Source organism: Rheinheimera lutimaris (assembly GCF_013283795.1).
Lineage (GTDB): Bacteria > Pseudomonadota > Gammaproteobacteria > Enterobacterales > Alteromonadaceae > Alishewanella > Alishewanella lutimaris.
Window position 1 is genome coordinate 1 of the sequence record NZ_JABSOD010000018.1, and the last position, 57,671, is coordinate 57,671.

Consider the following 57,671-nt stretch of genomic DNA (forward strand, 5'->3'; position numbering starts at 1 on the left):
CTGGGATAATGCGGCGATGGAAGCCTTCTTCAGCCGGCTGAAAGTGGAACTGATTTATGCCGAGAATTACGACTCGATTGAGCGGGCGAAGTCGGGTATCTTCGAATACATTGAGATATTTTATAACCGTGTCCGTAGGCATTCAGCGATTGGCTATGTCAGCCCGGCTGAGTATGAACGCAAATGCGCATAACTGGGTGTCTACTTTTTATGGGTAAGAACAATAGCTAANATACATTGAGATATTTTATAACCGTGTCCGTAGGCATTCAGCGATTGGCTATGTCAGCCCGGCTGAGTATGAACGCAAATGCGCATAACTGGGTGTCTACTTTTTATGGGTAAGAACAATAGCTAACGCCAGCCATAACCGGACCCAAAAAACAGAGCGACGAGGAACGAGGAGCGGCGCTTTTTGGGTCCGAGTTTATGGCCTTGTTAGCTGTTTTTTTGCCTCGATGTTGCCTCATGCTATTCGACCCTGGAATACGTTTTACCATCAAGAACACGCTGAACTTGAGCAACATTTTTTGCGCCTATGCGCTTAAATATTTCTTCAGCTGAATATGCCTTGGCAAGTTGGCGTATCGCTCTTACTTTCTCGACCGACAATCTGCCATCTCGACCACAAATTTGAGCAACAGCCCAATCATTATCTCGCCATTTTTCAGTTACCCAAGGCGCAGGCAGGCCTTTCCTCGGGTGCTCTTTTAGCCATTCACTAACGATTCTGTCACGTTCATCTGGCATCGGGACAACTGATTGTTGAAGCAACCCATTCTCTCGAAGATAACGCAAGCCAGACTTGCCGCCTGGAATCATATTAAGGCGGCGTTGATCTTCCCAATGGCCTTCAACTAAAAATTCTTCGGTTGCGTACAATTTTTCAAGATCATCAGTTATACCCATTACCTTGTGATTAACATAGGTGATTCGTCCTTTCTCCTTTTCTTCTCGATATTTCCTATGGAAAAGTAAAGGACTCCCGCCGTTGATGGCTCTTTTATGCTCAGACCATCGCTTCTGCCAACTACGCGTTGTGACCCCTACATAAAAGAACCCATCATTTGGATAAGAGCCGCCGTGCCCAAAAATATGTTGATAAAGCACATACGCTCTTTTTGGAAAATGCTTTGGCGACAACAGGAAATGGGCCGGTATAGAAAAGAGCAAGCTCGGCTGTGTTATCTGACTTTCATCTAGTGTTGTTTGGCCTTGCCTCGCTGCTTGAATAAACAATGGATCAGTCACAAGATCGACAGAAATAATCGGCTGAAGGGCACGCTCCTCTTCTTCGAGGGGCCGTCCTGATTGGTATTCAGTAGCTGCCCCGACTGTACGATGACCAGCCTTTAATTTTTGAAAAGGTGCTACAAAGCCAGGGGCTTTCCCAAGGAACGTTAACTGGACAACCGGAATCATTTGTCCCGGCTTTACCCTAAAGATTCCATTTGGGTTCTTCGCAACTTTGATCCATTCCGCACCGTAGGGCGATGTTTGTATAAAATTATTGAGCAGAGCTTCTACTTCGCGACGACGAGCAATCATTGGTTTCGGGGCTAAATGCTCCCACCATAATTTGTTGATTTTTACGTCACTTCGCATCATGAGAATCTCTGCTTGAAACAGCTAACGCCGCGCACTCGGGCGGCCTAAGTGGAGCGCAGCGAAATATAGGCCGTCCCAGCCCGCGCTTTTAGCGGGCGAATGATGCGCCTTGTTATGTGATTTACTCGATGCCAATATTTGATGCCCATTCATTAAGACCAAGTTCTCTGGCTACTCTTATTAGAGTCAACTTCTCGTTCTCGGAGGCTCCCTGAATAATAGCAGCCATGTCTTCTACGACCTTAAGATCATCATCTTCCGTGAAATCTTCATCATTTCTTTCTGACCCTAGGTACTGAATAGCTAATACGAGCGCCTTGCTTATCGACTCCACTTTCGAATCCTTGTGTTCACATAACGCCCGCCACAAATGCGAGCAACGTGTTGCGAGTCGAGCCGCGAAGCGGCGTTTTGATGGAGCTTGTTAAGTTGATTTACCATCTACTATTACAATGCTGCATTTCGCAAGGCTCGCCATCGTTGTTGCCGTCTATTTCCACATTTGGGCAATTTGCTAAGTAAAATTTGGCTTCATCACAGGATATCATTTCACTACAATGAGTTTTTCCTTGGCAAGAAAACCCCATGTCCTTATATGCTGGAAACAACTTTGGTTTAATTAAGAACAGATAAATAATTGTCCCGAGCGCAATTAACAGTAAAAATCCGATTAAACTAGAAATTAATGATGGTTTATCAATTGGAATAGGCTGTACACCAATTAATGAAATTGTTTTAGCGCTAAGCTTCCCTTTTTCGTTGGCAAGCTGAAATAACACTCTGTCACCAACTTTAGGTCTGCGAAAACCTTTTTTAAACTGAGAAATGTGTGCAAACACATCACCTTCTACTTCCTTAGATGAAATAAAGCCAAAGCCACGATCATCGTTCCAACGAACTATACTTCCTTGCATATTATTTCCGATATTAAAATTTCAACTTAACGCCCAAATTTAGCGCGGAAAGCCGCGCAGCGGGTTGACGTCGCAGCCAGCGTTGTTTGCTGGCGATAATATTTGTTTGTTATGTGCCTGCACTCAAAGCCAGTCTAATTACTTCAATCATGTACAAAATAATAAAAACCGGAACTAGACCACCCAAAATAAAGCTGACAAGCATCAGAAACCACGTGAATTTTTTATTTTCGTCTACGCAAAGCTGAATCGCATGAACAATACTATGAAAAGAATAGAAAATAATTAAAATCGCAGATATAACAGCAACTACGAAAAGTGGGCCCGATTTTGATTTTTCGTGTAAAACAAAAATCACAGACGTAAGAGCTACCCAAGATATTATATTGAACCAGTTCTTTATTAGATCATGCTTATAAAGCCAACCCGTAAACTTTTCAAAATGGCTGAATAACACATTTGGAAAATCAATCATGACTTATCCTTAGCACATAACGCTTATTAGGCGGAAAAATCCGTATTTAAACACGGGCTTTTCCGCATTTGTCAATTTAATGTAATGAACATTACACCGCTTATTTCGAACTTACAACAACTTACAGGTACAGCTGATGCTGAAGTTGCAGACAAATACGGATTAATCCATCTAACAAAGCACAAACTACTCTTAGGCACGGCATGTATGCAAATACAGCATCTCTCCTCCGAATGCCTACTAACTTCTCAACTTTGCCAGCTACTTATTTCACGCATAAAAAAACCGCCAACAGGCGGTTTTTTATCACGGTTGTTAAATCAGCCTTTACGCCAGCTGGTTACGCCGTTTTTATCTTCTACGATAATACCTTTTGCCGTTAACGCATCGCGGGCGGCGTCTGCGGCTGCCCAGTCTTTGTTGGCGCGGGCGGTGTTGCGCTGAGCAATCAGCGCTTCTATTTCAGCGACATCATCATCCGATGCGCCCGATTGCAAGAACTGCTCGGCATCACCCTGTAATAAGCCCAGCACGCCGGCTAATAAGTTTAACAAGCCTGCCAGTTCGGCGGCCTTGGCCGGTTCGGTTTCTTTAAAGCGGTTTACTTCACGCGCCAGTTCAAACAACACCGGTAAGGCTTCCGGGGTGTTGAAATCATCATCCATTGCCGCTTTAAAGCGCACAATGTACGGGCTGTTTAAATCAATACTGTGGCTTGGCGTAACATTACGCAGCGCGGTGTATAACCGGCCTAAGGCTGCATGGGCCTGTTGCAGGTTTTCAGCGGAATAATTCAGCTGGCTGCGGTATTGGCTGGATAATAAAAAGTAACGCACTGCCTCGGCGTTATATTCTGCCAGCACGTCTTTTACCGTAAAGAAATTGCCCAGTGACTTAGACATTTTCTCTTTATCTACCTGCACCATACCGGTGTGGATCCAGGTATTTACATACTTGTGGCCGTGGGCACAGGTCGACTGGGCAATTTCGTTTTCATGGTGCGGGAACTGTAAGTCTGAACCGCCGCCGTGAATATCAAAATGCTCGCCTAAATGCTTGGCGCTCATGGCGGAACATTCAATATGCCAGCCAGGGCGGCCATTACCCCAAGGCGATTGCCAGAACGGCTCGCCCGGTTTAGCGCCTTTCCATAATACGAAATCCAGCGGATCGTCTTTATTGTCGGCCACTTCTACCCGCGAGCCGGATTGCAGCATTTCCAGGTTTTGCTGGCTAAGCTCGCCGTAGGCTGCGTATTTGCTGACATCAAACAATACATCGCCATCGGCCGCAACATAGGCGTAGCCCTTAGCGACCAGGGTTTCAATCAGGGCGATAATCTCGGCCATATGAGTAGTAACACGCGGTTCTATGTCGGCCGGCAGTAAGCCAAGCGCAGTAAAATCGGCGTGCATGGCTTTGGTAAAGCGCTCGGTTAAGGCGTCGCAGCTTTCGTTGTTCTCTGCCGCGCGCTTAATAATTTTGTCGTCTACGTCGGTAATATTACGCACATAGGTTACGTCGTAACCCAAAAAGCGCAGGTAACGGTTTATCACGTCAAAGGCGACATAGGTGCGGGCGTGGCCGACATGACAGTAATCATAAATAGTAATACCGCAGACATAGAGCCCTGCTTTACCGGGTTCTATTGGGGTGAACAGCTCTTTTTTTCTGCTTAAGGTATTATAAATATGTAACATGGCGTCCTCAAAAATGACCGTTAGCGGCCTGTTAGTCCTGTTGTTGCGACAGCCCGCTAGTGTATCACCGGCGGTTTAGCGCCGCTATCCTTGCTTTATGATTTGCTGCAGCTGCGGTAGAATAGCGCCACTTTGAACTAAGGACACCCTATTATGATTAGCTTACACACCAATTACGGCGTAATTAAATTAAACCTGTTTGCCGACAAAGCCCCTGCTACCGTAGAAAACTTTATCAGCTACGTAAAAGACGGTTTTTACGACAACACCATTTTCCACCGTGTAATTAATGGTTTTATGATCCAGGGCGGCGGTTTTACTGCTGATATGGAGCAAAAAGACACCAAGGGCCAGATTAAAAACGAAGCCAACAACAAAGTGCCGAACAAAAAAGGCACTATTGCTATGGCGCGCACCAATGATCCGCACTCTGCCACCTGCCAGTTTTTTATTAACGTAGCGGATAACGATTTCTTAAACTTCAGCTCAGAAACCGGCTCAGGCTGGGGTTACTGCGTATTTGGTGAAGTGGTTGAAGGTATGGACGTGATTGACGAGATTAAAAAAGTTGCTACCGGCCGCAGCGGTGGCCACAGCGATGTACCGGTAAAACCGGTTGTACTTGAAAAAGCCGAACTGCACGCTTAAGCCCTGCTGATGTCTGAGCCGCATACGTTGTTTATCGCCGATCTGCACTTAGCTGCAGATCGGCCCGATATTACCGCCGCCTTTTTGCGCTTTTTGCGTGAGCAAGCCATTCACGCTGATGCGCTGTATATTCTCGGCGATTTATTTGAAGTATGGATTGGCGATGACAACCCCGAGCCGCTGCTGGATACCGTAGCCTCAGCCTTGTCGGCACTGAGTGCGCAGGTGCCGGTGTACTTTATTCACGGTAATCGTGACTTTGTCTTGCGTCAGGCTTATGCCAGCCGTGCCGGTATGCAATTGCTACCGCCGCAACAAGTGATAACGCTATACGGTACGCCAACACTGATTATGCACGGCGACAGCCTGTGCACACTGGATATTGCCTACCAGAAATTCCGCAAATGGTGGAACCAACCCTGGTGGCAATGGTTGTTGCTAAAAACGCCGGTTAGCTTTCGCCAGGGTATCGCCGCTAAGGCACGGCGCAAAAGTGCCGCCCATAAGGCCCGCTACGCTTCTCAGCAACAGCATGGGCAACAACAGCCGCAAATTATGGATGTTACTCCGGATGAAGTGCCCAGAGTGATGGCAGAGGCCGGGGTATTAAAGCTGATCCACGGCCATACCCACCGCCCGGCTGTGCATAAGCTGGAGGTTAACGGTAAAGCGGCTGAGCGCTATGTACTGGGCGACTGGTACAGCCAAAGCAGTTATTTGCAAGTGAGTGCCGACAACTGGCAATTGCATTTTAACGCCCTGCCTGTTGTTAACCCGGCGGCTTAAAACCGCCAGGAATAAGCAATATTGAGAAAATCCATCCCGGGGTTACGGCTGGATAAACCGGCATTAGAGTAATGCATGTAGCGGATAGCCAGCATTTTCTTGTTTTGCGGATCCAGCTCTATCAGCAGACCGAGGCGGTCTTCAAACTGAAAATGCGAGCCTAAATCTTTACCGGCAAACTCTCGCTTTGTCAGCATACTGACCCCAATACCAAACTCCCAAAACACCGGTTTGCCGTACCAGTTGGCAAACTGTTTTTTCAGCACCGGTGACAAGGCCAACGCTACATTGGTTTGATACTTTGACGGTTTGCCGTACTGCCAAAAGTTAGTGCTGGCCTCCAGATACATATTGGCATCGCCCAGCAGCGGCAGTGTAGTAAAGTGGAACTCCAGCGGCCGGTATGCCAGCCGTACACCGCTGACATCACCTTCCCCTTGCAGATATTCCACCGACAGTTGAGAAATGTGCTCAGCCCTGATATCGGCGTGCACCGGCGACATTATTCCTGCCAGCAATACAAAAGCTATTACCCAGCGTTGCATATCTTCACCCCATTTTACTTGCTCCACAAAGGAGCCTGCTTTCAATGGTGAGAAGTATACCGAACGGTACAAATTAGATAAAGCGGCAAACCACGACAACATTATTCACCGTGGTGAATAATGTTTTAGTATAAATTATGCCGTTTTATCTCAGCCTGGTTTAGTAAGGCCGGTAAGGTTGGAAAGTTTGCATAACCCAGTCGGTAAAAGCCCTTAAGCGGCCACTTAAATGACGGTTAGGCGGATAAATAAGATACAGCGGAAATGCCGGGCGCTGCCAGTGCGGCAGCAGCAGTTGCAACTTACCGCTGTCGATATACGGCTGTGCCATAAACTGTGGTAGCTGGCTGATGCCCAAACCGCTTAGGGTGGCGGTAAGTTGTGCGGTGCTGTCATTTACGGACAACGGACAGCTTTGCTGCTGAATTTCCATAGAATGCTGCGCACCGCTGAAACGCAGCGGCATCAGACGGTTGGTTTTACGCGAGCGATAATAAATGATCCGGTGTTTAGTGCTTAACTCTTCCGGCATTTGCGGTGTGCCAAAGTGTTGCAAATAAGCCGGTGCAGCGCAGGTAACAAAGGTCAGTTCGGCAATGCGTTTGGCGATCAGCGAGGTATCGCTTAACTCGCCGCCGCGAATAACACAATCAACGTTATCGCTGAGCAAATCAATATCGGTATCGCTAACTCCCACCTCTAACTGGATCTCCGGGTATAGCTGCATAAAAGACGGTAACGCCGGCAATACAATAAAGTTGGCAATGGCCGACGCCATATCCACTTTTAACCGGCCGCGCGGTGTGCTCTGCTCATTGCTGATATTACTTTCGATGTCTTCCAGTTCGTGCAGTAACTTAGTGGTGCGCTCGTAATAGGCTGCGCCTTCCATCGTTACCGTAACGCGCCGCGTGGTGCGATGTAGTAATTTCAGCCGTAAATGCGCTTCCAGCTCCTGTACCAGCTTGGTTACGGTAGATTTTGGCATATCGAGTAAGTCTGCGGCGCGGCTAAAGGTGCCGGTTTCCACCACTCGACAAAACACTTTGATGGCTAACAGATGATCCATGCCGGCATACCTCAACCGCTATTGTAAGCGGCATAATAGGCAACAACTATCTGCGCTGCAATGCTAACGCCGTGCTTTTATCCGCTGCGGCCACGGCTAACTGCGGCACTGCCCGCGACTGAGCAATCCGGCCTGCTGATAAATCTGATCCAGCAGGCGCATATTACTAATGGCATCCGCGCCGCCGGTTAATGCTGTAGCGCTCCCTTGCAGGCAGTCTTTTACATGCTGCAGTTGATAATAATAGGTGCTATGAGAAGTACTACGGCCCGGCACACTGTATTGCCGCTCTGCGTCGGCAGTAATCACTTTAATACTGTTGCCCTGCTGTGGCGTAATCAGGCCGCTAACTTCAATGCTACCCAAACTGCCTTCCAGTACCAGGCTGGTATCGGGGCTGCGGCTTAAATGCTCTGCCATGCTGCTGCCGATATCAGCAATAGCTCCATTAGCGAACAGCAGCTGCGCCTGCATGCTAAGATCAATTTGCTGCCCGCCGCTGTTTGCACCGGCGCTGATACAGTTAGCGCTGACAACCTCTGGCTCTTGCGCGGACTCATCCTGCATTAGCGTGCGTACCCAATGCAGCGGATAACAGCCTAAATCCATCATCGCGCCGCCGCCCAAAACGGCGTCGTGGCGCAGCGAGCCGGCAAAATACGGGATCCGCACCGAAAAATTGGCGCGTAAATGGCTGATAGTGCCGATAGTACCGGCCTGCACCAGGCGCATTACCTCAACAAACAACGGATGAAAGCGGTAATGAAACGCCTCCAGCAATACCTTGCCGGCCACTTGCGCGGCCTGCACCATGGCCTCTGCCTCTGAGGCATCCATAGCAAACGGCTTTTCACACAACACATGCTTACCGTGTTCAAGCGCTTGTATGGTCCAATATGCATGCTCTGAAGGTGGCAGGGCATTGTAAATCAGGTCGATATCATCCCGCGCCAGCAAGGCCTGATAGCAGTCGGCGACATGTAAAATGCCATGCGCACCGGCATACTGGCGCGCCCGCTCCAGCGAAGAGGCTGCTACCGCTTGCAACACAAAGCCATCCAACTGCTGTAACGGCTGAAATATTGCTTTATCGCTGATGCGGGCTGCACCTAATAAGCCAATACGGATCATAGCGCTTCCTTACTCTGTTTTTAAACAGCTGAGCTAACAGGTAACAGCAGCTCGACCTGATAGTGCCTACCGGCAACAATATCGCTGATAAGCGGTTCAGCTAATAAGCGGCCATCGACACTTAGTTGTGCCTTGCTGATGCCGCTTTGCCGGCGCATAACAATACTAAACTCTGCCCCGCGAAATTGCCGTGTCAGCTTTACCTGCGGCCAATCGGTTGGCAGTTGCGGCTGAAGCAATAAGCCCTCTGCGCAGCCCTTTACGCCAAACAACCCCTCGATTAACGAGCGGTATACCCAGTGCACCGTGCCGGTATTAAATAACTGACTGGAGCGTCCGGCCGTGCGCGGAAACTGTTGGTAAGCACCGCGATAGTAATTCGGGATAAACACCGGCAACTGGCCGCGCTGCAGGCAGTCTTGCGCTGTGCTGCCTGGCAGCATTTGCCGCAATACTGCAAAGGCTTTGTCCGGCTGGTTAATCTGATACAGCGCATACAAATAAAACGCCGCTGCATGGTTATACACCGAGCCATTCTCGGCCGAGCCCGGGTGCTTTTGCGTAACCCGGCCCACATCGTCACGCATCGCGGTATAAGCCGGCGCCAGCATTTGCACGCCATAAGGCGTGGCAAGCTGGGCGTCAATTTCCGCCAGCATCAGTTGCAATTGCTCCGGATTTGCCGCACCGCTTAGCATGGCCCAGCTTTGCGGGTTCAGGTAAATACGGCCTTCAGCATCTTTACTGATACCAAACACCACATTGTCGTCGGTAATGCCACGGCCATACCATTTGCCGTCCCACAGGTAATGATTAACCGCCTGATTAAAACTCTGTGCATCACTGCGGTATTGCTCCGCCAGGCTCAACTCGCCCAGCTGCGCACAAGTATCCGCCCAGCAGTTAAGTGCATAGGCCGCCGCCAGCGACAACCAGCCCGATACACCACGGCCTTTGTAGCCGACCATATTCATCGGATCGCACCAGTCACCCTGTTCAATAAAACTCAGGCCGCGCTCGTCACGCTTGTGCAGCAGCCAGCTCATGGCACGGCAAATATGTTCAAACACTGTGGCTTGCTCAGCACTGTCGCCAAAGGCGATCTGTTGCTGCAATAAGGCAGTGTCGTTGGTTTCGGCCAGATAAGCGGCTAAACACACCGGCAGCCAGACACATTGGTCGGTATGCGGCACCTGGTTGATATATTTCAGCTCAGCGTCGGGGTGCAGCAAAATGCCGTCCGGCATTTCACCGCTGCTGTGTTGCTGTGTCAGTGCCGTGAGTAGCGCGGTGCGAAATGCCTCTGGCCGCACATAGCTCATGCCCATATTATCCTGCAGATAATTACGGGTTTGCGGATCGGTAGTTAACCGGTTGACATCGCCATGGTAATACACTTGGCGCGGCAGCCAGTGATTAACAAAGTTATCCAGCGCCGCATCCGGTGTTTCAATCTGTATGCAGCCCTGCCCCCGGGCAATATAAGCACTGTACTGCTGCTGCGCTTTAGCAAAGCCATCCGGCGTTAAAAAATAACGCTGCCGCGCGGCGGCAATTTCGTCATCATCCAGCGCCGGGCCAAATACAAAGCGGTACACCTGCTTTGCAGCGCCTGCCAGTTGCAGCCGGTATTGCAGCACACAGGCCGGGGTTTCATATAAGGCATCGCCGCCATCGAGCTCAGTTTGTTGCAAAGCATCAGGCGCATGCAGGCCGCCCTCGCCTTCAAAGGCTTGCTGCGCGCATTGCCAGCTGGTGGGCACCTGCTCAGCCAGTAAAAAGGTTTTATCTTTTAACAGCTTGTTTTTAAAGTAATCGGGGTATTTTTGATACGGCGTAACCGATGAACACACAATGGCATTCAACTCTGGCTGAAACTTTGCCGACTGGTTCATCCACGACATATACCCGACCGGAAAATACGGGTAGATACTCAGCTGTCGTGGCTGTGCGCCAAGATTTGTCACGGTAAGCTGCCACAACTCATGCGGCTCGTCCGGGCTTAGGCATAGCTGCCAATCCAGTTGCAAACCCTGCTGCTGCAGCTGCCAGCGAATATCGCTTTTACCGGACGAAAACACAAAGCTGTCGGCTTTGCTGCGCACCGGCTCGTAGGGTACCGAGAACACCTCAGCGCTTTGCTCATCTTTAATATAAACAAAGCGGCCGGGATGATGCGCATAATACGGCTGCTCCGGCTGCATAAAGGTTTTTGCTTCCAGATTAGGCGCATGGGCATATTTGGCCGGCTCCGGTTGCATAAACTGCGCGGTGGCATAGCCACGACAGTTAAGTTGCACCATTAACTGCTTGTTCCATAAAAACGCCGCCGCCAGCGGCATCGTTGTCGGGCTGAATAAGTCATAACGCTGGTTATTGTCACCAGGTTGCATGCCAGTGGCTGCCATCAAAATAGTACTCCGGATAAAATTAACTTATAGCGTGGCGGCTTCGGCCTTGCGCTGTTGCAAATCAAACTGAATTTTTGCCAGCTGGGTATTGTCCAGGCTGTAGTAGCGCATCACAAAGGCCGCCAGCAGCGCAATAACACCCGGGATCACTGAGATCAGCAGTACTATCCCGGTTTGCGAGCCGCTGCTTTGCTGCTCATTGGCAACATAACCAATGGCCGCCAGCAACCAACCGATTAACGCTGAAGCAATAGCGCCGCCGAGTTTTTGCGAAAAGGTAGCCGCAGCAAAGGTCATGGCGGTGGCCCTGCGCCCGGTGCGCCATTCGTTATAATCGGCCGTGTCGGCATACATTGAAAACGCCAGTGGTGATTTGGGCCCCAGCACAAAGCCGATCGCCAGATTGAGCGCAAAAATAACGCCCACAGCATCAGAGGGCACAAAGTACAAACTGATGGAAAGCATCCCTGCTAAGGACATCAGTAAAACCATCAGGCGCTTTTTATCAATAAAGCGCGTCATCAGCGGTGTGGCGGCAGCCCCCAATGCTAATGCCAGCATATAGGAGGATAAAAACTCGCCGACTAAATCAGGCCGCTCGACATAGTATTTAAAGTAGTACACCCCGCTGCCGGCCCGCATGGTAATGGTGACCATAATAATCAGCGCCAGCGCAAACAGCACCAGCCAGGGTTTGTTGTTCTTTAAATCTGCCAAATCCTGCCTTACCGTACCAGGTTGCAGGCTTAGCGGCGCGATACGCTCTTTAGTGGTCAGAAAGGTAATTAAAAACATCAGCGCTGCAGCAATGCCAAATACCAGCATCGTCAGCTGCCAGCCCAGCACATCATCGCCCTGCCCCAACAGCGGCACTAATTTGGGCGTTAAATAAGTTACCAGGATACCGCCACTAAAACCGCCGATAAAACGAAAGCTCACCAGAGTAGTGCGCTGCTGGCTATCGCTGGTAATCACACCGGACAATGCCGAGTAAGGAATATTAATCGCGGTATACACCAGCATTAACAACGTATAGGTGCCGTAAGCCCACACCAGTTTGCCGGTTTCACCTAAATCCGGCGTGCTGTAGGTCAGCACGCCGGCCCCGGCCAGCGGTAGCGCCAGCCAGAGCAAATAGGGCCGGAATTTACCAAAGCGGCTGCGGGTGCGGTCGGCAATGGCACCCATTAACGGATCGGTAAAGGCATCGACTATTTTGGTTACCAGCATCATGGTGCCGGCTGCCGCGGCGGAGATACCAAACACATCGGTGTAGTAAATCAGCAAAAAGGCGGAAATATTCGCCCAGTAGAAGTTAAAGCCCATATCACCGAGGCCGTAACCGATTTTTTCGCGCAGCCCCACCGGTGCCGCGCTTTGCTGTTGTGTCGGGTGTTGCTTTACTGTAACTGTCATACCCTGTTATCCATTATTATGCATTGTTATGGCATCAGCTCTGCGGCTGAATATGATAGCGCAATCAGGTGTCGCTTTACGCTGCTAAAAACTGTGTTATCTGCTGTACCAGCTTTGCTGCCGGCAACGTGATATCCAGTATGGTTATATCATTTTCATTGTCGCAACTTTGCATGGTCAGTAACTGGCTTTGCAGCATGGCCGCTGGCATAAAATGGTTTTGCCGCTGCGCCAGCCGCTGTGCCAGCAAAGTGGCGTCGCCATGCAGGTAAAAGAAATGCGCGTTGTCGGCGCTGCTGCGAATTTGCTGACGATGGCGGGCAATTAAACCGGAGTAACTTAACACGCAAGGCTGCTTTGCCAGTTTGCAGGTACTAAGCTCACTACACAGTGCCTGCACCCAGCTTTCGCGCAAATGCTCAGCCAACGGTATGCCGCCGGCCATCATTTGTTTGGCCTCGGGGCTGTGAAAATCGTCGCCCTCAATAAAGCGCCAGCCCAGCTGCTGCGCCAGTAACCGGCCAACGGTAGACTTGCCGCTGCCGGCTACGCCCATAATCACAATAGTTCTGCTTACTGTCGCGCGCATAATAAGCTGCTGTTTCCTGTTAGTGTTGCTTGTTGTCTCAGAGCTTAAACCAGCACCAATGATTGCGCAACCATTTTGACTAACAACCCGCAATACAGTATTGTCATGTAAAAGATTGCAGAGCTAAGCTTATGAGCAGGAAGCCAAATTTAAAAGACGTTGCCAAGGTAGCCGGTGTAAGCGCCATCACGGTGTCGCGGGTATTGACAGATCCAACCAAGGTATCTGACAAATTACGCAATAAAGTAGAAAAAGCGGTGCATGAAATTGGCTATATCCGCAACCATGCCGCCAGTGCGCTGGCGTCAAAAAAATCCGGCGTGCTGGCGGTGATTATTCCGTCGCTATCCAATATCGTCTTTAACGATGTACTGCAAGGTATTTATCAGGCGGTTAAAGCAAAAAATTTGCAGGTATTACTCGGCGACTGCCATTATTCGCCGCTGATCGAAGAACAGCTGATTGCCACCCTGCTCAGCCAGTCGCCGGAAGGCTTTATCGTTACCGGCACGGCGCAAACCGATTACGCCCGTAAGCTGTTATTACAGGCCGATATTCCGGTGGTGCAGATAATGGAGCTGACCAACCAGCCAATAGATATGAATATTGGCTTTTCGCACTATCAGGCCAGTTACGATATGACCAAACATTTGCTGCAACAAGGCTATCGCGCCCCGGCCTTTGTCGGCGCCCGCATGGACCCGCGTACCCAGCAGCGGCTGGCCGGCTTTAAACAAGCCATAGCCGATTGGCCGGAGCCGTGCCGCAGCTTTATTCAAACCACAGTGCAACCGTCGTCGATTAAACTGGGCGGCCAGTTACTGCAGGCGGTGATTGCCGAATCAGATAACCAGTGCGATGCAGTATTTTGCTGTAATGATGATCTGGCGCTGGGCGCCATGTTTGAAAGCAAACGGATGAATTTAAACGTTCCCAAAGATATCGCCATTTGTGGCTTTAATGATTTGGAAGCATCAGCCCTGGTAGAGCCGGCCATCACATCTGTAGCATCACCGCGTGCAGAAATGGGCCGCCAGGCAGTAGAAATGTTGTTTAGCGCCGCCGGCAAAGGCCGCCATGCGGTGGCACCGGTGGATGTCGGCTACAGTATTATGGTGCGCAGCTCCACCTGAACTGCAGCATAAATAGTAAAGCCGCTGGAGTCAGCGGCTTTTTTATGGCTAATTTTACTTAGCTATTGCGGTTTGCATATTCCGGCTTAGTTAGTCGAAGCTCACTTTTACCCGCACCCCAAAGGTACGCGGCGACTGCCACATATAGTTCGGTACAGGGTTGCTGTTCCAGCGGCCCTGGTCGCTTTTTATCGCTTTGTCAGTCAGGTTATTTACAAAAGCTTCCAGGCTCCAGTTGCCGGCAGATGGTTGATAAACCAGGCTGGCATCAAGCTTGGTATAAGCATCCTGACGGTCGATATCCGCAGCATAGGGTAAATTGCGGAAACCTTCCGGCCGATCGCCGCGGTTAGCCGGGTCAAACCAAACTTCTGACGAATAGCTACCACGTACACGCGGCCGCACAGTGGCGCCATTGCTTAGCTCAAAGAAATGCTCGTAGCTTAGCGACATACTGAATTCCGGTGCCTGTACCAGGCTGTTACCACTAAAATCCAGCAGATTAGGCAGGTTCGGGTTACCGGCGGACGGGTTAAAGGCTATACCATCAGCACCGTAGCTGGAATCGGTAGTCAGGAACTCATCGTACTTGGCATCCAGATACGCCATAGTACCGTTCAGCTCGCCATTAGGGCCCACCAGCCATTTAGCTTCTAACTCTAAACCATTAATAGTGGCTTTACCGGCATTGGTTTTACGCAGTAAATCGGCACCGGTTGCTGTGGTGATATTACTGGTTACCTGTAAGTCGGTATATTCGGTGGTAAATAACGCCGCAAACAACTGCAGCGTGTTATCGAGGAAAGCGCCCTTTAAGCCCAGCTCTATGCTGGTATTCTCTTCCGGTGCCACATAAGCATTGGTACCGGCCGCTTCATTGTTATTACCGGCGATAATGGCGTCTAAATCTGCCTGGGTAAACGGGCCGGTGCCGGTATAACGGCCACCGTCCTGAATAGTGCCGGATTTAAAGCCGGTAGCATAAGAGCTATACAGCATTACTGTGGGCGAAAAATCCCACTCTAACCGTGCCATACCGGTAGTTTTATCCCAGCTCGGGCTGGTATCGTTATAGGTATCTACCCAACACTGGCCGGGCTGCACCAGAAATTTATTTGGCGCCAGGCCATTCAGCAGGTTATCCGGGTCCAACAAGCCGACATAATCACTGTTCAGCGGCAGGTTTTCGGTGCGCTTCACATCCGGGCACATAATATTACGGCCGCCAACATCCCAACGCTCGTCTTCGGTGTAACGTAAGCCGAGGCTAACGCGAAACGCATCGGTAATTTTATAGGTGCTCTGGGCATAAATGCTATTCGACTTCAGGCCGCGATCCGGCTGACGATAAGTGGACCATAAATTCGGGTTCGGCGTGCTGCCGCCTTCGTAATCCACATCCGGATGCACAATATCAAAAATGGTGGCGTTATTTTCTTTAAAGTAAAAATAGCCCACCATCCACTGCAAACGTGCGCTGTCTTCATTCTTCAGTTGTAACTCGTGCTGGGTAGCTTCATGGGTACACTCCACACAGCCGCCCCACTCATATTTATCCGGGCTCCAGCTTCTGTCCCACACTGATTCACGCGAAGAATCGGTATAACCACCAATATATGACAGCGTAATACCACTGTCGAAATTGTAATTTAGCCGGGTACGCAGGCTGTCGATAACAAAGTCGTTAAAACCCGGCTCCTGAATATAAGCTTCGCGATCTGAGCCGCCACTTACCGTCGGAATATGGCCGGTACCCTGATCGGTGAAATTTTCATAGGAAAAAAACCAGTCGAAATTGTCATTCGGTTGCCACAAAGCACTAAAACGCGCGGCGGCTAAATCGGTAGAACCGTATTTTCGGCCCATGGCGGAACCCGGTGCCATATCCACCACACCGTCAGATTTATCCACCGCCGCGGCCACGCGAATAGCCAGGGTATCCGTCAGCGGTAAGTTAACCATGGCACGGCTGGCCCGGCGGTTAAAGTTACCCAGGGTAAATTCAGCATTGGCTTCAAAGTAGTCAAGTTTTGGCTTGGCAGTATGCAGGTTAACCACACCGCCGGTGGCGTTGCGGCCAAACAAGGTGCCCTGCGGGCCGCGCAGAATTTCAGCGCCCTCTAAATCAAACATCAGTGCTGATGCGCCTTGCGAGCGCGCGGAATAAACGCCGTCTACGTGAAAGGCTACTGCCGGGTCGCCACTTTCGGTTTGATCCGACGAGCCGATACCACGCAAATACACCATAGGCGTATTTTGCGTGCCGTTTTGCGCAATATGCAAACTGGGCACTGCACCTTGTAAATCGTCTAACTGCATTACATGGTTATCATCCAGCGCATTTTGATCAAATGCCGTTACCGCCAGCGGTGTTTCCCGAATGGTGGTTACCCGCTTGGTAGCACTAACCTGTATCACCTCTATTGCCCGCGTCTCGCTGCCCCGCTCTGCGGTACTTTGTTCAGCGGCACTTTGTGCTAACACATTAACACTGGCACCACACAGCATGGCCGCTGAAATAAGAATATAACTCTGCTTTAATTTGCTACCCGGCTGACTCAACATAGTCTTTTGCTCCCCTGTTATCTGATTATCTCCGCTGCTCAGGTGCGTAGCACAAGGCACGGTTATTGTTATCAACAAAATTGTTTGCGCTACCACTCACAATCAGGCAAGCCACCTAACACAAGTCAAAAACCATTTAAATACAGCAATTAAGCTATTAAAAACAATTCAATCTAGCAACAAGACAAAATGATTGCGCAACCATTTATTGATAATGCGGCCTAAATTAGTGCTAAAGCAGCAGGGTTGTCAAGGAAAAAACCGCCCTTGCACCAACAGTTGTCATATTAAGGAGTTAAAAAGATTGGCGGGCGTTACTATTGCAAATGCATAGAAATCACAATATTTGATGTAAATTCAACAGCTTGCACTTTCAAGGTGAAAAGCATCATAAAGTACTAGTGGCAGAATACTGCGTTATCTTGTAACGCATACAGCGCCAACTGAGGTATTTTCGCTTGTTGCCATCACCACTACGCTGTAGCATAGCGGCGAACATCAGAGGATACTATGCTGCTAAAAAGCGTCAGGTTATTTATTTTGCTGGCCGTCATGCTGAACCATGCTGTAATGGCGTGTGATGCGTTAGTGGTGCATATACCTGAACACGAGCATACCTATACCTCTTATATCTACGACGCCCACACCGCTACCCCACAACATGCGAGCAATGCCGACAGTAACGCTGATGAGCACCATTCGGCGCATGCACATGTTACCTGTGCCATCTCTTATATCCACAGCGTTAATTTAACCGCTGTTGGCGCGACGCGCAGCCTTGCGCCGCAATCAACGCTGTTTGCTGTAAGTTACTCACCACCGGTGCCGCCGCCCAACGTCTGATCCTGCCCGTTTATCATTTTATTTTACTGATTAACTAACAGGAGCATACCCATGCGTATGACATTTATGCTGCCGGCTTTTTGGCTGGCGGCGGTGGGCTATCCGGCTGCGCCTTTTGCACTGGCTGCAGAGCCGCAAGCCCTGACGCTGACGCAGGCGTTACAACGCACCTTGCAACACGACGCTACACTGCAAGCCTTTCCCTATCAGCTGCGTATGGCAGAAGCGGCGCAATTGCAGGCGGCTGTCCGGCCAAGCCCGGAACTGGCGGTAACGCTGGAGAATGTTGCCGGCAGCGGCGACAGCCGGGGCTTAAGCGGCGCAGAGCTGAGCCTTAGCCTGAGCCAACAGATAGAATTAGGCCAAAAACGCGAACGCCGGCTGGAACTGGCGCAAGGCCAAAGCCAGCTGCAGCGCGATAACTATGAACTGGCGCGGCTCGAAGCCCTGGCCAACACCACGGAGCATTACCTGCAACTGCTGCGGCTGCAACAGCTACGGCAATGGGCTGCAGCGAATATCAGCCGTGAGCAAGCACTGTTAAACACCGCGCAGCTGCGCAGTAACGCCGGCACCCTGCTGGATGCCGATATCAGCCGGATTAAACTGCGCCTGGTACGCAGTAAAATAACGCTGGCCGATATTAACCAGGCCATAGAAAGCCGGCGTTACCGGCTGGCGGCCGGCTGGAATGCCGCGCCTGACTTTGCCCGGGTTAGTGGTGACCTTGCCGCTCTGCCGCAACTGCCGCCGCTCTCTATACTGCAAAGCCAACTGCAACACAGCACGACACTGCAGCGCTATGTCACGCTGCAGCGCATCGCCCAAAGTCAACTGCGCTTAACCGAGGCCAACAGCCAAGCTGATATCCGTTGGTCTGTCGGGCTTAAACGCAACGAAGCCACTAACGACACCTCGCTGCTGCTTGGCTTTAGCCTGCCACTGAACCTGACCGATCCGAACCCGGGCCAACGCCGGGCGCAGCTGGCTGAGCAGCAACTTATGGCCATGCAGCAACAGCTGAGTGCAACGCAATTATCACTGTTACTACAGCAACAATGGCTGGCGCTGGAGCAACTGCGCGGCACTGTGCAGGCTATCGACACCTTATTGCTGCCCGAAGCCATGCAGCTACGCCAGCTTAGCCTGAGCGGCTATCAGCAAGGCCAGATTGACTTACTCAGTGTGTTATCCGCTGAAGAAGAACTGGCGCAAGCCGGGCGCGATCTGATTGAAAGCCAAAGCAACTTTCACCTGAATCTATTGCAGTTGGAGCGCCTGACCGGCCAGCCCATCACACTGAACAGCACTGAGCCGGTTATTACTGCGGAGAAAAATAATGACTAAAACCATCACCCTGGCCGCCATGTTGTTGAGCGCGGCAGCCTTAGCACTGAGTGGCGCCGCAACTGCCGGTGACAGCAAGCAGCACGAACACAGCGACAAGCACGATAAGCCGGGCCATCAGCATGCAGACGAACATGCAGCTCAACACTCAGATGAAGACGCTGCGCAACATAATGAGATCCATATTGAGCTGAGCAGCAGAATGCAGCAGCTGAATAACATTACTACTGAGGTTGCCGGCAAGCGTACTTTAGTACAAAACACCGCACTGTTTGGCGTGATAAAAGCGATGCCCACAGCGCAGTATCAGATCAGAGCGCCCTATGCCGGTACACTGCAGCAGATATTGGTGCAACAGGGCGACAGTGTCAGCAAAGACCAACTACTGGCCCGGATCAGCAATGCCGCTACGTTAAAACCCTATGCTATTCACGCCCCGGCGGACGGTGTCGTCGCTGAGCGCTATTTCAATGATCATGAGCTTATTCGCGACGAAGTACTGCTTCGCATCATCGATTACAGCAAGGTGTATGTCGAGCTGTCGGCCTTTCCAAACGATATTAACCGGTTGCAATCTGGTATGCCGCTAACAGTGTTCAGCCTGCATCATGACCAAAGCGCCGGCAGCAATATCAGTTATATTGCGCCGCAAATGACCGAAGGCCATATTGCCCGCGCCCGGGCTGTGCTGAATAACCAAAGCGGCTACTGGCGACCGGGAATGCATATTAAAGCGCTGGTGCAAAGCGCTGAAATACCGGTAGCCCTGGCGGTGAAAAAACAGGCTGTGCAGCGCTTAGATGGCAAACAGGTGATATTTGTCCGTGACGGCAATGTATTTACCGCAACGATGCCGGAGTTTGGCCGCGAAGACGAGGAGTACATCGAAGTACTGTCGGGCTTGCAACCGGGCACAGAATACGCCACAGATAACAGCTTTGTGCTCAAAGCTGACGTACTTAAATCCGGCGCCAGCCATGCTCACTAGGAGGGCGCCATGATTGATTTATTGTTGAGTTTTGCCCTTGCGCGTCGCTATCTGGTGCTGGGCTTTACCTTACTGCTTGTGGTCTGTGGACTCTATAACGCACAGCGCCTGCCGATGGATGCAGTACCCGATATCACTAATGTACAGGTGCAAATTAATACTGAGGCACCCGGTTATTCGCCACCGGAAGCAGAGCAACGACTGACTGTACTGATTGAAAATGCCATGGCCGGTTTACCCAAACTGCAATACAGCCGCTCGCTGTCACGTTATGGCATGTCGCAGGTTACGCTGGTGTTTAATGACGGCACCGACATTTACTGGGCACGTCAGCAAGTATCAGAGCGCTTACAGGCGGTAAGAGCCGCTTTACCGGCAGACACCAACCCAACCCTTGGCCCGGTTGCCACCGGTCTGGGTGAAATATTTATGTACACCGTCAGCGCTGCAGCGGATGCCGTAACAGAAAATGGCATGGCTTATACCGCTGAAGATCTGCGCACCTTGCAGGATTGGGTGATAAAACCGCAGCTGGTAAATGTTAAAGGTGTGACGGAGGTTAACAGCATTGGTGGCTATCAGCGCCAGTATCAGGTTGCGCCCGACCCCGCCAGGTTGCTGGCCTTTAAACTGACACTGGACGATATTGCCAATGCCCTTAGCCGCAACAACAGTAATGTCGGCGCCGGCTATATTGAGCAGCGCGGTGAACAGTGGCTGGTGCGCTCACCCGGCCAATTGCGTACCCTGGATGATATCAGTGCATTAATTATCGCTAAACGTGATGATGCGCCGGTGCAGCTGCGCGATGTTGCCGATGTGTATTTGGGCAAAGAGCTGCGTACAGGGGCCGCCAGCCTGAACGGCGAAGAAACCGTGCTGGGTACCGTATTTATGCTGATGGGGGAAAACAGCCGTACTGTGTCACAGGCTGTGGCAGAAAAACTGCACGAGGTTAACCGCTCCTTGCCACCCGGCGTTAGCGCCAAAGCGGTATATAACCGCACCAGCCTGGTGGATAAAACCATAGCGACGGTACAAAAAAACCTGTTTGAAGGCGCAGTGCTGGTAATAGTGGTGCTGTTTATTTTTCTCGGTAATATTCGCGCTGCACTTATCACCGCCCTGGTGATACCGCTTAGTATGTTGTTTGCCATAACGGGCATGGCGATGAATAAAGTCAGCGGTAACCTGATGAGCTTAGGCGCGATTGACTTTGGCTTACTGGTCGATGGTGCCGTTATCGTGGTGGAGAACTGCCTGCGCCGCCTGGGCCTGGCGCAACAGCAACAAGGTCGTCTGCTGACACCGGCAGAGCGCTTAAGCGAAGTGTATCAGGCTACCCGTGAAGTCTTTACCCCCGCGGTATTTGGCGTACTGATCATCATGTTGGTGTTTCTGCCCATTTTTGCCCTCGGTGGCGTCGAGGGCAAAATGTTTCATCCGATGGCCTTTACGGTCATTGCCGCCCTGGCCGGAGCGGTGCTGCTGGCCATTACCTTTGTACCGGCAGCTATTGCCATTTTTGTCCGCGGTAAGGTTAACGAACACGACTCTGCCCTGCTGCGCGGTTTGAAACAAGGCTATAGCGTGCTGCTGCGCCTGAGCTTACGTTATTCAGCGTTGTTTATCAGTGCTGCCGTGCTGATAATGGCCGCAGTATTCTGGCAAGGCAGTAAACTTGGCACCGAATTTATGCCGCAACTGGATGAGGGCGATATTGCATTGCATGCGCTGCGAATTCCCGGCACCAGTTTAAGCCAGTCGCTGCAAATGCAGTTACTGCTTGAGCGCGAAATTGCTGCCCTGCCGCAGGTAGCAGCGGTATTTAGCAAGCTGGGTACAGCAGAGATAGCCACCGATCCTATGCCTCCTAATGTTGCAGATACCTTTGTGATGTTAAAGCCGCCAGGCCAGTGGCCTAACCCACAAATGAACAAGGCTGAATTGTTGGCGTTGCTGCGCCATACCGTGGAGGCGCTGCCCGGCAATAACTACGAGTTTACCCAGCCAATAGAAATGCGCTTTAATGAGCTGATTGCCGGGGTGCGCAGTGACGTGGCGTTGCGTATTTACGGCGATGATTTAACCGAACTGACCCGGCTGGCACAGGCTGCAACCAGCTTACTGGCAACAGTGCCGGGCGCTGTTGATGTGCGGATGGAGCAGGCTACGGGCTTACCGATGCTGTCAATTGAACCTGACCGCGAACACCTGGCGCTGTTGGGTATCGATGTCGCCAGCGTGCAGCACTATATTCAAACCATGATCGGCGGGCTGCAAGTCGGGCATATTTATGAGGCCGATAAAGCCTTTGCGCTGGTGATCAGAGCCGATGAAGCATTGCGCAGCAATCCGCAACAATTAAAACGTCTGCCACTGGCGTTAACTGATGCACCTTATGCCGACAGCACGAATACCGAGCTGACTTACGTGCCGCTTGGCGAAGTCGCACATTTTAATGAGATTGACGCCCCTAATCAGATAAACCGGCAAAATGCCAAGCGCAATGTGGTGGTAACGGCCAATGTATCCGACCGCGACCTTGGCAGCTTTATCAGTGAAACCAAACAATTAATGGCAGATAAACTGACGCTGCCGGCCGGTTACTGGCTGGGCTATGGCGGCACTTTTGAGCAACTGCAATCGGCGACAAACCGCTTAATGTGGGTAGTGCCGCTAACCTTGTTGCTGATTTTCGGCCTGCTGTTCAGCGCACTTAATTCTGCCAAAGATGCCTTAGTGGTATTTAGCGGTGTGCCGCTGGCGCTAACCGGTGGCGTTACGGCGTTGCTGCTACGCGATATGCCGCTATCAATATCTGCCGCTGTCGGTTTTATTGCCTTATCCGGCATTGCGGTGCTTAACGGCGTAGTGATGCTTGCAATGATAAAGCAATTGCGTGAGCAGGGCCTGGCGTTGTTAGATGCAATACAACAAGGCGCAGTGCAACGTCTACGGCCGGTTTTGATGACCGCCTTGGTGGCAAGTCTTGGCTTTGTGCCGATGGCGTTTAACAGCGGCACCGGTGCTGAAGTGCAGCGGCCACTGGCAACGGTGGTTATCGGCGGTATTATTTCCGCTACCCTGCTAACCCTGGTGCTGCTGCCGGCACTATACCGCCTGGTACATCAGCGGGCACAACTGTCAGCGCCCGGGTCAGCGCAACAGCCAACGCACTAAGCCACGCCACAATGCAAACACCACCCGCTAAGGGTGGTGTTTTTTATGCATTCACCGGGGTGCCGCTGTGAAATTTAAAGTCGGCATCGGGCGATAAAATTAACTCAGCTTCAACCTCGCCGAAAAACGCGATACGGGCACTGATATCCTCAGCCGCAATCTGTGTCGCCAACGTCAGGTAGTCCTGATAATGCCGCGCTTCAGAGCGCAGCAACGAGATATAAAAATCGGCAATGTCAGCCGGCAAATACGGTGCTAATTTAGCAAACCGCTCACAGGAACGAGCCTCGATATAAGCGCCGCAAATCAGCTTATCCACAATAGCGGCCGGTTCATAAGTGCGCACATGGCGCAGCAAACCTTTGGCATAGCGGCTGGAACTGATTTTCTCGTACTGAATACCGTGTTTGGCCATGACTTCCAATACCTGATAAAAATGATGCAGCTCTTCTTTAATCAGCAGCACCATTTTATCAATCAGCTCCTGAGCGTATCGGCTGTCACTTTTGGCCAGCATAGATTTTTTCAAGCTCAGCCCGGCCAGTGCCTGCCAATCGCCCTGCTGGCGGTAAGTAAAATCCTCATACGGCTTAAGCCACTGCAGTAAGGCCTCAGCACTTTGCTCATCCACCGCATAGCGGCGGATCAGATACATCGCCGATTGCGCTGCCTTTAATTCACAGATCATGTGGTCTTGCAGTAACAGGGCCAAATTCTCTGGTTTGGCCGCCCGCTCAAGCCACTGTGCAGGCGTGCCGCACTGCAAAAATTGTTGTACCGGACCGAGTAATTGGCTGATTTCAGCACTTAGCATGGTTGTACTTCTGTAATTAAAACCGGCGCGCATTATAGCCAATAGCAGCGCCGGCACCAAGCTGCTGAGTACGCACAATAAAACGCCGGTCAATTTTCAAACAATATGCTTGACGAAGTGCATTATATTGGCCATAACTGATACAACGGCTATCAAAGATAGCTAAAGCTGTGCAGACGTAGTGACAAGGATAATAATTATGATATTGAATCACTTATGGGGACTGTATGCGCACCCGAAAGAAGAGTGGCATACGATAGATGCAAGACATGAAAGTTTTCGTTACAGCCTGATCCACATTTTACTGGTAGCACTGATCCCGTCAGTATGCGCTTACTATTCGGCGGTACATTTGGGCTGGAGTATCGGTGTGGGTGACCGTATTATGCTCACCCACGACAGTGCGCTGATGCTGTCGGTCGCGATGTATGTTGCCTTAATCGGCGGTGTTTTTGCGCTGGCACTGCTGGCACATTGGATGGCACACACCTTCGGTGCCGAACCCACCTATACCCAAACCCTGGAACTGGCGGCCTACACCTCCACGCCATTGTTTATGGTCGGTTTTGCCGGCTTATATCCTGAGCTATGGGTGGTTATGACAGTTGGCCTGGTTGGTCTGGCATATTCGGTTTACCTGCTGTACGTCGGCGTGCCGATACTGATGCACATTCCGGAAGAGCGCGGCTTTATTTATGCCAGCTCGGTCGTTACCTGTGGCTTGATTTTGCTGGTATGTATTATGACAGCAACTGCCATTTTATGGAGCTCCGGCTTCGGCCCGATGTTTACTCATTAACTGCTTGCAGCAAGTATAAAAAAGGGAGCCTCAGGCTCCCTTTTGGATTTGTGGTTGTTGCGGCGGATTAACCTTCGTTATAGGTTTCCAGGTTAGTTGCCATGGCCGCGCCGGATTTTGCTTTGGCGCCATCGCTGCGCATTTGGTCCAGCCGGTTCAGGTAATCCTGGTCAATATCGTTGGTCACGTAATTACCGTCAAACACCGAGGTTTCAAAGCGTTTAATTTCCGGGTTTTCCATCCGCACTGCCTCGATTAAATCCGGCAGAGATTGGAAAATCAGGCCATCGGCGCCGATAATGTCACAAATACTGTCAACATCATGGCCGTGCGCAATCAGCTCATTGGCTGATGGCATATCAATACCATACACATTAGGGAAACGAATTTCCGGTGCCGCTGAGGCGAAGTACACTTTCTTTGCGCCGGCTTCACGTGCCATATCAATAATTTGCTGAGACGTGGTGCCACGTACTATAGAGTCGTCTACCAGCAGTACATTTTTATCTTTAAATTCCTGCTTAATGGCATTGAGCTTACGCTTAACTGATTTTTTCCGCGCTTCCTGACCGGGCATAATAAAAGTACGGCCGATATAGCGGTTTTTCACGTAGCCCTGGCGGTACGGCAAACCCAATACAGTAGCGATTTGCAAGGCCGCGTCGTTACTGGTTTCCGGAATAGGAATAACCACATCGATATCCAGGTTGGCCCATTCACGCTTAATTTTCTGCCCAAGCATAGTGCCCATGGCTACGCGAGAGGCATACACGGAAATATTGTCGATGGTGGAATCCGGCCGGGCAAAGTAAACATATTCAAAAATACACGGCGTGTAACTGGGGTTCTCTGCGCACTGGAAGCTGCGCAGCTCGCCGTCTGCGGTAATATACACAGCTTCGCCGGGTGAAACATCGCGCAGTACGGTAAAGCCGTCAGCATCAAGTGCCACGCTCTCTGAAGCTACCATATACTCTGTTCCCAGCTTGGTTTCACGTTTGCCCATCACTAACGGGCGAATGCCGTTGGGGTCACGAAATGCCAGTAAACCATGGCCGATAATTAAAGCCACTACGGCATAGCCGCCTTTTACTTTGCGGTGAACATTGGCCACGGCACGGAAGATATGCTCAGCCTGCAGCTCCATCACTCCGCTGTTGTGCAGCTCATGTGCCAACACGTTCAGCAACACCTCAGAGTCTGAGGTGGTATTAACGTGACGGCGGGCCACACGGAATATTTCTTCTTTTAAAATGTGTGAATTGGTCAGGTTGCCGTTGTGCGCCAGGGCAATACCAAACGGGCTGTTAACATAGAACGGCTGTGCTTCAGCGGTACTGGATGAACCCGCCGTAGGATAACGCACATGGCCAATGCCCATATTGCCGGCCAAACGCTCCATATGGCGGGCTTCGAATACGTCTTTTACCAGGCCGTTAGCCTTACGCAAACGCAGCGTGTTGTTATCCACGGTAACAATACCCGCCGCATCCTGGCCGCGATGCTGCAACACTGTTAAACCGTCGTACAGTGCCTGATTAACCGGATATTTTCCAACAATACCAACAATACCACACATGGATTTTTTTCCTCGCCAACGCTAGGGCTTTTGCATAAAACCGGAATGGTGCTGCAAATACTCGAAGAACCATTCAATGATAAAACCAAATTCGGGGATTAATACTGAGTTTTGCCACCAGCCGGTGCTTGAAACCGGGGTAAAGGCATCAGTAAAAAACAATACTGCACTGACCACCAACACGCCGCGCAAGGCGCCGAACACCAGGCCCAGGATACGGTCAGTGCCGGATAAGCCGGTTGATTGCACCAGCTTACCGATAAGAAAATTAACCAGAGCGCCCAGAACCAGGCTGCTGATAAATAAAATGGCGATGGCAGAGGCATTACGCAGGGTTTCGTCCTGCATCGAGGTAAACAACCCTGCTAAATGCGGATAATATTGGCTGGCAATAAAAAACGCCAGGATCCAGACGGCCAGTGAAATGGCCTCTTTAACAAAGCCTCTGACCAGGCTGATAACAGCCGATAACGCTATGATTGCCATAATGGCAAAATCAACCCAGACCATTTGCTACCAAAGGTTGTTTGATGACGGCGCGCATTCTATCAAACTGAGGGACTGCTTGGCTAATTATTTTCGGTTGGCTGGTAACTCATCACATTCAAGCGCTCAATACCGGTCAACTGTTGCAATTTGGGTAATTGTTGCTCCAGCCGCTCTTTGCGCAACTCCGGCCCTACCAGCACGCTGGTCAGCTTTAAGCCCTGCGAATTGGTAATATTGCGGGTAAAGGTAGTAAACCCGGCCTGACGTAATTTAGCCACTAAGGCATTGGCATTTTCCGCTTTACTAAAACTGCCAACCCGAACCACCCAGGCAGCTTGCGCCAACGCCGTAGCCGCTGTTCTGGCCGGCGCCGCTGTGGTAGCTGGTGATGTGTTTGCCGTTACCTGAGCATATTGTTGCGACGGTAAGGGTTTATCTGTCGGGGCAAGATCAACCGGCTGCTCATCTACAGTATCAGGGGTAATTTCAGCCCGAACCTGTTCAATAGTATCGCTGTTGGCCACTTGCTGTTGTTGCACACCTTTGAACTCAGGGCGTGCGGGGATCACCTTAAAATCATCTTTTACCACCTGCTTTTCGCCATCCAGCAAGTCCGGCAGGAAAATAATACCGGCCAGCACCAGTATCACTGTACCCAGTAAACGATGTTTAAATGCGGGTGTCACTTTGCCTCCTGGTGGCCTGCCAATACAGCAGACACAGTGAAAAACGAACCAAACACGACCAATAACTCATCCGGCTGTAAGCTTGAGCTGACCGCCTGATAAGCGCTCAGCACATTCTGATACAATACCACGTCAGCAGTCCCTTGCGGCAGTTGCTCTGCCAGTTGCTGCGCAGCGGCACCGCGGGCGCCGCTAAGGCTTACAAGATGCCATTGATCAAACAATGACGTCAAGGGTAACAGAGTTTGTTGAATATCCTTATCTTTTAACATACCGCATAGTGCTACTACACGACCAAAACGTGGTTTCAGCCGCCGCAGTTGTTGCGCCAGATAACGCGCCGACTGCGGATTATGCGCCACATCAACAATAATGGCCGGTTGTTGCTGCAACCACTGCATGCGGCCGGGCAATGTCAGGCCGGTTAATACCGCGGTTAATTGCTGTGGCGTTGGCAACAACGCCAGTTGCTGCAGTACCGCCAGTGCGCAAGCGGCATTTTGCACCGGCATCGCCGGTAACGGTAAACCGTTATAAACCGCAGTGCTACTGTGCCATTGCCAGCTGTCGGCTTGTTCGCTGTAGTGGTAATCACGCTGCACTAACACGCTGTTGCATTGCAGTGCTGCCGCATGCTGCAACACAGACTGCGGCGGGTTTAGCTCGCCTATTACCGTCGTACCGCCCGGGCGGAAAATACCGGCTTTTTCCCGACCAATCGTTTCCCGGTCATTACCGAGCCAGTCCTGATGATCCAGGTCAACGGTAGTGATCACACTGACATCAGGTGTAACAATATTAGTGGCATCTAACCGCCCGCCCAAGCCCACTTCTATCAGGCAGAAATCCACTTGTTGCTGTTGCAACAAACGAAACGCCACCAGGGTAGTAAACTCAAAGTAAGTCAGCGCAGTGTCGCCACGTAGTTGTTCAATGAAGGCAAAAGCACTGACCCAGTCAGCATCAGCGACATCGATGCCGTTAAGCCTTAAGCGCTCATTAAAGGTTAATAAATGCGGTGAGCTGTAAACGCCGACACTAAAGCCCTGCGCCAGCAGCAACTGTTCCAGACAACAGGCCGTAGTGCCCTTGCCGTTGGTACCGCCGATTAAAATGATTTTGCCGGGTAGTTGCTGTAAATCAGCGCGCTGCGCGACCTGAAGTACACGCTCCAGACCGAGTTCAATCTGATGGACAGGATGACTTTGCTCGATATAACAAAGCCAATCGGCCAGGCTATGGCACGATTGGCTGTTCAGTATTGCTGTTGACATAAAACCTTAAGCGGCGTCGTGCTCCGACACCGGAGCAGGCAGCTGCATAAACTTAGCGACTAGTCGCGCAATTGTATCGCGCATTTTGCGCCGGTCAACAATCATATCGATGGCACCGTGTTCCAGTAAGAATTCGCTGCGCTGGAAGCCTTCCGGTAATTTTTCCCGTACGGTTTGTTCAATAACGCGTGGGCCGGCAAAGCCAATTAAGGCTTTAGGTTCACCGATGTTAACATCGCCTAACATGGCTAAACTGGCCGATACGCCGCCCATGGTCGGGTCGGTAAGCACCGAAATATACGGCAAACCGGCTTCGCTCATTTTTGCCAATGCGGCACTGGTCTTGGCCATTTGCATCAGAGAAAACAGCGCTTCCTGCATCCGCGCGCCGCCGCTGGCAGAGAAGCACACAAAGGGTACTTTGTGTTTTAATGCATGTTCTACACCGGCAACAAACTTGGCACCGACCACAGACGCCATAGAGCCGCCCATAAACTCAAATTCAAATGATGCTGCAACAATCGGCATCCCTTTCAGGGTACCGTGCATTACCACCATGGCATCTTTTTCGTTAGTGGCTTTTTGCGCCGCAACAATACGGTCTTTGTAGCGCTTGCTGTCTTTAAACTTTAATAAATCCTGTGGCTCCAGCTCTGCTGCCAGCTCTTTAATATTGCCGGTATCCAGAAAGCCGGTTAAGCGCGCACGGGCCGATACCCGCATATGGTGATCACACTTGGGGCATACGCCCAAATTGCGATCTAAATCAGCTTTGTATAACACCGCATCGCACGAGGTGCACTTAGTCCAGACACCTTCCGGGATATTTCGACGCGCGGAAGAAGAGGATGTTCTGGGCAGGATCTTTTCTAACCAACTCATAAATTTGTCCTATAGCTAACGGCTCTGCGACTACGCCAGGCCGTAAAAACGTTAAAAAACGCCGAAATTCAGTAAACCGGCGCTATTAAAGCACAAAACCTACAGCGCCGAATACAGAAAACTGGTCTTAGTAGTGCCGCTTAACGCCGTGTTTAGTCTGGCAGAAACAACGGGCCCGGCGCAACTTTTGGCAAACCAAACTGCGCCGGATAGTCGACATCTACCAGATATAAGCCACCGGGTTTCGCCGTTGCCGCGGCCAAACTGCGATCTTTTGCCGCCAACACTTCGCCAATCCACTCTGGCGGGCGGTTTTTCATGCCTACTTCTAACAGGCTGCCGGTAATATTGCGCACCATATGGTGCAAGAAGGCGTTGGCTTTAATATCCAACACAATAAAGTCGCCACGGCGTTCTATAGTCAGATGGTGGATATTACGAAACGGGGTTTTTGACTGACATTGCATGGCGCGAAACGAACTGAAATCCTGCTCGCCCAGTAACAATGGTGCGGCTTGCTGCATCAGCTCAATATCAAGCGTCTGATGGTAGTGACTTAAACCGGCACGTAAAATAGCCGGCCGGTATTTATGGTTGTAAATAATGTAACGATAACGTCTGGCGGTGGCGCTGAAGCGGGCATGGAAGTCGTCGGCTACCGGTTGGGCCCAGCGCACCGCTATAGCATCCGGTAACCGCGTATTGGTGCCCATAATCCAGGCTTTGCTGTCCCGCACGGCGCTGGTATCAAAATGCACCACCTGGCCTGTCGCATGCACGCCGGCGTCGGTGCGACCGGCACAACTGAGTTCTACCGGTTGATTGGCAACCGATGCCAGGGCAATTTCCAGCTCCTGTTGCACGCTGTTTACTTCGCGCTGACGTTGCCAACCGTAAAAAGCTGAACCGTCATATTCAATACCCAGTGCTATGCGCATGCCACCCCCTGTTAATAAACGGCGGCGATTATACCGCAAGCACCGCGTTTATGCAGTGGCCTGAGCTAATCTTCCTGCTTCAGTTTCTGCGCTTCGGTTTTGATGTTATCCGGCACGTCAGCTGCCAGTATCTCGTCCAACAGCAGGTTAGCACTTTCCCTGTCATCAATTTCAATATAGGCGCGCACCAAATCCAGTTTAGCGGCATAACCGTTATCTTCCGTATCTACATCGCGTTGCTCATGCTCACCGATAATACCGGCATAGTCATCCAGCCCTACATCTACATTAAGTTTATCAAAGCGCTCAGTGTCTTGTTCCTGTTGCCCGGCATCGGCCAGCAGCTTGTCAATTTCAACAAAATCATCCTCAGCAAAATTAAACTCTTGCGCTGAATCTTGCTGTGCCGCAGCTAAATCGTTAACCAATAACTCCGCCGTATCAGGCTGTGCTAACGCGGTGTCGTTGGCGTCGATAACATCGGCCATCGCTTCGAGTTCAGACATTAATGAATCAAACTGAGCATCCGGCAACGGGTCCAATTCTATTTCAGCAATATCCGGCTCTGCCGCTGTATCATCAATATCGGCTGACAACAGTTCAATATCACTGAGCAATTCATCATCTGTCAGCTCAAGCTGCGGATACTCCGGTAAAATTTTACTGGGGTTTTCTACCGATAATGCCGCCTCACCCGGCCGGACGACCGAATCATCTTCCGATGCGGTCAAATCAAGTGCGGCCAGCGCACTATCTTCAACATCCGGGTCTGTGTCTTCTTCATCATCCTGCAACAGCATGTCCGGCGCTGACAGCTCCGATTCTGACAATTCTGATCCTAACAACTCTGCCCCTGACAACTCTGCTATTGACGGTTCAGGTTCTGCCAAAGCTGGTTCGGGTGCACTCGTCGCCACGTCCGGCTCTGTTGCCGGGCGGCTGTCTTCCACCTGCTCTAATAACTCTGTCAACTCGGCACTTAGCAGCGCTGCTGCATCATTATCATCGCTATCAGTTTCTGTATCAGCTGCTGCGTGGTCTGTTACCAGGCTTTCGGCGAATTCATCCAATCCCGAGCTGTCAAAACTGTACTCCGCTGCCTCAGGATCTGCAGTTTCAGCCGCCATTGCCTCTGCCAGTTGCTGCTCTTGCTGCGTTGCTTCACCGGCTTGTAAGGCTTTATCGTCTGGCTGCTCCGTTGCGGTTTCAACCGGTGTATCATCAGTGGCCAGCACATCCTCTGCATCAAAATCGATTTCTTCAATCAGCTCGTCAATATCAAACTCATCTATCGCAGAGTCATCTAACGCAGAGTCATCTATGCCAGCCACATCGGCATCATCTGCAGCCGGTTGCTGCAGCTCGTCGTCCGGCTGAGCCTGCGGCGTATCATCTGCCAGCTCTATGGCAATATCATCGTCATCTTCTGCCGCCAATAACGCCGACAAGTCCGTGTCAGACAAGATATTGTCCGCATCGAAATCTTCTTTTTCTGCGGTGTCCGGCTCAGGCAGAATATCATCCGCGAAGCCATCATCTACCGCCGGCAATAAGCTGTCATCTTCAAATGACAGCCCATCATCAAACTGCAACATATCGTTATCAGCAGTCGCTTCAGTAAATTCGCTGCCATCGCTAAAAGCATCTTCAAGCAATGCATCGTCAATTTCGAACAAGCTTTCATCGAGATCGTTGCTTTCATCCAGTGGGGGCAACGGTGAGTGATAACCGGGATCTACCGCTTTTTCCGTCGTGGCCGCCTGAATAACCTCTTCAGTCTGCCGGCCACGCTTTTTCACCCACAACAAAATACTGAATAAAACCAGCAGTGCAGGTATGCAAGCTGCCAGGATCCATGCAAGCGGATTTTTAAACCATTGTTGCCAATTACTGCTTTGCTGCTCTTGCAGTTGCTGCAGCGCCTCTTCATCGGCTTTGGCTTGCAACAGCTCTGCCTGTTGTTTTAGCAGCAACGCTATTTGCTGTTGCAGCTCACTGTCTTCACCCAGCTGTGCTTTTATCAGCTCCAGTTCCTGCTGCACTCTGCCAAGGCTGGTTTTCAGCTGCAGGTTTTCATCGGCGATGCTTTCTATCACCTGCATCGAATCGGCAAACTGACTGCGTAAGCCGTCTAATTCTTCACGTTGCTGCCGGCCAATCCGTTCCAGTTCGGCCTGCCATTGCGGGTCTGGCTTTGCCGCCGGCGTTGTAGTAGCGGCTTTACGCGTTGCGGCAGCTTTTTGCCGTTCTGCCCAAATGACATCGTCCTGCTCAGATTTGCGCCTGGCGACAGTAACATTTACCTGCTGTATTTCAGCTTCAGTGGGTAAGGTAAGTGTTGAGCCGGGGCGCAAACGATTCAGGTTGCCGTCAATAAAAGCATCGGGGTTTTTCAGATATATGGCATACATGACCTGATACAGGCTGATATTACCCTCAGGTTTCACCCGCTCAGCCACGCGCCACAAGGTATCAGACGGGCTTAGCGGCCCTATGGTAACTGCCGGTGGCGGCGCATCGCTGCCGCGGGGGCCGCGAATTTGGGTCGTGTTTTCCTGCGCCAGCAATGGTGACGAAAAATTGACAAGCACTGCAACAATGAAGACAAATAACAAAGGCATTAATGGTCCCTACCCCAAATCCGGCGTATTTAGCTAAAGAAATCGGCAGTTTGTGTTCAAACCTTTAGTGACACTGCAAACAATGTTCCAACTATGGCTGGCAAACCGTTAGTGAAAATATAAAGCACTGGCACAGTTCTGACCAGCACTTAAAAAAGCTATTGATATCGCAGAAGTTCAGTACAGAGAAAGCCGGGGCTTCATGGCGAAGCCCGGCGAGGCTGTAAATTGACGAATTACAGGTAGTCGCGGATCAAGTGCTCAGCAATCTGAATGCTGTTAGTAGCTGCACCTTTGCGGATATTATCTGCCACTACCCACAGATTAATACCGTTTTCGTGCGATAAATCCTGGCGGATACGGCCAACAAATACCTCATCTTTACCGGCCGCACTGCATACCTGGGTTGGGAAATCAGCATTGTTTTCCAGCAATACCACGCCAGGCGCATCGGCCAGCAAGGCTTTTACCTGCTCAACACTGATGGGCATCCGAGTTTCAATATGCACCGCTTCGGCGTGGCCGAAAAACACCGGCACCCGCACTGCGGTGGCGTTAACTGAAATACTGTCATCACCGAAGATTTTTTGCGTTTCCCAGTGCATTTTCATTTCTTCTTTGGTGTAGCCGTTATCCATAAACACATCAATTTGCGGAATAACGTTAAACGCGATCTGGCGGGCAAACTGGCCTTCTTTTTCAATCGGCCGGCCATTCATCAGTTGCGCCGCTTCATGGGCTAACGCCTCTACCGCTTCTTGCCCGGCACCACTGACCGACTGATAAGTGGCGACATTAATCCGGCTGATGCCCACGGCATCATGAATAGGCTTTAACGCCACCAGCATCTGAATAGTCGAGCAGTTTGGGTTAGCAATAATATTGCGGTTGCGATAATCAGCAATGGCATGCGCGTTTACTTCCGGCACCACCAGCGGAATATCCGGCTCGTAGCGGTAATGTGAGGTGTTATCAATCACTACGCAGCCGGCATCGGCGGCTTTGGGAGCATACATAGCCGATACATTGCCACCGGCAGAAAACAAGCCAATTTGCGCTTGCGACCAGTCGAATGTTTCTGCGTCGATAACCTTAATTTTCTTGCCTTTAAATGTCACGGTGCCGCCGGCAGAACGGCTGCTGGCTAACGGAAACAACTGCCCTACCGGGAAATCACGTTGTTCCAGAATTTCAATTAAATGTTGTCCTACCAAACCTGTTGCACCCAAAACGGCAACATTGTATTGCGAAGCCATGACAGTTCCTCTTGTTATTGTGCGAGGCTAAAACCTAATTGCGGCAAAAAGTCGGGTATGACCTTGCCACACAGTTGTAACGAGCTGAATTCGCGCCGCGGCGGGTATGACTTTCTAAGCCAGTCAAAGCCCTTACTTTGCAGGTAATGCCGCAGTATGGCATCGTCACGGCGTACATCATATAACAGTCTTGCTAAGTTTTGGACATCCGGAAGCCCAAAATTCGCACTAATTTGCAGTTTTTCTATCGCGGGTACCGGCAATAACTGCTGTAGTTGCTGCTGCAACGGTTGTTGCAACAACGCAGCACAGCGCTGATACAGCATTTCGGTGCCGCGGGCTTTACCTTCAATACTGTGGCCGGCGATATGCGCAGTGGCAATATCAACATAAGGCAGCAATGCAGTAAGAATATCCGGCTCATGTTCCCACACGTCTAACACCACAGCGCGACGTATTGGCGCGCGGCTTAAATCCTCCAGCAAGGCCTGGTTATCAATAACCGCACCGCGTGAGGCGTTAATCAGCGCGCAGTCGGGCTTTAGCTGTGCTAAGGTCTGTGCATTGAGTAAATGCTTAGTGGCATCACTGCCGCTATTTATCAGCGGGGTGTGAAAGCTGATAATATCGGCTTCAACACATAGCCGGGTAAAGTCGGTATGATTAAAGCCCTCCTCGTTGCGGGCGCGCAGCGGGTCACACAGCAGTACCTTAATATTCAGCGCCTGCAGTGCCTTAGCCAGCCGGCTGCCGATATTACCCACGCCAACGATACCGACGGTTTTGTCTGCCAGCTGCCACTGATATTTATCGGCTAAACACCATAAGCTGCTAAGCACATATTCCACCACCGACTGCGCATTGCAGCCAGGGGCGCTGGAAAACGCTAACTGACGCTGAGCCAGATACGCCTGGTCAATATGATCCATACCAATAGTGGCGGTGCCGACAAACCGCAGTTTGCTGTTGTGTTGAAGCAGCTGTGCATTAACATTGCTGACCGAGCGCACCAGTAAAATATCAGCATCCTGCAACTGTGCGGCGCTGACATTGCGGCCGTCAAACAAGCTAACCTCACCAAACTGGCGAAAAAATTGCTGCACCAACGGCATATTTTCATCGGCAAAAATGTGCATTAACGGGTCCTGCTAAAGCTAAAAAGGCGAAGCGCAGTGTACCAAATAGCACAAAGCCAGCCTATTGAATTTGGCTGGCTTTGTATCGTTGACGCCACAGCGTTTAAGGCAGAGCTACCTCAAAGGTATAAGTAACAGATTCGCGCACCTTGTCAGCCAGCGCGGAATTGCTGTCGGCTGAATAGGAGGCTTCAATCAGGTAACGTCCTGCTGTGGCGGGCGTAAAGCTGAACCGGCCATCGGCATTGGTTTCAAATTCAATCCGCCCGGCGTCGTTGCGATAAAGCTCGCCCTCATATGACAGCACGCCTTTTACCCCTGCTTGCGGTTTGCCATCAAGGTTAAACACCAACTGCAGGTTTTCTTCTGCTACCACATCAGCCGGATGCACATTACTGCTGATCTCAAGCCCCTCGCCCTGCAGTTTCACTACCGTATCTGTTGGGCTGTTTACTGTAATGTAGGCAAAATTGCGGCTGCGCATTTGGGTGGTTTCCACCTTAGTGGCACCTTTTGGCAATTGCGCCGTGCGCTCCTGCTTGTTAGCCATCAGCCGTTTACGCTCGCCGTTTAACTCATAACTGGTAAAAAAGCGCAGTGGGTTGGCCATTTCCAGCCGGTAAGTACCGTCGCCGGCCAATTGTACATCAGCCATGGATTTACGCTTGCCCTGATGTACCGAGCTGACATCCTGCACCTTGCCATCCGGCAAATACAATTTCAGGCTTTGCAAACCAATGCCTTTATCCGGTACAAAGGTCATATTCGCGGCAGACGCATCAACGCTTACCCAGCTATCCTGCTTCGACAATACGTAATGGCTTGGTACCAGCCACAAGGTGTGGGCACTGATACTGGCGCTGACAACCAGGCCGGTTAATAAAACTGCTGCTTTTTTAAACATAACAAAACGTCCTTTTTTAACTCTGAATGCGGCGTTGCCGCGATTAACGGATGGTGGCTTTAACCGCACCTAATTCACCCTCTGCTGCGATATCAATTACAGCGCCTTCTGAGGGCAGGTTAAATTCATGCTTAACCAGGCTGCGCCCGCCTTGCTCACGTGCCGCCTCAACAAAAAGTGTGTACTGCCCTGCTGCCAATGCAGCGCCATTATCGTCTTTACCATCCCAATGCAGGGTATAACTGCCCGGCTTTTGCGTGGCACCACTTACGGCATCAACCAGGGCAGTATTACTGCGGCCGATTTTGCGCCAGAAACGGCGTAAATCTTTTAACCAGTCCGGCTTTTCTACCCACAGCGCAATCAGCTTTACCGGCTGCTGCTGTGCATCTTCTACCCATACCGCAACATAAGGCCGGTGATACTGGCTGGTTTCTATTGCCGGCAATTCCAGTGCAATATCACTTTGCGCCGCTGTCACTTCACTTTGGCAAAACAGCGCAGTAATACACACTAATAAGCAGGCCCCGGTTAACTTCATGGTATTTCCTCTGTTGGCGCGCCCTAACCGGCGCTAATGCAATGACAAAATATAAGCAAATAAGCTGATAAAAATACCCAGCATGGCCAGGCTGTTACCAATACTGCGCCTTGATGGCTGCTTTAAAATCAACCAAAAACCGGTAAGGGAAAAAATAATGCAGGCCAGCGCGGTAAGATCAATCAGCACTATCCAACTGGTGCCGGCGTTGCGGCCTTTATGTAAGTCATTCAGCAGTGCCAGATAACCGTTAAATTCCAGTTCCAGCTCGGCGGTGTGGTTAGAGAAATCAACAATGGCAGTGGCATAACCGGCGGGGCGTTTAAAATCCAACTCCAGCAACAGCTCGTCCGGTTCAAACAGATAACTGAATACCGACGCCTTAACCTGATGTTCGTCGCTTAACCAGTTGCGAAACTGCTCTGCTATCTGTGCCTGCTGTTGCTCTGACTGCGGTAAGCTGCTGTAGCGCAGATGCTCAGGTAAGCTAAGCACTTGCTGCGAGCTAACCTGCCCGGCCTTGCTGTAGAGCAAATCCGGATGGTTCAGCGTTATACCGGTAATAGCAAAAAACAGCAGTAACACCAACACCAGCATTGAACTGTAGCTGTGTATCAACCGCATTAATTTATTTAGCGCAGGCCCGCGCCGAAACTCAATCATTACCGCTTAACCACCCAAAACATTTGATGGGTATAATACTGATAACAATTCGCATTTGCAAACAAACCTAAGCGTCAACCATAAAAAAAGGCGCCATCCAGCGCCTTATTCAACGTACAGCCAAACTATTAATAACGGGCAAGAAACTCGGCACGGGTACGGCCGTCATCTTTAAATATGCCGCCTAAAGCCGTGGTTTGCGTTTTAGAATTAACATCCATCACACCGCGGGATTTCACGCAATAATGCACGGCATCCATCGTCACGGCGACATTTTTAGTTTGCAGTAAGGTTTGCATTGCCACCAACACCTGCTGGGTTAAACGCTCCTGCACCTGCGGGCGCTGAGCAAAAAAGCGCACTATACGGTTAATTTTAGATAAGCCGATAATGCGTTTTTCCGGAATGTAGGCCACGGTAGCACTGCCATCGATAGTGACAAAATGGTGCTCGCAGGTACTGGTAAAGCTGATGTCTTTTACCTTTACCATTTCCTGCACCTGCATTTTATTGTCAATCAGGGCAATTTTAGGAAAATTGCTGTAGTTCAGGCCACCAAAAATTTCATCGACATACATCTTGGCAATACGATGTGGTGTTTCACTTAAACTGTCGTCGCTGAGATCCAGCCCCAAAGTGCTGACGACGTCGGCCATCAGGCTGCTGATCTTTTTGTACTTCTGGTCGCGTGATAAACCATTGTCCAGCATAGGCGTTTCCAGCCCCTGCGCTTCCAACGCACTGCGCACCAATATTGCTTCTTCTGATAACATAACTGATCCCAAACCGGCTGTGATGAACCTAGTACGTGCCGCCTTAGCCGCTAGTTTACGGATAAAGTCAGTTTTTTGCCATTTTTATGACGTGACTGCAACGGCCGTAGTATTGCGGCCCCCGGCGCCAGCACCAAAATCGCAGTGCAAAGCGCCATGTTGTATAGCGGCTGGGCTTACTGTACCAGAGATAAGGCTTCTAATAATTCACGTGGCTCCACTTCCGGGCCATTTAAACTTTCATCCCAGTTAGTGCCGATTAACACGCCGTCATCGTACATTTCTTTCAGCCAACCTTCGCAAAATACATCTAACGCAATGGCTTCCGGCTTATACACCGCCCACTCTTCTGAACAATGCGCCTTTGCTGAGGCTTCATCAGACCAAAACGGCATAACATCGGTTTCTTCAAACTCAACCGACTCTACCACCAGCAAGTCTTCGCCATCGGCTAACACATACACAACGCCATTGGTTTTGGCTTCTTCAACGAAACGCTTAAAACTCGGATCTTGTGCGAATTGACTCATATTTACTTTCCACCACAGGTAAAGGAATTGGTTGCTATTAGACCAGAAAGCACGGCGTAAAAGCGAGTTTTATCTTGTTTGCCGCCGGCGCAGCTTTCCCTGCCACTGAAAAATAACGTACAATCAGCGGCATTGTTTCACTCAACGATAAGCTGCAAATTATGGCTCAATATATCTACTCCATGCACCGTGTGTCTAAGGTGGTTCCGCCTAAACGCACTATTTTAAAAGACATTTCATTATCTTTCTTTCCCGGCGCTAAAATCGGAGTACTGGGTTTAAACGGTTCCGGTAAGTCTACTCTGCTGCGTATCATGGCCGGAGTAGATAAAGAGTTTGAAGGTGAAGCCAAACCACTGGCCGGCACCAAAATTGGCTACCTGCCACAAGAGCCGCAATTAGATCCTGGTAAAACCGTACGCGAAATTGTTGAAGAGGCCCTCGGCGATGTAAAAAACGCGCTAACCCGGTTAGATGAAGTTTACGCGGCTTATGCCGAAGAAAACGCCGACTTTGACGCTCTGGCTCGTGAACAAGGTGAACTGGAAGCGCTGATCCAGGCCAAAGACGGCCATAACCTGGATAACACCCTGGAACGCGCAGCCGATGCGCTGCGCCTGCCGCCATGGGATGCTAAAATTGAGCACTTATCCGGTGGTGAGCGCCGCCGTGTGGCGATTTGCCGCTTATTGTTGGAACGGCCGGACATGCTGTTGCTGGACGAACCGACCAACCACCTTGATGCTGAATCAGTCGCCTGGTTAGAGCGCTTCCTGCACGATTATCCCGGCACCGTGGTTGCCATTACTCACGACCGTTATTTCCTCGATAACGTTGCCGGCTGGATTTTAGAACTGGACCGTGGTTACGGTATTCCGTGGGAAGGCAACTACTCTTCCTGGCTGGAACAAAAAGATGCCCGGCTGCAGCAGGAAGAAAAAGCTGAAAACGCACGCCAGCGTTCTATCAAGCAAGAATTGGAGTGGGTGCGCACTAACCCCAAAGGCCGCCATGCCAAGAGCAAGGCGCGGATGGCACGCTTTGAAGAACTGCAAAGCCAGGAATTTCAAAAGCGTAACGAAACCAACGAGCTGTTTATTCCTCCCGGCCCACGCCTGGGCGATAAAGTGCTGGAAGTTAACCACCTGCGTAAATCCTTTGGTGATCGCCTGCTGATAGACGATTTAAGCTTCAGCATTCCCAAAGGCGCTATTGTTGGCATTATCGGCCCGAACGGCGCCGGTAAATCTACTTTGTTTAAAATGATCAGCGGCGCAGAGCAAGCCGACTCCGGTGATATCAGTGTCGGTGACACTGTGCAACTGGCCAGTGTGGATCAGTTCCGCGATAGTATGAACCCGAAAAATACAGTGTGGCAGGAAATCTCCAACGGTCAGGATATGCTGCAAATCGGCAACTTCCAGATCCCCAGCCGTGCTTATGTTGGCCGCTTTAACTTTAAAGGTAACGATCAGCAGAAGTTTATCGGCGAGTTATCCGGTGGTGAACGTAACCGCGTGCATTTAGCTGCTCTGCTAAAAGCCGGCGGCAACATGCTGTTGCTGGATGAGCCCACCAACGACCTTGACGTAGAAACGCTGCGCGCATTAGAAAATGCTTTGTTAGATTTCCCGGGCTGTGCCATGGTTATTTCGCACGATCGCTGGTTCCTTGACCGCATTGCTACGCATATTCTGGATTACCGCGATGAGGGTAAGGTGAATTTCTTTGAAGGTAACTATTCAGACTATGAAGCCTGGTTAAAAGCCACCTACGGTGCTGATGCGTTAGAACCGCACCGGATTAAATACAAAAAAATCTGATGTATTACACTGCAAAACGCCCGTTACTACGGGCGTTTTTATTTAAGCTCAACGGGTATGTTACTGCCGATAGCCGGACGACATTACCTTTTGGTAATACTCCGTGGTGGCAACCTCACTGTGGGCTTGCTGCAGCCGTTTCACCAACTCCGGAGATGTTTCCAGGCTGGCCGCCAGCCAGGTGTGTTGTGCCAGCTCGGGTATAGCATACACAAAACGCAGATACCTGCGCGGCAACGACAAGGTCTCTGCCATTGCAGTTAAGGCTACGGCATCGTCAACCACCAGGTCTACTTTACCATTTAGCAACAACTGCCAGGACTCGGTAATATCAGCCGCCAGCACCAGCTGCTTTCCGGTACTAAAACCATTCTGCATTAGAAAATTTGCCGCTAAATCATCCCGCTGCACGGCTATGGTATAACCGACGGCATCACTTAACGCCTTAATACGGATATCATCGCGATGGCTAAGTGCAACAAAACCCAGCTGATAGGCTGCTACAGTGCCAATCCAATGAAATTGTGCTTCGCGTTCAGCCGTGCGTGCCATATTGTAAATCAATACATCTGGCCGGCTTTGTGCAATACGAAAAGAGCGCGCCCACGGATAAACCTCTATTTGCGCTGTCACACCGGCTTTGGCTAACGTCGCCCGCACCAGATCGGTACTTAACCCGGCTATCTCCCCCGCTACCAGTGTTTGGTGCGGCGGCGATAACTCAGTGACCACACGTAATGATGCATTCGCCGCAACGCTGCAACTCAAACAACTGACAACTAACAAAAAATACTTCAACATAAGGCTGTCGGCCCCACTGATACTGCTTCCAGATAGCATAGCTTAATTGGGTTTTGCTGCCAGCTGTAGCATCAATAACAAATTAGCTAATTGTTAGTCAATTTCACTAAACTCAATTTTAAGCTGACGTTCAGCAAACACTAAAACGCAACAATAAAAAATAAAAAATGTTTTAATTCAATAAGTTAATTAAACACAAAAAAGTGGCACGTTGCTTGTAACAGTTTAAGTGTTGTTGACACTAATCTGAAACCAAAGGACAAAAAAATGAAAACTTTATCTTATCTAACTCTGGCCACTGTTATCGCTGTAAGCTTTGCTGCACCGGCTCAGGCCAACACGCTCACCGACACCTTAACTGAAACGGTCAGCAACCAATTAACCGAACTGAGCGCTAACATTAAGCAGCAAGCAAAATCTGCTTTAGAGCAAACCGTTGCCGAGTTGTTTTTTTCTGCCGGCAGCCAGCAAGCTGAACAAAATGTGGCCAAAACCAGCGAACAGGCAACAACCGACCAACAATAAAGGCCGCCACCATGCAGTTAGCAACAGGTTCGCTTACGCCCGCTGTATCGCGTAAGCGACATGCTGTTATTGCTCTGACCAGACAGCCAATTCATTGCCATGCGGATCAGCAAAGTGAAACCGACGCCCGCCCGGAAACGAAAATACCGGCTTAATTATCCGGCCTCCTGCAGCAACAATTTTCCGCTCAGTCTCTGCCAGATCTTTACTGTACAGTACTACTAGTGCCGCCCCCTGCACCGTGGTTGACTGCTTTGCCGCACGATAAAAACCGCCATCCAGGCCGGAATTAGCAAAAGCAACATAGTCAGGACCATAGTCAGCAAACACCCAGCCGAATACCTGTGCATAAAACTTTTTCACTGCCGCCAGATCTGCGGCCGGAAACTCTACATAGTTAATTTTTTCATGCCCACTCATAAGCACAGCTCCCGCTTCTGTTATATCCATAGCTTACTCTAATGCAAGCGCTGATCTCTAACAAGCGACTAAAACAGAAAAGCCACGCGGCTTTTGCAAGGCGTGGCTTTGTTATCAACAACAGCTTGGTTTAGCTGATGCGCAGCTCTTTATTTGCTATGAACCAGGTTGGCAGTATTCAGTGCACGGCCCATCTGCGCTAGTAAACGGTTTAATTTACGCACCAGCAATGCACGGCTAACGGCACGACTGTTGTTAACGGTAACATTATGTTTCGCGGCTGTGGTATTTAACGTCGTCATGCTTCACCTCTGTGTTTGTGCGCTGTTTATATGTTGCACATTATGCCGACTTTTTGCACAACTGACGAACGAGATAAATTACAACCAAAGCATCAATAAAACTAATGCATAAATCACACTGTATTCATATAGCCTTAGAGGTTATGTAATACTGAATTAAAACCTTAACCGGTAGATATTGATTTTTATTACGTTAAAATAGCTATTTATGCAGATTAAATCTAGTAAGAGAACCCACAGCATAATCAGACGGGGGCTGGCGGTTGAATTAACGAGCAGTAGTTATGGTTAGTTATTCTAATCATAAAATTTCATTTTTTCAGTGTAACGCTAAAATACAGCGCTTTTTGCATTTCGCAGTATTATCAGCTGTAGTTATATGCTAAATTAATTGCGAAAAGTTCTCATTTACATTTTGGAGTTACCTATGAAATCACTGTTATCTGCTGTCATGTTGGGCTGTACTGTATTCTTTGCCGGGGCGGCATTGGCCGACGAGCGGCCGGACCACTATAAAGGTAAGCCTTCCGATACCCTGGCGCAGGCAGTAGCTAATTTCAGTGAATATAATCAGAAGTTAAAAACTGCTTTAGCCGGTGAGCTGACGCCGCTGGCCATGGTTGAAATTCATGAACTGACTTACACCATAGAAGTGGCGCTGGAGAAAATCCATGCTGAAACCGCTAAGTTAAAAGACACACTGGAAGAGCTGCATGTTGCCTCTGAGCACATGGACACCGATACAGCAAAAGCACGTGGTGATGCCTATATTAAGGCAGCGCAGACGCTGATTAAGTAAACAGCGCAGCCATGACAGCCCTGCAATATCCACATCATTTCAGCACAGGCAGTGTTAGTTTGGCAGCACTGGGCAACCATGCCGCCAACAGCGGCGCGGCTGCGGTATTGTGTCTGCATGGCTGGCTGGATAATGCCGCCAGCTTTGAACCGCTGGCGCAGCAGCTACCTGATATACCGCTGCTGGCATTGGAATTTCCCGGCCACGGCCATTCCGGCCATCGTGGCGCTGACGCGCACTATTACTTTTTTGATTGGGTGCAGGACTTAGTCGCGTTATGTACAGCGCAGAATTGGCAGCAACTCACAATTATCGGCCACTCAATGGGCGCTATGGTAGCAACGGCACTGGCCGCGGCTTTTCCGGAGCTGGTGGCGAAGTTGGTGTTGATAGACAGCCTTGGCTTTGTTACTGATGACGCCGCTAATGCGGCAAAACAGCTGCGCGAAGGTATCAAATCACGGCTGAAACCAATCTCACGTAAGCCATCTTATACCAGTGTGGCTGACGCCGCGGCCGCCAGACAAAAGCAAAGCGATTTCAGCCTGACCGAAGCCATGTTATTGGCAGAGCGCGGTACTGTTGCCACAGCGCAAGGCGTAAGCTGGCGCGCCGATATGCGCCTGCGCCATAGCTCGGTATATCGCTTAACGCCGGAACAAGCCAAAGCGCTGATATCGGCGGTAGAGTGCAAGGTGCTGGCGCTAATTGCTAACGACAGCCCCTTTGCCGGCAAAGCAGAGCAGTTTGCTGCGCATTATACGCAGTTGCAGTTAACAACTGTCCGCGGTGGCCATCATTGTCATATGACCCAAGCCGCCCTGGTAGCCGGCGAGATCCGTCGCTTTTTAATGGCATAAAAAAACCGCAGCGAACTGCGGTTTTTTCTGTGTAAGCTTTGGTATTTAGCCTTTCAACACTGTGGCAACCGATTTAGCAAAGTAATCAATATTGCTGTGGTTTAACCCGGCAATACTTACCCGGCTGGAATCCACCATGTAGACGCTGAATTCGTTACGCAAGCGACTGATCTGCTCTTTGTTAATACCCAAAAAGCTGAACATACCGTGTTGGCGGGTAATAAAGCTGAAATCCTGCTGTACGCCCTCGCCGGCCAATTTATCGATAATCAGCTGACGGTAGCTGTTGATGCGGTTACGCATTTCAGCCAGCTCTTCATGCCACAGACTGGTTAGCTCGTTACTGTCCAGAATATTGGCGACGATAATGGCACCGTGCGCCGGTGGCATAGAATAAATACTGCGCACCACGCTTAATAAATTCACTTTAGCAACATCAGTAACTTTACTGTCTGCCGCCACTATGGATACCGCACCGATACGCTCGCGGTACAGGCCAAAGTTTTTTGAGCATGAGCTGCACAGGATCATCTCTTCGACATTATCAGCCAGATGGCGCAAGCCTTTGGCGTCTTCATCCAGGCCTGAGCCAAAACCCTGATAAGCCATATCGACTAACGGCGTAAAACCGCGCTCTTTGGCGACATCAGTAAAACGCTGCCACTGGGCAAAGGTTAAATCCATGCCACTGGGGTTGTGGCAGCAGGCATGCACCAATACCACATCGCCGGCCGGCACGGTCGCCAAATCAGCAAACATCGCCTCTTCGTTCAGGCCCTTAGTGTCGTAATCGTAGTAGGTGTATTCTTTTACGTTCAGGCCGGCGGCCTTAAACATTGAAATATGGTTAGCCCAGGTTGGCCTGGTTACCCAAATCGTTGCATTTGGGTTGGCCTTTTTAATAAACTCAGCCGCCACACGCAGGGCGCCGGTACCGCCCGGGGTATGCGCAGTCGTCACACGATTGGCCAGCAATACTTTATGCGCTTTACCAAACGCCAGTTTTTCAATATGGCTGTTAAAGCCTAAATCGCCTGCCATACCAATATAGGTTTTGCTGTCTTCCTGCTTCAGGCGCAGTGCTTCAGCTTCTTTTACGCACTTCAGTACTGCCGTGTGGCCCTGCTCGTCTTTATATACCCCTACACCCAGATCAACTTTGTTCGGGTTCGGGTCTTCTTTGTACGCTGCCATCAAGCCTAAAATCGGATCGGTGGCCACCGGTTGTAACTGAGCAAACATAATGTTCTACCTGAGTTTAAGTTGCATGAAAAGGCTGCGCTTAAGGCAAGTACGCCGGTATGGTTAAACATACCGCTACCAGCAATGCCAGTGCATCCGCAGTAAATACGTTTTTATTAAAATCTTCTGCATCGACAATGCCGGCTATTTTGCCTGATTGGTCAAACAGAGGCAAACAGGCTTCGGCCTGTACTTTAGGATCGCAGGTGTAATATTCGCCACCTGTGCCCAAATACGCCGCCACATCGTTTATCACTTTGGCTTTACCGCTTAAGCCCACGGTGCTGTTATTGCTGATTTTGGCAAATTCACTATTTAACGGAAATTCAGCCCGTGATGGCGCGCCATAATAAGCCAGTTTTACCAGCACCGGCTCACTGGTTAGGTTAGTACGGGCCTGATAAATACCAAACCAGTCCAGTGCCGACTGTTCACGGTAAAATGCAGCAATAAGGCTAAGCTGGGTAAGTGCATGCTGGTTAGCTGCATTTTGCCCGCCTAAAATAGCGCTTAAGTCATAAGGCTCGTCGGCTAAATGACCAAACAGCGAGCAGGCGCCGCCCTCGCCTAACTCCGGCACTTTGTATTGCCATTGCACTTGTGGTGCCGCCGTAGCTGCAAGGTAAGCCTGTAATTCCGCTTGCAGTTGTTGTACTTTTTCAGCAAAGCTTGCCACATCACCGGCGCTTAGCGCTAAACCGGCACGTTCAATATATTCCGCTACAGAAACAGCATCTCGTGACATTATAGCCATCCAGATTTCTAAAATTGACGAGCATTTTACCAGAAGCGCTTAAAAAGCCAAGCCAGCAGCACACAAGCTAAGGAAATTGTTGCCGCCGCTATTGTGGATGTTTAAGCTGACAGCTCTGTAAAGTGAACGAAGTAAAGCAAGCGAAGCAAATTATGGCAGGCAATAAAATCTCTCTGGCCGATTGGCAGGCCAAAATGAACCCGGCCGCAACCACAACAGCGGTAAAAAACGACCCTAATCTGGTATACAGCACCGATAGCGGCAAAATAAGTGCTAAACCCACAGCCAAGCCGCAGCCGGAAGCATTTGCCGACGGCGCAGTACGTATAAGGCGTGAAACCAAAGGCCGTGGCGGCAAGGCTGTGCTTACCATTAGCGGTATTGCCAGGCCACATGACGAGCTGGTGCTGCTGGCGGCAAAGCTGAAAAAGAAGTGTGCTTGTGGCGGCGCGGTTAAAGAGGGTGTAATTGAAATTCAGGGTGATAAGCGCGAACTGGTAGAGCAACTATTGCAAGCCGAAGGGTTTAAAACCAAATGGGCCGGTGGCTGATTGATGGAAAACTGCCGGTTCATTATCTCTCAACGAGAAGAGAACCGACTTGCTCTAAGCTAACCGTTGAAGCCCCGGACGGGCTGAGACGAGCCCCCAGGGATGGGTTTACGGCGTGTTAGCGTGAGCAAACCGGTTCGAGTCCGGAGCACTAAACGTTATGCTACTTTACCGCTTCACGATTATACGGCTGACCAACAGCACCATTAAAAAAGCTGTCTTTTAGCCAGTATGGCCGCTGCCCGGTGTTAGCCACATCCAGCGCAATATTAAAGTTGATATCGGCAAAAACGGCACCAAAGTCATAGCGGATAGCGCCATAGTCTTTAATTAAGCTCGGGATATCATCCGACGGTTTATGGTAGTGCTTGGCAAAAAAACTGGCCCAAATTTTACCGCCGTCCTGTTTAGGATCCTGCGATTTAAAGCCGGTCATTAAAAACACCGCCGGTACACCTTTTTTCACCAGAGTATAGTGATCTGAACGGGTAAAAATAGCCTGCTCCGGCATAGGATCAGCACTCAGTGCTATACCCTCTTTGCCAGCCGCCTGCTCAACTACCTTACCCAGCGATGAATGATTAGCCCCAAAAGCAATCATATCGGCAAACGGATACAACAGCACCGGCATATCCAGGTTTACGTTGGCGACCAGCTTCTCAATCGGCCGCGTTGGGTTATGCGCGAAATAGTCTGCGCCCAACAGGCCTTTTTCTTCGCCGGTTACTATCACAAACAAAATAGAGCGCTTGGGTTTTTCCGGCAGTTGCGCAAACAAACGGGCCGTTTCCAGCAGTATCGCCACGCCGGCGGCGTTATCCATAGCACCGTTGTTTATTTTATCATCGTTGCGTAAATCGTTGCTGTAACCAATGTGATCAGAATGCGCCGTTATCACCACGTATTCATCTTTCAGCACCGGATCGGAACCTTCCAGCACGGCAATAACGTTGGGGCTGCTGATATCTTCGTGGCTGCTGTCGCGGCTTAACGTAGCCGATACACCAAGCTCAAAGCCGGCCGGGTTTTGTTTGTTATCCAGCTGAGTAAAAATATCTGCCAGTGACTGCGGCGCTTTGCTGAATAACGCGGCGGCAGCCTCATGGTGTACATAAGCACCGCCTTTTAAATCCGGATAGCTGTCGGCTGGCGTACCATCTGGTTGCAGCCATTCCATCGACGGCGTATTTAAATACAATAAGCTGCTGGCATAAGGCCGCACTTTTTCCTGCTGCGGAGTATGCACGGTAATAATGCCGACTGCACCACGCTCTGCTGCCAACCTGGTTTTCTGGCTGCTTAAATGCGCGGCTTCTTCGCTGGGTAAGCTGTCCGGCCGGCCGGTTAACAACACCACTATCTTGCCTGCTACGTCCAGCCCGGCATAATCATCCAAACCAAACTCTTTTGATACCATGCCATAACCGGCAAATACCAAAGGTGCAGTAACCTTTGTTTGGGCAAACTGCAGGCTTGGGCCGGTAAAAAACGCCTTGGGGTAACTCAGCTGAGTATTTTTACCATCAACATGCAAAGTAAACTTTGCGCTTTCCTGCGCCAACCGCGCTTTACGCAGCGGCACCCGTTGCAGATAACTGCCGTTATCGCCCGCAGGCTTTAGCCCCAAAGCCTGCAGCTGCGTAGCAATATATAACGAGGCTATTTCATGCTCTTTGCTACCGGTTTCACGTCCGGCTAACGCATCAGCGGCCAAAAACTGCATATGCGCTTCTATCGCTCCGGCACTCGCTCCAGACGCCGGGCTAACGGTTGCTGACGGTGATGTACCGGCACAGCTGACTACAACACTTAAGCTAAGCGCCGCTAAAATTAGTTTTGTTTTCATTAATTTTCCTTAAAACAGCAGTGCCAGCTTACGCTGGCACTGACTTTAACGTATCAGACAGGCAGTTAGTTTATCCGCTGCTGATATTTATTGTGCAATTGCTTGTGACGATCGTTTAAGTCGACCGCGCGACCGTCAATCCACAAATGGGTAACCTTATGACCGAGGTAATCAAAAATATCCCCTTCTGACACCACCAGGCTGGCAGCCTTGCCTACTTCAATGCTACCGATTTTATCGGCAACACCGGCAATTTGCGCGGCATTAATGGTAACGGAGCGCAGTGCCTGTTCCGGCGTTAAGCCGTAGCTAATGGCCTGACCGGCAGCAAACACCAAATTGCGCGTGTCCCAATAGCCATCCAGCGACAGTGCATACTGTACGCCGGCATCCTGCAGGGTTTTCGGCACCACAAAGGCCTGGCTGTAGTTTTCATCTCCACGGCTTGGCAAGCCATAAGGTGCGGTATAAATAACCGCTACCTTTGCCGCCGCCAACTCGTCTGCCAGGCGCCAGCTGTCGCGCCCGCCGACAATAGTCAGCTTCAGTTTGTACTCGTTAGCCAGCAACATGGCCTGACGAATTTGCCGCTCATCGTCAGCATGCACAAACAAGGGCCGCTTACCGTCAAATACCGCCAGCATTTCATGCCAACGCGAGTCGATGCCGCGGTTTAACCCCGCTTGTTCAGCGTCGTAATAAGCTTTGGCATCTTTAAAATACTGCTGCAGCTTTTCCAGTTGCTCTGCATTGGCTTTACGCACCTCATCAGCCGGTTTGGGGTTCCAACGCGAGCCTAAAGTACCGGCGTTGGGCCAGCGTACATGTAAACCAGTGCCATCTGCCACCAACGCATCCTGATAATTCCATGCATCTAATTGCATCAGGCTGGATTGTCCCATCAACATGCTGCCGGCCGGGTATACCATGCTGTAAGCAAAGCCGTTACTGCGAATAGTGGGGATAACTTCCGAGTCGGCGTTATAAGCCACTTTAGCTTTAATGTCCGGATTAGTGTGAGTTACTTCAGTTGAGTCGTCAGTAGAGCGTACGGCTTCAATTTCAATTAAACCCAGCTGATTAGCTAATGCTACCAATCCGGGGTAAAGGTGTTTACCATCCAGCGCCAGCACTGTGGCGCCCTGCGGCGCAGTTAAGTCTTTACCAACAGCGGCAATTTTACCATCCACAATCAGCACGTCGCTGTCAGTTTGCACACCTTGCGTTACAGTATGTACCGTAAGACCGGTTAACAGTATCGGTGTTGTTTGCGCTTTACCCGGCACCATATCGTGTGCCAGCGCCTGGCCTGCAGTCATGCTGCCGGCTAAGGCAGCGAACAAGCTTAAACAGGTTTTAGTTAATTTCATACTGCTGCTCCTTAGTGGTTATGGCTGTGGTTGTGCGCTTTGCCATGAATATGGCTGCCGATATTCCACCAGTCGCCCTGGTCTTCACAGTGCCACTCGGGTTCATCTTGTTTATAGCCGTCTTTATCGCCTGCTTTGGCAGCATCGCCGGCAGTCAGTACCTTTTGGATCAGTGCTGCTTTTTCCGCTTCAAGCTGTTGCTGCAACTGTTTATCGGTATTGATATCAAAGTACCTGGTACCCTCAATCCAGGTTTGTTGCGCCTGGCTGTATACCGACAACGGATGAGTGTTCCACAACACAAAGTCTGCTTGCTTACCGACTTTTATTGAACCGGTTACGCTGTCTATTTTTAACTGCATTGCCGGGTTAATGGTAACCATCTTCAGCGCGTCATGCTCTGCCATACCACAGTACATTACCGACTTAGCCGCTTCCTGATTCAGACGGCGTTGCAAGCCGGCGTCATCAGAGTTAATGCTGACGTTCATGCCCTGCTCTGCCATTAAACAGGCATTGGTCGGAATAGCATCCTGCACTTCCATCTTGTAAGCCCACCAGTCAGCAAACGTTGATGCACTGGCACCGTGCGCCTGCATTTCTTTCGCCGTTTTATAACCTTCCAGAATGTGCGTAAAGGTGGTGATGTTGAAGCCCATTTCGTCGGCCAGCTCTATCAACATCAGAATTTCAGATGCCACATAGGAGTGGGTATGGATAAAGCGTTGTTTATCCAGAATTTCGACCAATGCCTCTAAGCGGTAGTCAATACGCGGCGCGGCCACTTGCTCGCGCTGGCGTTTTGACAGCTTGTTGTACGCCGCCAGTTTAGCTTTGTATTCTTTCGCTGCGACAAAGGCATCACGAATAGTGGTTTCAACGCCGATACGGGTTTGCGGATAGCGCTCGGTAAAAGCATCGCCCCAGTTGGACTGTTTGACGTTCTCACCCAACGCAAATTTAATGCTTGGCGGTGCAGCCTGCATTTTCAGCCCTTCCGCATTTTCGCCCCAGCGGAACTGTATAACCTGTGCCTGGCCACCAATAGGGTTAGCACTGCCGTGCAACAGTTGCGCAGTAGTGGTGCCGCCGGCTAAGCCACGATATAAGTTGATATCTTCCGGGTTTAACACATCGCCGATGCGCACTTCTGACGTTACCGCATCGGTGCCCTCATTTACGCCGGCTTCAATGGCTACGTGCGAGTGTTCATCAATAATACCCGGGGTGAGATGCATGCCTGTGGCGTCAATCACATCAAAACCACGCGGTGTAGTTAAGTTTTTACCGATTTTATCAAACTTGCCGTTACGCACTATGACATCGGTGTTTTCCAGCACGCCGTCTTTCTCTGCTGTCCACACGGTGGCATTTTTAATATGCACGTTTTGCTGTTTCGCTAAGGCAGGTAAGCCGTAAGCACGGTTAGGGAAGGTTAACTGCGATACAAAGCTGATATCAGTTTCTGGCTTCGCAGCAGTCTTTTTGCTGTCAGCTGTCAGCGGCTGACGCTTGGCCGTCACCGTTTCGGTGGCATCTTTTAACTGCCATTTGCCGGTTAAACTATTCTCTGCCAATACACCGCTAAACTGCGCTACTTGCTTATCGCCGGTAAGCTCAGCCAGGTTCAGGTTAAACTGTAATTGTTGCTGTTGGCTGTGTACATGCTCAAGCTTGACGCCTTTGGCATCAACCGCGCCGGCCATCAATACTGCACTGCCGCTGAGTTTATCCGCTTCGCCTTCAAGGGTGATTTTCAGCGCTTTGCCGGCAACCGACAACTGATAATCTCCGGCAAACTCAACCGGCGCCAGCGCTTTAATCGAGTGTTGTTGGCCGCGGACCCAGGTTGCCACAATTTCGCCGTCAGCAAACAAATCGCCGCTGGCCAGTACTAAATCGGCCTGATAGCCCGGCGCAATTTTGCCTAACTTATCGGCAACGCCGGCAATACCGGCCGGTACCGTGGTAAGCGCTGCCAATGCGGTGTCGGCAGACAAACCATGCTGTACCGCTTTGCGTAAATTAGGCCAAAACTGTTTAGTTTCTTTTAACTTAAAGGTGGTAAGAGCAAACGGTACACCCGCCTTGGCCAGCGCAGCAGCATTGGCCGGTGCCCGCTCCCAATGGCGCAAATCGGCCAGATTAATATCCGGCTGGTCAGCCACCCGCTCTACTGCCGGCGCCGCCGGAAAGTTTAGCGGCAGAACAAAACTGCGGCCCATGGCTTTTACTTCGTCCAGTTGGACATATTCAAAACCGGAACCGACCATCGCCGCGTTATCAAGCTTAAATTCGTTCAGTAAATGATGTGCCCGCAGCAACGACCTGTCATCGGCAGTTTCAAATACCGCACCGGCCTGATTAATGTCAGCCAGGCTTTGCAAAGCGGCGTTAAACTCTATCGGTGCATTAAAATAACGTACATCGGTTTTACCGTACGCCTGGTTATACCAATTGGCATCACTCAGCGTTTGGCGGATTAACGCCATACTGCCCATCAGCGATGACGGGTAGCTCTGTTTAGACGTGCCTTTGCTAAAGGCCATAAACTGCGGCCCGTTGGCTTTTAATACCAGGTCGTTTGCGATGCCATCGGTTAATGAGCTGACAAAAGCGCGGCCACGAAAAATGCCGTCAAACCGCGCCGACTGCACGGCGGTAAAACCCAGCTGACGTAACTCTGCTGCGGCCTTGGCATCGGGTTTAAATTCAGACACCCATTGTTGCTGCGCATGAATAGCGTCATTAGCAGCATTGCCGCCTTTACGTTCATTTTTATACACCGGTGCATCGCGGTAACTGCCGGGTTTGGCCGGCTTGGCAGCTTCTATGCCGTACTGGGTATAAGGGTCAATAAAGCCCGGATACAGCGTATAGCGGCTGGCATCAATTTGCTGATAACCGGCCGGCACAGTCACTTTAGTGCCCACGGCGCTGATCCGGCCATCGGCAATAAGTACAGTCGCATTTTCCAGTTTTTTACCTGGCTCGGTATATACAGTAGCGCCGGTTAAGGCGACTAAGTTCGGGGTTTTATCCTGGATCCCTTGTAAGGGCGAGGTTTGATCGGCGTGGCTGTTGGCAGCAAAAACCGTCAACAGCGCTGTGCTTAACAGCGACAAACGGGCTTGAGTCATAACATGTTCCTGAATTAAGAGTTAACAACGTAGTTCAGCCGGCTCAACTCCTGCTCTGCCAAAGGCATGCTGAAGTAGTATCCCTGAACCAGGTAGCAAGCATTTTTTCTTAAAAATTCAACTTGTTCGGCAGTTTCTACCCCTTCAGCCACCACGCGCAGATTCATTTTCTGCGCCATGGCGATAATCGCCGCGACAATATCCATGTCGTTACGATCATCCGGAATATCTTTGACGAACGAGCGATCTATTTTCAGCTCGTCTACCGGGAAACGCTTTAAATAACTAAGCGAAGAATAGCCTGTACCAAAGTCATCAATAGATAAAGATACCCCGAGCCGCTTTAACTGATTTAACTGGTTAATAGCCGCATCGGTGTCGCCCATCAGCATACTTTCGGTAATTTCAAAAATTAAACACTTCGGGTTCGCGCCGGTACGCAGCAAAATACGTTCGACAATTTCCGGCAAATTATCATCGTTAAACTGGCGTACTGATAAATTAATCGACAAGGTGATGTTATGGCCGCGGCTATGCTGACGCGACAAAAACCGGCAAGCTTCCCAGATGATCCACTCACCAATCTGCACAATTAACCCGGTACTTTCAGCCACCGGGATAAAACGCAACGGCGGCACCAAAGTATTATCCGGCCGCAGCCAGCGCAGCAGCGTTTCATAACCAATAACGCTGTTATCGCGGATATCAATTTTCGGTTGGTAATAGAGTAAAAACTGATGTTCACGAATAGCTTCACGCAGTTGGTTTTCAATCAGCAGACGCTCGTTGGCAGCTTCGTTTAAATCGGGGCTGAAAAAGTGAAACATATTTTTGCCGCGGGCCTTAGCCTCATACATCGCCAAATCCGCGTGCTTTAGCAGCAGCTCTTCTTCGGAGGCATCTTCCGGCGCCACCGTAATGCCGATACTGGCACTGATCGACACTTCATGATTACCCAGCTTTACCGGGGCGGAAAATGCCTGCTGCAGGTTGGCAGCAATAGTAGACGCCTGGCCGCGATCTTTAATACCGCTTAAAATCACCGCAAACTCGTCACCGCCCAACCGGGCAATAGTGTCCTCTTCGCGTAAGCGACTGATTAAACGCTTGGCAACTTCTTTCAGCAACTCATCTCCGGCATCGTGCCCCAGGGTGTCGTTAATGCGTTTAAATTCGTCCAAATCAAAATACAGCAAAGCAAAGCAGTAATAACCGCGATGCGCCATAGCAATGGCTTTACGTAACTGGTCGCGAAAATAGCTGCGGTTTGCCAGCCCGGTTAATACATCGTAGTACGCCAGTTGTTCCATTTTTTTCTGGCTTTGTTTAATAAACGAGATGTCCTGCATGGCGCAAACGTAGTTACTGATATCGCCTTTCTCATCACGAATGGGCGCTATTGCCAACGACACCCACAGCTGCCGCTCCTGATATTGCAACAACATATCGCCGCGCCAATGCTGGCGTTCTGCCAGGGTTTCGGCAATTTCTTCACCAACATGGTGCATTTCTTCAGCGAATAAACTGTGTAGCGGCTGTTGTTGCAACTGCTCGGCGCTACTGCCGATAATTTCGGTTAAAAACGGATTAATGTACTCAATATTAAGAAACTGATCGGTCAGTACTATGCCGGAGCTGGAAAATGACACCGCTTTGCTGAGTTTGCGGGCCGAGCGCTCGGCCAGCTCTTTTTCCTCTATACGTGCATTTAAGCCGCTGACCAGACCGGATATCTCGTCGGACATACGGCCAAAAGCCTGGTTTAGCAGCCCGATCTCATCTGCTTTATGGTCCAACTCTACCTTTTGTAAGTCTCCCCGAGACAACCGGTATATCGCCGCCGACAAGCGGTTTAACCGCTTAAGCATAAACTGGTAAATAGCCAGTTGCAGCAATAACGCAACCAGTAACGCCACCAGTACAAACACTACTAACAGCTTGCTGCGAAACTCACTTAACGATGCCTTTACTGCGGCTTTATCAGTGTATACCGCGACATACCAATTAATACGCTCTACTGCTGCTGCCGACACCAATTGCTCCGGCACAGCCTGAGACAGCTGCGCCAGCTGACCGGGGTTAGCCGCCACTTTTTCTGCATATTGCTGTAATAAGCTGTTGTCCAGTATTACTCCGTCCAAACGGGTATTCATCGGCAAACTAATGGTATTATTTTGCCGCTGCAAACCGATAACCATGCCCTGGTGGTCAAACAAAAAAGCTTTGCTGCTGTATTGGCCGGGGCCGGTTTGCGGTAAACCGGCCAAAATATCATCCAACACAAAATCGCTGCCGGTAACGCCGACAAATTCATCGTTGATATACAGCGGAATAATTAAGCTGGTCATCCATTTTTGCCAGATGCTGTCGTAGTACACCGGTGTCCAGCGTGGTTGCCTGGCCGGGTTTTGTTCTGGCGTAGCTATTTGGTAAAACAGGTCTTGGGAGAAATTATGCTGTGTTTCTACCTGTAACGCCCAATCACCCGGCGAAATGCGGATAAACTGCTCTTTAGAGATAAAATAAAAATTAAAAAAGTCTTGTAGCAGCAGCGGTGATAATTGCTGCCACAATACACCGGTATGCTCAAACAGCGCTGAAGTGCGGTTGTTGTAATTTTCAGCCGCGACAAAGGCGGCGGAATAGTTATCCTGTGCCCGTACACTGCCGTCAACAGAGGCCGTTAAGCGCTTTGGTGCAGTTAGCTTTGCCCTCGCCAAACTGCGACTGACGACCTGATTAGCTGCTATGGCTTTTTGTTCTTTTTGCAGGAAATTGTCATTCAGTTGTGCGGCATAACGCAGGGCATTTTGTTCAACCACCTGGCGTTGTTGGTCTACCGCGATCATTTCCTGCAGTAACACCACCACATAACCGATGCTGAAACCGGCAGCAACAATAGCCAGAAATACCACCAGCGCAAATTTACGACCCAGTGAATCCCGTCCTGATGGCTTGGTAAAATTAGCGTCCTTCACTCACTCTGCCTGATTGCTTGGTAGTTATTCATTATTGGCAAGATATCGCTTTCTGTTAAGATACGACAGCCTCATTATTGCATGTAAATTCACCAAAAGAGAATGAAACCATGAAAAAACCCCTGTTAGCCGCAGTTTTGTTAACCCTGACTTGTGGGGCTGCCCATGCCGGCAGTGCCTTTACCGATGCTAAAGACAGCGTGACCTACCGTCAGGCGGCATTTCAGCTTATTCGCCACAATATGGCCGATATCGCCGACATGCTAAAAGGTGAAGTAAACTATGATGCCAACCGCGTTACACAGCGCGCTACCGCACTTGCGACCTTAACTACACTGCCATGGCAGGCTTTTGCTGTGCCCGGTACAGAACAAGGTGGCGGTGATGCCAAAGCTGAAATCTGGCAAAACCTGCAGGACTTTAACAGCCGTGGCGAGAAGCTGGCCAACGATGCGCTGGCATTAAAAGCCGCTGCCGACAGCGGTGAACAAGCAGAAGTACGCAAAGCCTTTGGCGCTTTTGCCCGCAATTGCAAAGCCTGCCACGACGACTACAAAAACTGATTTTTATTGGCGTTGTATTTTTAGTGGTGCTGTGTTGTTAATGGCGCATCGCTATAGCAGCGCCATTAACTTGCTGCCCTGCCAGTAATACAGCAGCACTAACAACGCAACAAATAACAGAAAAAACCAGCCGCTGTGCCGCAGCTTTACCGCTTGCTGCGCCGTTTTATCCTTACCGGTAAAAAGCACCGTCAACACATTATGCACCCGAAAGCTGTGCCACAATGCCGCGACAACATGCACCGCTACAGCTGCCAGCAAAATGTTGATGTTTATTTTGTGAATATCTGACGCCAGCTCTACCCAATTGGCCGGCAGCCAGGCAACCAGCGGGCCGTCACTCATATAGCTGTTATCAAACGTCGCCAGCCCGGTGAGTAATTGCAGTAATATCAATGTAATCAACAGTATGATCATATAAAACGAGGCCGGATTATGGCCGGTGACAGCATAAGGCTTAC

Annotated in this window: 53 protein-coding genes (1 of these 53 running past the window's edge); 16 read left to right on the forward strand and 37 right to left on the reverse strand. The window is 50.4% G+C overall.

The annotated features are described in order from the left end of the window. On the forward strand, nt 1–193 hold a 193-nt coding region (locus HRH59_RS14885), incomplete at its 5' end, for an IS3 family transposase (protein WP_173502069.1). A gap of 49 nt (nt 194–242) precedes the next feature. Then, on the forward strand, nt 243–320 hold the full coding sequence (locus HRH59_RS19590; RefSeq protein ID WP_408015062.1) for a hypothetical protein: 78 nt from the start codon (nt 243–245) through the stop codon (nt 318–320). A gap of 151 nt (nt 321–471) precedes the next feature. On the opposite strand, the gene HRH59_RS14890 is transcribed toward HRH59_RS19590, so the two are convergent. The 5 genes from HRH59_RS14890 to cysS all read right to left on the reverse strand — a co-directional run bounded on the left by HRH59_RS14890 (nt 472) and on the right by cysS (nt 4,697). Beyond that, the gene (locus HRH59_RS14890) at nt 472–1,608 is read right to left on the reverse strand and encodes a GIY-YIG nuclease family protein (protein ID WP_218573541.1); all 1,137 of its coding nucleotides are present in this window, start codon (nt 1,606–1,608) and stop codon (nt 472–474) included. Nucleotides 1,609–1,729: 121 nt separating this feature from the next. Beyond that, nucleotides 1,730–1,942 (reverse strand): hypothetical protein, encoded by a 213-nt coding sequence (locus HRH59_RS14895; protein ID WP_173502070.1) that lies wholly within the window; start codon nt 1,940–1,942, stop codon nt 1,730–1,732. Nucleotides 1,943–2,042: 100 nt separating this feature from the next. After that, nucleotides 2,043–2,522 carry a cold shock domain-containing protein gene (locus tag HRH59_RS14900; RefSeq protein ID WP_173502071.1) on the reverse strand — a complete coding sequence of 160 codons (480 nt, stop codon included), beginning with the start codon at nt 2,520–2,522 and terminating at the stop codon, nt 2,043–2,045. A gap of 109 nt (nt 2,523–2,631) precedes the next feature. After that, nucleotides 2,632–2,997 carry a hypothetical protein gene (locus HRH59_RS14905; protein WP_173502072.1) on the reverse strand — a complete coding sequence of 122 codons (366 nt, stop codon included), beginning with the start codon at nt 2,995–2,997 and terminating at the stop codon, nt 2,632–2,634. A 320-nt stretch (nt 2,998–3,317) separates the two neighbouring features. Further along, complete coding sequence (gene cysS / locus HRH59_RS14910; RefSeq protein ID WP_173502073.1) at nt 3,318–4,697, reverse strand: cysteine--tRNA ligase; 1,380 nt, start codon at nt 4,695–4,697, stop codon at nt 3,318–3,320. Between the two features lie 153 nt (nt 4,698–4,850). Between cysS and HRH59_RS14915 the strand changes: the two genes are divergently transcribed. Then, nucleotides 4,851–5,345, forward strand: a complete 495-nt coding sequence (locus tag HRH59_RS14915) for a peptidylprolyl isomerase (protein ID WP_173502074.1) — start codon at nt 4,851–4,853, stop codon at nt 5,343–5,345. A gap of 9 nt (nt 5,346–5,354) precedes the next feature. Further along, nucleotides 5,355–6,131, forward strand: a complete 777-nt coding sequence (locus HRH59_RS14920; RefSeq protein ID WP_173502075.1) for a UDP-2,3-diacylglucosamine diphosphatase — start codon at nt 5,355–5,357, stop codon at nt 6,129–6,131. Here HRH59_RS14920 and HRH59_RS14925 read toward each other — a convergent pair. From HRH59_RS14925 to HRH59_RS14950, 6 genes are all read right to left on the reverse strand, one after another. Continuing rightward, nucleotides 6,128–6,778: an acyloxyacyl hydrolase gene (locus tag HRH59_RS14925; protein ID WP_231702521.1), complete on the reverse strand. Its 651-nt coding sequence runs from the start codon at nt 6,776–6,778 to the stop codon at nt 6,128–6,130. The two genes, HRH59_RS14920 and HRH59_RS14925, sit on opposite strands and share 4 nt — an antisense overlap. 58 nt (nt 6,779–6,836) lie before the next feature. After that, nucleotides 6,837–7,745, reverse strand: a complete 909-nt coding sequence (locus tag HRH59_RS14930) for a LysR family transcriptional regulator (protein WP_173502076.1) — start codon at nt 7,743–7,745, stop codon at nt 6,837–6,839. A 96-nt stretch (nt 7,746–7,841) separates the two neighbouring features. Then, on the reverse strand, nt 7,842–8,876 hold the full coding sequence (locus HRH59_RS14935) for a Gfo/Idh/MocA family protein (RefSeq protein ID WP_173502077.1): 1,035 nt from the start codon (nt 8,874–8,876) through the stop codon (nt 7,842–7,844). A gap of 20 nt (nt 8,877–8,896) precedes the next feature. Continuing rightward, a complete protein-coding gene (locus HRH59_RS14940; RefSeq protein ID WP_231702522.1) occupies nt 8,897–11,284 on the reverse strand; it encodes a GH36-type glycosyl hydrolase domain-containing protein in 2,388 nt (795 codons plus the stop codon). Between the two features lie 27 nt (nt 11,285–11,311). Beyond that, nucleotides 11,312–12,703, reverse strand: a complete 1,392-nt coding sequence (locus HRH59_RS14945; RefSeq protein ID WP_173502078.1) for an MFS transporter — start codon at nt 12,701–12,703, stop codon at nt 11,312–11,314. Between the two features lie 76 nt (nt 12,704–12,779). Then, nucleotides 12,780–13,292 carry a gluconokinase gene (locus HRH59_RS14950; RefSeq protein ID WP_173502079.1) on the reverse strand — a complete coding sequence of 171 codons (513 nt, stop codon included), beginning with the start codon at nt 13,290–13,292 and terminating at the stop codon, nt 12,780–12,782. A gap of 131 nt (nt 13,293–13,423) precedes the next feature. On the opposite strand from HRH59_RS14950, the gene HRH59_RS14955 reads away from it, so the two are divergent. Further along, nucleotides 13,424–14,425 (forward strand): LacI family DNA-binding transcriptional regulator, encoded by a 1,002-nt coding sequence (locus HRH59_RS14955; protein WP_173502080.1) that lies wholly within the window; start codon nt 13,424–13,426, stop codon nt 14,423–14,425. Nucleotides 14,426–14,515: 90 nt separating this feature from the next. Here HRH59_RS14955 and HRH59_RS14960 read toward each other — a convergent pair whose 3' ends face one another. Continuing rightward, the gene (locus HRH59_RS14960) at nt 14,516–16,990 is read right to left on the reverse strand and encodes a TonB-dependent receptor (RefSeq protein WP_173502081.1); all 2,475 of its coding nucleotides are present in this window, start codon (nt 16,988–16,990) and stop codon (nt 14,516–14,518) included. A 510-nt stretch (nt 16,991–17,500) separates the two neighbouring features. Here HRH59_RS14960 and HRH59_RS14965 point away from each other — a divergent pair. From HRH59_RS14965 to HRH59_RS14980, 4 genes are read left to right on the forward strand one after another with little or no spacing between them, the layout of a single operon-like run. Beyond that, nucleotides 17,501–17,833, forward strand: a complete 333-nt coding sequence (locus tag HRH59_RS14965) for a cobalt transporter (RefSeq protein WP_173502082.1) — start codon at nt 17,501–17,503, stop codon at nt 17,831–17,833. Between the two features lie 51 nt (nt 17,834–17,884). Continuing rightward, nucleotides 17,885–19,180 (forward strand): TolC family protein, encoded by a 1,296-nt coding sequence (locus HRH59_RS14970; protein WP_173502083.1) that lies wholly within the window; start codon nt 17,885–17,887, stop codon nt 19,178–19,180. Then, nucleotides 19,173–20,168, forward strand: a complete 996-nt coding sequence (locus HRH59_RS14975) for an efflux RND transporter periplasmic adaptor subunit (protein ID WP_173502084.1) — start codon at nt 19,173–19,175, stop codon at nt 20,166–20,168. Before HRH59_RS14970 ends, HRH59_RS14975 begins: the two co-directional genes overlap by 8 nt. Before the next feature lie 9 nt (nt 20,169–20,177). Next, nucleotides 20,178–23,351 (forward strand): efflux RND transporter permease subunit, encoded by a 3,174-nt coding sequence (locus tag HRH59_RS14980; protein ID WP_173502085.1) that lies wholly within the window; start codon nt 20,178–20,180, stop codon nt 23,349–23,351. 43 nt (nt 23,352–23,394) lie between these two features. Here the strand turns inward: HRH59_RS14980 and miaE are convergent, their stop codons facing one another. Next, complete coding sequence (gene miaE / locus HRH59_RS14985) at nt 23,395–24,165, reverse strand: tRNA isopentenyl-2-thiomethyl-A-37 hydroxylase MiaE (RefSeq protein ID WP_173502086.1); 771 nt, start codon at nt 24,163–24,165, stop codon at nt 23,395–23,397. A gap of 199 nt (nt 24,166–24,364) precedes the next feature. Here miaE and HRH59_RS14990 point away from each other — a divergent pair, with 199 nt between their 5' ends. Continuing rightward, nucleotides 24,365–24,964, forward strand: coding sequence for a Yip1 family protein (locus HRH59_RS14990; protein WP_173502087.1), 600 nt, complete (start codon nt 24,365–24,367; stop codon nt 24,962–24,964). A 67-nt stretch (nt 24,965–25,031) separates the two neighbouring features. On the opposite strand, the gene purF is transcribed toward HRH59_RS14990, so the two are convergent. From purF to HRH59_RS15060, 14 genes are all read right to left on the reverse strand, one after another. Beyond that, nucleotides 25,032–26,543, reverse strand: a complete 1,512-nt coding sequence (gene purF, locus HRH59_RS14995; protein WP_173502088.1) for an amidophosphoribosyltransferase — start codon at nt 26,541–26,543, stop codon at nt 25,032–25,034. 21 nt (nt 26,544–26,564) lie between these two features. After that, complete coding sequence (locus HRH59_RS15000) at nt 26,565–27,053, reverse strand: CvpA family protein (RefSeq protein WP_173502089.1); 489 nt, start codon at nt 27,051–27,053, stop codon at nt 26,565–26,567. A gap of 59 nt (nt 27,054–27,112) precedes the next feature. Continuing rightward, nucleotides 27,113–27,718, reverse strand: a complete 606-nt coding sequence (locus tag HRH59_RS15005; protein ID WP_173502090.1) for an SPOR domain-containing protein — start codon at nt 27,716–27,718, stop codon at nt 27,113–27,115. After that, nucleotides 27,715–28,992: a bifunctional tetrahydrofolate synthase/dihydrofolate synthase gene (gene folC / locus HRH59_RS15010; protein WP_173502091.1), complete on the reverse strand. Its 1,278-nt coding sequence runs from the start codon at nt 28,990–28,992 to the stop codon at nt 27,715–27,717. The genes HRH59_RS15005 and folC overlap by 4 nt, the downstream gene beginning before the upstream one ends. A 6-nt stretch (nt 28,993–28,998) precedes the next feature. Beyond that, on the reverse strand, nt 28,999–29,874 hold the full coding sequence (gene accD, locus HRH59_RS15015; RefSeq protein WP_173502092.1) for an acetyl-CoA carboxylase, carboxyltransferase subunit beta: 876 nt from the start codon (nt 29,872–29,874) through the stop codon (nt 28,999–29,001). 152 nt (nt 29,875–30,026) lie between these two features. Beyond that, on the reverse strand, nt 30,027–30,812 hold the full coding sequence (gene truA / locus HRH59_RS15020) for a tRNA pseudouridine(38-40) synthase TruA (protein ID WP_173502093.1): 786 nt from the start codon (nt 30,810–30,812) through the stop codon (nt 30,027–30,029). Nucleotides 30,813–30,877: 65 nt separating this feature from the next. Further along, nucleotides 30,878–33,433, reverse strand: a complete 2,556-nt coding sequence (locus HRH59_RS15025; protein WP_173502094.1) for a FimV/HubP family polar landmark protein — start codon at nt 33,431–33,433, stop codon at nt 30,878–30,880. A 236-nt stretch (nt 33,434–33,669) separates the two neighbouring features. Continuing rightward, on the reverse strand, nt 33,670–34,689 hold the full coding sequence (locus HRH59_RS15030) for an aspartate-semialdehyde dehydrogenase (RefSeq protein ID WP_173502095.1): 1,020 nt from the start codon (nt 34,687–34,689) through the stop codon (nt 33,670–33,672). Between the two features lie 14 nt (nt 34,690–34,703). Further along, nucleotides 34,704–35,825: a 4-phosphoerythronate dehydrogenase gene (locus tag HRH59_RS15035; protein ID WP_173502096.1), complete on the reverse strand. Its 1,122-nt coding sequence runs from the start codon at nt 35,823–35,825 to the stop codon at nt 34,704–34,706. 103 nt (nt 35,826–35,928) lie between these two features. Then, nucleotides 35,929–36,729, reverse strand: coding sequence for a DUF4198 domain-containing protein (locus tag HRH59_RS15040; RefSeq protein WP_173502097.1), 801 nt, complete (start codon nt 36,727–36,729; stop codon nt 35,929–35,931). A 43-nt stretch (nt 36,730–36,772) separates the two neighbouring features. After that, nucleotides 36,773–37,270, reverse strand: coding sequence for a DUF2271 domain-containing protein (locus HRH59_RS15045; RefSeq protein ID WP_173502098.1), 498 nt, complete (start codon nt 37,268–37,270; stop codon nt 36,773–36,775). 33 nt (nt 37,271–37,303) lie between these two features. Further along, entirely contained in the window at nt 37,304–37,933 is a 630-nt protein-coding gene (locus HRH59_RS15050; RefSeq protein ID WP_173502099.1) for a PepSY-associated TM helix domain-containing protein, read from the reverse strand. A gap of 128 nt (nt 37,934–38,061) precedes the next feature. Next, a complete protein-coding gene (gene folE, locus HRH59_RS15055; protein WP_173502100.1) occupies nt 38,062–38,706 on the reverse strand; it encodes a GTP cyclohydrolase I FolE in 645 nt (214 codons plus the stop codon). Nucleotides 38,707–38,882: 176 nt separating this feature from the next. Beyond that, complete coding sequence (locus tag HRH59_RS15060; RefSeq protein ID WP_173502101.1) at nt 38,883–39,236, reverse strand: DUF2750 domain-containing protein; 354 nt, start codon at nt 39,234–39,236, stop codon at nt 38,883–38,885. 161 nt (nt 39,237–39,397) lie between these two features. On the opposite strand from HRH59_RS15060, the gene ettA reads away from it, so the two are divergent. Further along, a complete protein-coding gene (gene ettA, locus HRH59_RS15065) occupies nt 39,398–41,059 on the forward strand; it encodes an energy-dependent translational throttle protein EttA (RefSeq protein ID WP_173502102.1) in 1,662 nt (553 codons plus the stop codon). Between the two features lie 60 nt (nt 41,060–41,119). On the opposite strand, the gene HRH59_RS15070 is transcribed toward ettA, so the two are convergent. Then, nucleotides 41,120–41,860, reverse strand: a complete 741-nt coding sequence (locus HRH59_RS15070) for a substrate-binding periplasmic protein (protein WP_173502103.1) — start codon at nt 41,858–41,860, stop codon at nt 41,120–41,122. 267 nt (nt 41,861–42,127) lie between these two features. Here HRH59_RS15070 and HRH59_RS15075 point away from each other — a divergent pair, with 267 nt between their 5' ends. Further along, nucleotides 42,128–42,385 carry a hypothetical protein gene (locus HRH59_RS15075; RefSeq protein ID WP_173502104.1) on the forward strand — a complete coding sequence of 86 codons (258 nt, stop codon included), beginning with the start codon at nt 42,128–42,130 and terminating at the stop codon, nt 42,383–42,385. A 66-nt stretch (nt 42,386–42,451) separates the two neighbouring features. Here the strand turns inward: HRH59_RS15075 and HRH59_RS15080 are convergent, their stop codons facing one another. Continuing rightward, nucleotides 42,452–42,805 carry a VOC family protein gene (locus HRH59_RS15080; protein ID WP_173502105.1) on the reverse strand — a complete coding sequence of 118 codons (354 nt, stop codon included), beginning with the start codon at nt 42,803–42,805 and terminating at the stop codon, nt 42,452–42,454. A gap of 149 nt (nt 42,806–42,954) precedes the next feature. Beyond that, on the reverse strand, nt 42,955–43,107 hold the full coding sequence (locus HRH59_RS15085) for a hypothetical protein (RefSeq protein ID WP_173502106.1): 153 nt from the start codon (nt 43,105–43,107) through the stop codon (nt 42,955–42,957). A gap of 427 nt (nt 43,108–43,534) precedes the next feature. Here HRH59_RS15085 and HRH59_RS15090 point away from each other — a divergent pair, with 427 nt between their 5' ends. Continuing rightward, a complete protein-coding gene (locus HRH59_RS15090) occupies nt 43,535–43,906 on the forward strand; it encodes a DUF6746 family protein (RefSeq protein WP_173502107.1) in 372 nt (123 codons plus the stop codon). Nucleotides 43,907–43,917: 11 nt separating this feature from the next. Beyond that, nucleotides 43,918–44,766, forward strand: coding sequence for an alpha/beta fold hydrolase (locus HRH59_RS15095; RefSeq protein ID WP_173502108.1), 849 nt, complete (start codon nt 43,918–43,920; stop codon nt 44,764–44,766). A 45-nt stretch (nt 44,767–44,811) separates the two neighbouring features. On the opposite strand, the gene HRH59_RS15100 is transcribed toward HRH59_RS15095, so the two are convergent. Both HRH59_RS15100 and HRH59_RS15105 read right to left on the reverse strand, forming a co-directional pair. Beyond that, a complete protein-coding gene (locus tag HRH59_RS15100; RefSeq protein WP_173502109.1) occupies nt 44,812–46,008 on the reverse strand; it encodes an amino acid aminotransferase in 1,197 nt (398 codons plus the stop codon). Between the two features lie 40 nt (nt 46,009–46,048). After that, complete coding sequence (locus tag HRH59_RS15105; RefSeq protein WP_173502110.1) at nt 46,049–46,753, reverse strand: GAF domain-containing protein; 705 nt, start codon at nt 46,751–46,753, stop codon at nt 46,049–46,051. 161 nt (nt 46,754–46,914) lie between these two features. Here HRH59_RS15105 and HRH59_RS15110 point away from each other — a divergent pair, with 161 nt between their 5' ends. Then, on the forward strand, nt 46,915–47,313 hold the full coding sequence (locus HRH59_RS15110; protein WP_173502111.1) for an SUI1 family translation initiation factor: 399 nt from the start codon (nt 46,915–46,917) through the stop codon (nt 47,311–47,313). A 163-nt stretch (nt 47,314–47,476) separates the two neighbouring features. On the opposite strand, the gene HRH59_RS15115 is transcribed toward HRH59_RS15110, so the two are convergent. The 4 genes from HRH59_RS15115 to HRH59_RS15130 form a co-directional block, all read right to left on the reverse strand. After that, entirely contained in the window at nt 47,477–49,159 is a 1,683-nt protein-coding gene (locus tag HRH59_RS15115) for a M28 family metallopeptidase (RefSeq protein WP_173502112.1), read from the reverse strand. A gap of 65 nt (nt 49,160–49,224) precedes the next feature. Beyond that, on the reverse strand, nt 49,225–50,529 hold the full coding sequence (locus tag HRH59_RS15120) for an amidohydrolase family protein (protein ID WP_173502113.1): 1,305 nt from the start codon (nt 50,527–50,529) through the stop codon (nt 49,225–49,227). An 11-nt stretch (nt 50,530–50,540) separates the two neighbouring features. After that, nucleotides 50,541–53,669: an amidohydrolase family protein gene (locus tag HRH59_RS15125; RefSeq protein ID WP_173502114.1), complete on the reverse strand. Its 3,129-nt coding sequence runs from the start codon at nt 53,667–53,669 to the stop codon at nt 50,541–50,543. A gap of 14 nt (nt 53,670–53,683) precedes the next feature. Continuing rightward, on the reverse strand, nt 53,684–56,647 hold the full coding sequence (locus tag HRH59_RS15130) for a bifunctional diguanylate cyclase/phosphodiesterase (protein ID WP_173502115.1): 2,964 nt from the start codon (nt 56,645–56,647) through the stop codon (nt 53,684–53,686). 110 nt (nt 56,648–56,757) lie between these two features. On the opposite strand from HRH59_RS15130, the gene HRH59_RS15135 reads away from it, so the two are divergent. After that, nucleotides 56,758–57,210, forward strand: a complete 453-nt coding sequence (locus tag HRH59_RS15135; RefSeq protein WP_173502116.1) for a c-type cytochrome — start codon at nt 56,758–56,760, stop codon at nt 57,208–57,210. 51 nt (nt 57,211–57,261) lie between these two features. On the opposite strand, the gene HRH59_RS15140 is transcribed toward HRH59_RS15135, so the two are convergent. Continuing rightward, nucleotides 57,262–57,671, reverse strand: partial view of a cytochrome b/b6 domain-containing protein gene (locus tag HRH59_RS15140; RefSeq protein WP_173502117.1) — the 3' portion only. The gene runs 238 nt beyond the window's last position; the window shows 410 of its 648 coding nt (coding positions 239–648); its start codon lies beyond the right edge, outside the window; the stop codon is at nt 57,262–57,264.

What these genes read in the sequence shown, in the direction of transcription:
- HRH59_RS15095 (WP_173502108.1), top strand. Translation starts at nt 43,918, where the DNA reads ATGACAGCCCTGCAATATCCACATCATTTCAGCACAGGCAGTGTTAGT.
- HRH59_RS15040 (WP_173502097.1), bottom strand. Translation starts at nt 36,729, where the DNA reads ATGTTTAAAAAAGCAGCAGTTTTATTAACCGGCCTGGTTGTCAGCGCC.
- HRH59_RS15110 (WP_173502111.1), top strand. Translation starts at nt 46,915, where the DNA reads ATGGCAGGCAATAAAATCTCTCTGGCCGATTGGCAGGCCAAAATGAAC.
- HRH59_RS14965 (WP_173502082.1), top strand. Translation starts at nt 17,501, where the DNA reads ATGCTGCTAAAAAGCGTCAGGTTATTTATTTTGCTGGCCGTCATGCTG.
- HRH59_RS15125 (WP_173502114.1), bottom strand. Translation starts at nt 53,669, where the DNA reads ATGACTCAAGCCCGTTTGTCGCTGTTAAGCACAGCGCTGTTGACGGTT.
- HRH59_RS14955 (WP_173502080.1), top strand. Translation starts at nt 13,424, where the DNA reads ATGAGCAGGAAGCCAAATTTAAAAGACGTTGCCAAGGTAGCCGGTGTA.
- HRH59_RS15120 (WP_173502113.1), bottom strand. Translation starts at nt 50,529, where the DNA reads ATGAAATTAACTAAAACCTGTTTAAGCTTGTTCGCTGCCTTAGCCGGC.
- HRH59_RS14935 (WP_173502077.1), bottom strand. Translation starts at nt 8,876, where the DNA reads ATGATCCGTATTGGCTTATTAGGTGCAGCCCGCATCAGCGATAAAGCA.
- truA (WP_173502093.1), bottom strand. Translation starts at nt 30,812, where the DNA reads ATGCGCATAGCACTGGGTATTGAATATGACGGTTCAGCTTTTTACGGT.
- HRH59_RS15115 (WP_173502112.1), bottom strand. Translation starts at nt 49,159, where the DNA reads ATGAAAACAAAACTAATTTTAGCGGCGCTTAGCTTAAGTGTTGTAGTC.
- cysS (WP_173502073.1), bottom strand. Translation starts at nt 4,697, where the DNA reads ATGTTACATATTTATAATACCTTAAGCAGAAAAAAAGAGCTGTTCACC.
- HRH59_RS15085 (WP_173502106.1), bottom strand. Translation starts at nt 43,107, where the DNA reads ATGACGACGTTAAATACCACAGCCGCGAAACATAATGTTACCGTTAAC.
- HRH59_RS15090 (WP_173502107.1), top strand. Translation starts at nt 43,535, where the DNA reads ATGAAATCACTGTTATCTGCTGTCATGTTGGGCTGTACTGTATTCTTT.
- miaE (WP_173502086.1), bottom strand. Translation starts at nt 24,165, where the DNA reads ATGCTAAGTGCTGAAATCAGCCAATTACTCGGTCCGGTACAACAATTT.
- HRH59_RS15060 (WP_173502101.1), bottom strand. Translation starts at nt 39,236, where the DNA reads ATGAGTCAATTCGCACAAGATCCGAGTTTTAAGCGTTTCGTTGAAGAA.
- ettA (WP_173502102.1), top strand. Translation starts at nt 39,398, where the DNA reads ATGGCTCAATATATCTACTCCATGCACCGTGTGTCTAAGGTGGTTCCG.
- HRH59_RS15070 (WP_173502103.1), bottom strand. Translation starts at nt 41,860, where the DNA reads ATGTTGAAGTATTTTTTGTTAGTTGTCAGTTGTTTGAGTTGCAGCGTT.
- purF (WP_173502088.1), bottom strand. Translation starts at nt 26,543, where the DNA reads ATGTGTGGTATTGTTGGTATTGTTGGAAAATATCCGGTTAATCAGGCA.
- HRH59_RS14900 (WP_173502071.1), bottom strand. Translation starts at nt 2,522, where the DNA reads ATGCAAGGAAGTATAGTTCGTTGGAACGATGATCGTGGCTTTGGCTTT.
- folE (WP_173502100.1), bottom strand. Translation starts at nt 38,706, where the DNA reads ATGTTATCAGAAGAAGCAATATTGGTGCGCAGTGCGTTGGAAGCGCAG.
- HRH59_RS15050 (WP_173502099.1), bottom strand. Translation starts at nt 37,933, where the DNA reads ATGATTGAGTTTCGGCGCGGGCCTGCGCTAAATAAATTAATGCGGTTG.
- HRH59_RS15080 (WP_173502105.1), bottom strand. Translation starts at nt 42,805, where the DNA reads ATGAGTGGGCATGAAAAAATTAACTATGTAGAGTTTCCGGCCGCAGAT.
- HRH59_RS14915 (WP_173502074.1), top strand. Translation starts at nt 4,851, where the DNA reads ATGATTAGCTTACACACCAATTACGGCGTAATTAAATTAAACCTGTTT.
- HRH59_RS15105 (WP_173502110.1), bottom strand. Translation starts at nt 46,753, where the DNA reads ATGTCACGAGATGCTGTTTCTGTAGCGGAATATATTGAACGTGCCGGT.
- HRH59_RS14890 (WP_218573541.1), bottom strand. Translation starts at nt 1,608, where the DNA reads ATGATGCGAAGTGACGTAAAAATCAACAAATTATGGTGGGAGCATTTA.
- folC (WP_173502091.1), bottom strand. Translation starts at nt 28,992, where the DNA reads ATGTCAACAGCAATACTGAACAGCCAATCGTGCCATAGCCTGGCCGAT.
- HRH59_RS14970 (WP_173502083.1), top strand. Translation starts at nt 17,885, where the DNA reads ATGCGTATGACATTTATGCTGCCGGCTTTTTGGCTGGCGGCGGTGGGC.
- HRH59_RS14975 (WP_173502084.1), top strand. Translation starts at nt 19,173, where the DNA reads ATGACTAAAACCATCACCCTGGCCGCCATGTTGTTGAGCGCGGCAGCC.
- HRH59_RS14960 (WP_173502081.1), bottom strand. Translation starts at nt 16,990, where the DNA reads ATGTTGAGTCAGCCGGGTAGCAAATTAAAGCAGAGTTATATTCTTATT.
- HRH59_RS14920 (WP_173502075.1), top strand. Translation starts at nt 5,355, where the DNA reads ATGTCTGAGCCGCATACGTTGTTTATCGCCGATCTGCACTTAGCTGCA.
- HRH59_RS14945 (WP_173502078.1), bottom strand. Translation starts at nt 12,703, where the DNA reads ATGACAGTTACAGTAAAGCAACACCCGACACAACAGCAAAGCGCGGCA.
- HRH59_RS15075 (WP_173502104.1), top strand. Translation starts at nt 42,128, where the DNA reads ATGAAAACTTTATCTTATCTAACTCTGGCCACTGTTATCGCTGTAAGC.
- HRH59_RS14940 (WP_231702522.1), bottom strand. Translation starts at nt 11,284, where the DNA reads ATGGCAGCCACTGGCATGCAACCTGGTGACAATAACCAGCGTTATGAC.
- HRH59_RS14925 (WP_231702521.1), bottom strand. Translation starts at nt 6,778, where the DNA reads ATGTTGTCGTGGTTTGCCGCTTTATCTAATTTGTACCGTTCGGTATAC.
- HRH59_RS15035 (WP_173502096.1), bottom strand. Translation starts at nt 35,825, where the DNA reads ATGCACATTTTTGCCGATGAAAATATGCCGTTGGTGCAGCAATTTTTT.
- HRH59_RS15045 (WP_173502098.1), bottom strand. Translation starts at nt 37,270, where the DNA reads ATGAAGTTAACCGGGGCCTGCTTATTAGTGTGTATTACTGCGCTGTTT.
- HRH59_RS15100 (WP_173502109.1), bottom strand. Translation starts at nt 46,008, where the DNA reads ATGTTTGCTCAGTTACAACCGGTGGCCACCGATCCGATTTTAGGCTTG.
- HRH59_RS14930 (WP_173502076.1), bottom strand. Translation starts at nt 7,745, where the DNA reads ATGGATCATCTGTTAGCCATCAAAGTGTTTTGTCGAGTGGTGGAAACC.
- HRH59_RS15030 (WP_173502095.1), bottom strand. Translation starts at nt 34,689, where the DNA reads ATGGCTTCGCAATACAATGTTGCCGTTTTGGGTGCAACAGGTTTGGTA.
- HRH59_RS15135 (WP_173502116.1), top strand. Translation starts at nt 56,758, where the DNA reads ATGAAAAAACCCCTGTTAGCCGCAGTTTTGTTAACCCTGACTTGTGGG.
- HRH59_RS14950 (WP_173502079.1), bottom strand. Translation starts at nt 13,292, where the DNA reads ATGCGCGCGACAGTAAGCAGAACTATTGTGATTATGGGCGTAGCCGGC.
- HRH59_RS14905 (WP_173502072.1), bottom strand. Translation starts at nt 2,997, where the DNA reads ATGATTGATTTTCCAAATGTGTTATTCAGCCATTTTGAAAAGTTTACG.
- HRH59_RS14990 (WP_173502087.1), top strand. Translation starts at nt 24,365, where the DNA reads ATGATATTGAATCACTTATGGGGACTGTATGCGCACCCGAAAGAAGAG.
- accD (WP_173502092.1), bottom strand. Translation starts at nt 29,874, where the DNA reads ATGAGTTGGTTAGAAAAGATCCTGCCCAGAACATCCTCTTCTTCCGCG.
- HRH59_RS15000 (WP_173502089.1), bottom strand. Translation starts at nt 27,053, where the DNA reads ATGGTCTGGGTTGATTTTGCCATTATGGCAATCATAGCGTTATCGGCT.
- HRH59_RS15025 (WP_173502094.1), bottom strand. Translation starts at nt 33,433, where the DNA reads ATGCCTTTGTTATTTGTCTTCATTGTTGCAGTGCTTGTCAATTTTTCG.
- HRH59_RS14980 (WP_173502085.1), top strand. Translation starts at nt 20,178, where the DNA reads ATGATTGATTTATTGTTGAGTTTTGCCCTTGCGCGTCGCTATCTGGTG.